The sequence below is a fragment of the Paraburkholderia sp. MPAMCS5 genome, from assembly GCF_036016995.1.
Taxonomy (GTDB): Bacteria; Pseudomonadota; Gammaproteobacteria; order Burkholderiales; family Burkholderiaceae; genus Paraburkholderia.
Genome location: NZ_JAYXBK010000014.1, coordinates 57,126 through 112,898, shown reverse-complemented (window position 1 = coordinate 112,898; position 55,773 = coordinate 57,126). Strand labels below are relative to the sequence as shown.

Annotated in this window: 53 protein-coding genes (2 of these 53 running past the window's edge); 17 read left to right on the top strand and 36 right to left on the bottom strand. The window is 63.9% G+C overall.

Annotated features, from left to right (window positions below):
* From VOM14_RS25185 to argB, 6 genes are all read right to left on the bottom strand, one after another.
* Positions 1–1,010: the 5' portion of an AmpG family muropeptide MFS transporter gene (locus tag VOM14_RS25185; RefSeq protein ID WP_327631475.1), read on the bottom strand. It extends 385 nt beyond the left edge of the window; the window shows 1,010 of its 1,395 coding nt (coding positions 1–1,010); the start codon lies at positions 1,008–1,010; its stop codon lies beyond the left edge, outside the window.
* Between the two features lie 14 nt (positions 1,011–1,024).
* Entirely contained in the window at positions 1,025–1,633 is a 609-nt protein-coding gene (gene metW / locus VOM14_RS25180; RefSeq protein ID WP_327631474.1) for a methionine biosynthesis protein MetW, read from the bottom strand.
* Positions 1,630–2,775, bottom strand: a complete 1,146-nt coding sequence (gene metX / locus VOM14_RS25175; protein ID WP_327631473.1) for a homoserine O-succinyltransferase MetX — start codon at positions 2,773–2,775, stop codon at positions 1,630–1,632. The genes metW and metX overlap by 4 nt, the downstream gene beginning before the upstream one ends.
* Positions 2,776–3,078: 303 nt before the next feature.
* Positions 3,079–3,738: a nucleoid occlusion factor SlmA gene (gene slmA, locus VOM14_RS25170; RefSeq protein WP_327631472.1), complete on the bottom strand. Its 660-nt coding sequence runs from the start codon at positions 3,736–3,738 to the stop codon at positions 3,079–3,081.
* Positions 3,705–4,508 (bottom strand): pyrimidine 5'-nucleotidase, encoded by an 804-nt coding sequence (locus VOM14_RS25165; protein ID WP_327631471.1) that lies wholly within the window; start codon positions 4,506–4,508, stop codon positions 3,705–3,707. Before VOM14_RS25165 ends, slmA begins: the two co-directional genes overlap by 34 nt.
* A gap of 135 nt (positions 4,509–4,643) precedes the next feature.
* The gene (gene argB / locus VOM14_RS25160; protein ID WP_013337747.1) at positions 4,644–5,543 is read right to left on the bottom strand and encodes an acetylglutamate kinase; all 900 of its coding nucleotides are present in this window, start codon (positions 5,541–5,543) and stop codon (positions 4,644–4,646) included.
* Positions 5,544–5,804: 261 nt separating this feature from the next.
* Here argB and VOM14_RS25155 point away from each other — a divergent pair, with 261 nt between their 5' ends.
* Positions 5,805–6,029, top strand: coding sequence for a cysteine-rich CWC family protein (locus VOM14_RS25155; RefSeq protein ID WP_327631470.1), 225 nt, complete (start codon positions 5,805–5,807; stop codon positions 6,027–6,029).
* 33 nt (positions 6,030–6,062) lie between these two features.
* On the opposite strand, the gene VOM14_RS25150 is transcribed toward VOM14_RS25155, so the two are convergent.
* Positions 6,063–7,685 (bottom strand): tetratricopeptide repeat protein, encoded by a 1,623-nt coding sequence (locus tag VOM14_RS25150; protein WP_327631469.1) that lies wholly within the window; start codon positions 7,683–7,685, stop codon positions 6,063–6,065.
* A 122-nt stretch (positions 7,686–7,807) separates the two neighbouring features.
* Between VOM14_RS25150 and VOM14_RS25145 the strand changes: the two genes are divergently transcribed.
* Both VOM14_RS25145 and VOM14_RS25140 read left to right on the top strand, forming a co-directional pair.
* On the top strand, positions 7,808–9,118 hold the full coding sequence (locus tag VOM14_RS25145) for an ATP-binding protein (RefSeq protein WP_327631468.1): 1,311 nt from the start codon (positions 7,808–7,810) through the stop codon (positions 9,116–9,118).
* Positions 9,115–9,657, top strand: coding sequence for a response regulator transcription factor (locus tag VOM14_RS25140; RefSeq protein ID WP_007179684.1), 543 nt, complete (start codon positions 9,115–9,117; stop codon positions 9,655–9,657). The genes VOM14_RS25145 and VOM14_RS25140 overlap by 4 nt, the downstream gene beginning before the upstream one ends.
* Before the next feature lie 89 nt (positions 9,658–9,746).
* Here VOM14_RS25140 and hslU read toward each other — a convergent pair whose 3' ends face one another.
* From hslU to VOM14_RS25095, 9 genes are all read right to left on the bottom strand, one after another.
* Complete coding sequence (gene hslU, locus VOM14_RS25135) at positions 9,747–11,093, bottom strand: ATP-dependent protease ATPase subunit HslU (RefSeq protein WP_327631467.1); 1,347 nt, start codon at positions 11,091–11,093, stop codon at positions 9,747–9,749.
* A gap of 9 nt (positions 11,094–11,102) precedes the next feature.
* The gene (hslV, locus tag VOM14_RS25130) at positions 11,103–11,639 is read right to left on the bottom strand and encodes an ATP-dependent protease subunit HslV (protein WP_015001390.1); all 537 of its coding nucleotides are present in this window, start codon (positions 11,637–11,639) and stop codon (positions 11,103–11,105) included.
* A gap of 264 nt (positions 11,640–11,903) precedes the next feature.
* On the bottom strand, positions 11,904–12,323 hold the full coding sequence (dksA, locus tag VOM14_RS25125; RefSeq protein ID WP_006050516.1) for an RNA polymerase-binding protein DksA: 420 nt from the start codon (positions 12,321–12,323) through the stop codon (positions 11,904–11,906).
* Positions 12,324–12,946: 623 nt separating this feature from the next.
* On the bottom strand, positions 12,947–14,059 hold the full coding sequence (locus VOM14_RS25120; RefSeq protein ID WP_327631466.1) for a CobW family GTP-binding protein: 1,113 nt from the start codon (positions 14,057–14,059) through the stop codon (positions 12,947–12,949).
* Between the two features lie 183 nt (positions 14,060–14,242).
* Positions 14,243–15,445, bottom strand: coding sequence for a class I SAM-dependent rRNA methyltransferase (locus tag VOM14_RS25115; RefSeq protein WP_327631465.1), 1,203 nt, complete (start codon positions 15,443–15,445; stop codon positions 14,243–14,245).
* A 98-nt stretch (positions 15,446–15,543) separates the two neighbouring features.
* Positions 15,544–16,467: a tyrosine recombinase XerC gene (xerC, locus tag VOM14_RS25110; protein WP_327631464.1), complete on the bottom strand. Its 924-nt coding sequence runs from the start codon at positions 16,465–16,467 to the stop codon at positions 15,544–15,546.
* A 52-nt stretch (positions 16,468–16,519) separates the two neighbouring features.
* A complete protein-coding gene (locus VOM14_RS25105) occupies positions 16,520–17,254 on the bottom strand; it encodes a DUF484 family protein (protein WP_327631463.1) in 735 nt (244 codons plus the stop codon).
* Positions 17,255–17,366: 112 nt separating this feature from the next.
* Positions 17,367–18,230: a diaminopimelate epimerase gene (gene dapF / locus VOM14_RS25100; protein ID WP_327631462.1), complete on the bottom strand. Its 864-nt coding sequence runs from the start codon at positions 18,228–18,230 to the stop codon at positions 17,367–17,369.
* A 56-nt stretch (positions 18,231–18,286) separates the two neighbouring features.
* Positions 18,287–19,171, bottom strand: coding sequence for a lipid A biosynthesis lauroyl acyltransferase (locus VOM14_RS25095; protein WP_327631461.1), 885 nt, complete (start codon positions 19,169–19,171; stop codon positions 18,287–18,289).
* Between the two features lie 274 nt (positions 19,172–19,445).
* Between VOM14_RS25095 and metK the strand changes: the two genes are divergently transcribed.
* Positions 19,446–20,636, top strand: coding sequence for a methionine adenosyltransferase (gene metK / locus VOM14_RS25090; RefSeq protein WP_327631460.1), 1,191 nt, complete (start codon positions 19,446–19,448; stop codon positions 20,634–20,636).
* A 74-nt stretch (positions 20,637–20,710) separates the two neighbouring features.
* Here metK and VOM14_RS25085 read toward each other — a convergent pair whose 3' ends face one another.
* Entirely contained in the window at positions 20,711–21,088 is a 378-nt protein-coding gene (locus VOM14_RS25085) for a hypothetical protein (protein WP_327631459.1), read from the bottom strand.
* 184 nt (positions 21,089–21,272) lie between these two features.
* On the opposite strand from VOM14_RS25085, the gene VOM14_RS25080 reads away from it, so the two are divergent.
* Positions 21,273–21,410 (top strand): hypothetical protein, encoded by a 138-nt coding sequence (locus tag VOM14_RS25080; protein ID WP_327631458.1) that lies wholly within the window; start codon positions 21,273–21,275, stop codon positions 21,408–21,410.
* Between the two features lie 170 nt (positions 21,411–21,580).
* Entirely contained in the window at positions 21,581–22,342 is a 762-nt protein-coding gene (locus VOM14_RS25075) for a phytanoyl-CoA dioxygenase family protein (RefSeq protein WP_327631457.1), read from the top strand.
* Between the two features lie 63 nt (positions 22,343–22,405).
* Here VOM14_RS25075 and VOM14_RS25070 read toward each other — a convergent pair whose 3' ends face one another.
* Positions 22,406–22,612 (bottom strand): DUF3185 family protein, encoded by a 207-nt coding sequence (locus tag VOM14_RS25070; protein WP_327631456.1) that lies wholly within the window; start codon positions 22,610–22,612, stop codon positions 22,406–22,408.
* A gap of 219 nt (positions 22,613–22,831) precedes the next feature.
* On the opposite strand from VOM14_RS25070, the gene mgrA reads away from it, so the two are divergent.
* On the top strand, positions 22,832–23,875 hold the full coding sequence (gene mgrA, locus VOM14_RS25065; protein WP_327631455.1) for an L-glyceraldehyde 3-phosphate reductase: 1,044 nt from the start codon (positions 22,832–22,834) through the stop codon (positions 23,873–23,875).
* A 78-nt stretch (positions 23,876–23,953) separates the two neighbouring features.
* Here the strand turns inward: mgrA and VOM14_RS25060 are convergent, their stop codons facing one another.
* Together VOM14_RS25060 and VOM14_RS25055 are read right to left on the bottom strand one after the other, a co-directional pair.
* Entirely contained in the window at positions 23,954–24,139 is a 186-nt protein-coding gene (locus tag VOM14_RS25060) for a hypothetical protein (RefSeq protein WP_006050504.1), read from the bottom strand.
* 326 nt (positions 24,140–24,465) lie between these two features.
* Entirely contained in the window at positions 24,466–25,671 is a 1,206-nt protein-coding gene (locus VOM14_RS25055; protein ID WP_327631454.1) for an MFS transporter, read from the bottom strand.
* 438 nt (positions 25,672–26,109) lie between these two features.
* Between VOM14_RS25055 and VOM14_RS25050 the strand changes: the two genes are divergently transcribed.
* From VOM14_RS25050 to VOM14_RS25040, 3 genes are all read left to right on the top strand, one after another.
* Complete coding sequence (locus tag VOM14_RS25050; RefSeq protein ID WP_327631453.1) at positions 26,110–26,322, top strand: hypothetical protein; 213 nt, start codon at positions 26,110–26,112, stop codon at positions 26,320–26,322.
* Between the two features lie 117 nt (positions 26,323–26,439).
* The gene (locus tag VOM14_RS25045; protein ID WP_327631452.1) at positions 26,440–27,468 is read left to right on the top strand and encodes a serine/threonine protein kinase; all 1,029 of its coding nucleotides are present in this window, start codon (positions 26,440–26,442) and stop codon (positions 27,466–27,468) included.
* 284 nt (positions 27,469–27,752) lie between these two features.
* On the top strand, positions 27,753–28,493 hold the full coding sequence (locus VOM14_RS25040) for a PepSY-associated TM helix domain-containing protein (RefSeq protein ID WP_327631451.1): 741 nt from the start codon (positions 27,753–27,755) through the stop codon (positions 28,491–28,493).
* A gap of 75 nt (positions 28,494–28,568) precedes the next feature.
* Here the strand turns inward: VOM14_RS25040 and VOM14_RS25035 are convergent, their stop codons facing one another.
* The 13 genes from VOM14_RS25035 to VOM14_RS24975 form a co-directional block, all read right to left on the bottom strand.
* A complete protein-coding gene (locus VOM14_RS25035) occupies positions 28,569–29,591 on the bottom strand; it encodes an XdhC family protein (protein ID WP_327631450.1) in 1,023 nt (340 codons plus the stop codon).
* Positions 29,564–30,166, bottom strand: coding sequence for a CoxG family protein (locus VOM14_RS25030; protein WP_327631449.1), 603 nt, complete (start codon positions 30,164–30,166; stop codon positions 29,564–29,566). Before VOM14_RS25030 ends, VOM14_RS25035 begins: the two co-directional genes overlap by 28 nt.
* Positions 30,157–31,365, bottom strand: a complete 1,209-nt coding sequence (locus VOM14_RS25025) for a vWA domain-containing protein (protein ID WP_327631526.1) — start codon at positions 31,363–31,365, stop codon at positions 30,157–30,159. The genes VOM14_RS25030 and VOM14_RS25025 overlap by 10 nt, the downstream gene beginning before the upstream one ends.
* Positions 31,366–31,453: 88 nt before the next feature.
* On the bottom strand, positions 31,454–32,341 hold the full coding sequence (locus tag VOM14_RS25020; protein WP_327631448.1) for an AAA family ATPase: 888 nt from the start codon (positions 32,339–32,341) through the stop codon (positions 31,454–31,456).
* A 94-nt stretch (positions 32,342–32,435) separates the two neighbouring features.
* Positions 32,436–33,233, bottom strand: a complete 798-nt coding sequence (locus tag VOM14_RS25015; RefSeq protein WP_327631447.1) for an FAD binding domain-containing protein — start codon at positions 33,231–33,233, stop codon at positions 32,436–32,438.
* A gap of 22 nt (positions 33,234–33,255) precedes the next feature.
* Positions 33,256–35,652: a xanthine dehydrogenase family protein molybdopterin-binding subunit gene (locus VOM14_RS25010; protein WP_327631446.1), complete on the bottom strand. Its 2,397-nt coding sequence runs from the start codon at positions 35,650–35,652 to the stop codon at positions 33,256–33,258.
* A 9-nt stretch (positions 35,653–35,661) separates the two neighbouring features.
* Positions 35,662–36,180: a (2Fe-2S)-binding protein gene (locus VOM14_RS25005; RefSeq protein WP_327631445.1), complete on the bottom strand. Its 519-nt coding sequence runs from the start codon at positions 36,178–36,180 to the stop codon at positions 35,662–35,664.
* A gap of 874 nt (positions 36,181–37,054) precedes the next feature.
* The gene (locus VOM14_RS25000; protein WP_327631444.1) at positions 37,055–38,446 is read right to left on the bottom strand and encodes an amino acid permease; all 1,392 of its coding nucleotides are present in this window, start codon (positions 38,444–38,446) and stop codon (positions 37,055–37,057) included.
* Positions 38,447–38,618: 172 nt separating this feature from the next.
* A complete protein-coding gene (rqpR, locus tag VOM14_RS24995) occupies positions 38,619–39,275 on the bottom strand; it encodes a response regulator transcription factor RqpR (RefSeq protein WP_327631443.1) in 657 nt (218 codons plus the stop codon).
* A 10-nt stretch (positions 39,276–39,285) separates the two neighbouring features.
* The gene (locus VOM14_RS24990; protein WP_327631442.1) at positions 39,286–40,137 is read right to left on the bottom strand and encodes a sensor histidine kinase; all 852 of its coding nucleotides are present in this window, start codon (positions 40,135–40,137) and stop codon (positions 39,286–39,288) included.
* 423 nt (positions 40,138–40,560) lie between these two features.
* Entirely contained in the window at positions 40,561–41,331 is a 771-nt protein-coding gene (locus VOM14_RS24985; protein WP_327631441.1) for a ferredoxin--NADP reductase, read from the bottom strand.
* 525 nt (positions 41,332–41,856) lie between these two features.
* Complete coding sequence (locus tag VOM14_RS24980; RefSeq protein ID WP_327631440.1) at positions 41,857–42,654, bottom strand: endonuclease/exonuclease/phosphatase family protein; 798 nt, start codon at positions 42,652–42,654, stop codon at positions 41,857–41,859.
* Between the two features lie 143 nt (positions 42,655–42,797).
* On the bottom strand, positions 42,798–43,316 hold the full coding sequence (locus tag VOM14_RS24975; protein ID WP_327631439.1) for a hypothetical protein: 519 nt from the start codon (positions 43,314–43,316) through the stop codon (positions 42,798–42,800).
* Between the two features lie 300 nt (positions 43,317–43,616).
* On the opposite strand from VOM14_RS24975, the gene VOM14_RS24970 reads away from it, so the two are divergent.
* The 4 genes from VOM14_RS24970 (at position 43,617) to VOM14_RS24955 (ending at position 47,929) form a co-directional block, all read left to right on the top strand.
* Positions 43,617–44,594, top strand: coding sequence for an AAA family ATPase (locus VOM14_RS24970; RefSeq protein ID WP_327631438.1), 978 nt, complete (start codon positions 43,617–43,619; stop codon positions 44,592–44,594).
* Positions 44,595–44,812: 218 nt separating this feature from the next.
* Positions 44,813–45,919 (top strand): NAD(P)/FAD-dependent oxidoreductase, encoded by a 1,107-nt coding sequence (locus VOM14_RS24965; RefSeq protein ID WP_327631437.1) that lies wholly within the window; start codon positions 44,813–44,815, stop codon positions 45,917–45,919.
* Positions 45,920–46,072: 153 nt separating this feature from the next.
* On the top strand, positions 46,073–46,384 hold the full coding sequence (locus tag VOM14_RS24960) for a high-potential iron-sulfur protein (protein WP_327631436.1): 312 nt from the start codon (positions 46,073–46,075) through the stop codon (positions 46,382–46,384).
* A 252-nt stretch (positions 46,385–46,636) separates the two neighbouring features.
* Entirely contained in the window at positions 46,637–47,929 is a 1,293-nt protein-coding gene (locus tag VOM14_RS24955) for an MFS transporter (protein ID WP_327631435.1), read from the top strand.
* A gap of 22 nt (positions 47,930–47,951) precedes the next feature.
* Here VOM14_RS24955 and VOM14_RS24950 read toward each other — a convergent pair whose 3' ends face one another.
* Positions 47,952–49,553 carry an amidase gene (locus tag VOM14_RS24950; RefSeq protein WP_327631525.1) on the bottom strand — a complete coding sequence of 534 codons (1,602 nt, stop codon included), beginning with the start codon at positions 49,551–49,553 and terminating at the stop codon, positions 47,952–47,954.
* Between the two features lie 174 nt (positions 49,554–49,727).
* Positions 49,728–50,426: a dienelactone hydrolase family protein gene (locus VOM14_RS24945; protein WP_327631434.1), complete on the bottom strand. Its 699-nt coding sequence runs from the start codon at positions 50,424–50,426 to the stop codon at positions 49,728–49,730.
* Positions 50,427–50,730: 304 nt separating this feature from the next.
* Here VOM14_RS24945 and VOM14_RS24940 point away from each other — a divergent pair, with 304 nt between their 5' ends.
* Together VOM14_RS24940 and VOM14_RS24935 are read left to right on the top strand one after the other, a co-directional pair.
* Positions 50,731–51,831 (top strand): NAD(P)H-dependent flavin oxidoreductase, encoded by a 1,101-nt coding sequence (locus tag VOM14_RS24940; RefSeq protein WP_327631433.1) that lies wholly within the window; start codon positions 50,731–50,733, stop codon positions 51,829–51,831.
* Positions 51,832–52,290: 459 nt separating this feature from the next.
* Entirely contained in the window at positions 52,291–53,436 is a 1,146-nt protein-coding gene (locus VOM14_RS24935) for a branched-chain amino acid ABC transporter substrate-binding protein (protein ID WP_327631432.1), read from the top strand.
* Positions 53,437–53,720: 284 nt separating this feature from the next.
* Here VOM14_RS24935 and VOM14_RS24930 read toward each other — a convergent pair whose 3' ends face one another.
* Positions 53,721–55,097: an MFS transporter gene (locus VOM14_RS24930; RefSeq protein ID WP_327631431.1), complete on the bottom strand. Its 1,377-nt coding sequence runs from the start codon at positions 55,095–55,097 to the stop codon at positions 53,721–53,723.
* 18 nt (positions 55,098–55,115) lie between these two features.
* On the opposite strand from VOM14_RS24930, the gene VOM14_RS24925 reads away from it, so the two are divergent.
* On the top strand, positions 55,116–55,773 hold the 5' portion of the coding sequence (locus tag VOM14_RS24925; RefSeq protein ID WP_327631430.1) for a HugZ family pyridoxamine 5'-phosphate oxidase. Its footprint extends 5 nt past the window's final position; 658 of the gene's 663 nt are visible here — the first part of the coding sequence; the start codon lies at positions 55,116–55,118; its stop codon lies beyond the right edge, outside the window.

The window sequence follows — 55,773 nt, the reverse complement described above, 5'->3', positions numbered from 1 at the left end:
CCCGGCGAGCTTGGCCCGAGATGCGCGAGCCACGCGAAGCCGAGCGTCGAGACCATTTGCAGCGCGCCGAAAATCCACAGGCCGCGGCCGATGCCGATTTTCATCAGCCAGATGCCGCCGACAATCCCGCCCGCGAGACTCGCGCCGAATGCCGTGGTCTTCGCGATCACGCCGATCTGCGTGCGCGAAAATCCAATGTCGAGGAAGAACGACGTGGACAACGTGGTCGCCATCGTGTCGCCGAGCTTGTACAAAAAGATGAAGCCGAGCACGAACAGCGCGCCGCGCCAGCCGTCGCGCAGCAGGAATTCGCGGAACGGTTCGACGATGGCTTCGCGCAGATTTTTCGGCGGCGTGCCGTGCACTTCGGGTTCGCGCACGACGAGCGTCATCAGAATGCCCGGCAGCATGAACGCGCCGGTCACCATGAAAACGATGGTCCACGGCAAATGATCCGACAGAATCAGCGCAAGCGATCCGGGCACCAGCGCCGCGATCTTGTAGGCGTTCACATGCACGGCATTGCCGAGACCTTGCTGGGTGTCGCTCAGCAGCTCACGGCGGTAGGCGTCGATGGAAATGTCCTGGCTTGCGCCAAAAAACGCGACGAGCGCTGTCAGTGCCGCGACCGTCCAGATCGAGTCGCGCGGCGACACGAAGCCGAGCGTGGCAATTGCGCCCCCGACGAGGATTTGCGTGACGAGCATCCAGCCGCGCCGTCTGCCTGGACGCCAGCCCGGCACGCGCGGGACGTAGCGGTCCATCAGCGGCGCCCAGATGAATTTCCAGGTGTACGGAAACTGGATCAGCGCAAAGAGACCGATTTCCTTCAGATTGACGCCTTCGGAGCGTAACCAGGCCTGCACCAGATAGACGAGCGTGAACAGCGGCAGTCCCGACGTAAAGCCGAGAAAGACGCAGATCAGCATGCGCGAATTCAAAAACGCGCGGCAGCCGGGATGTTCTTCGTGAGCGGTAAGTGCAGGCGCCTCGTGCGGCGGGTTCGACATGTGGATAACTTGCGTTAGCTTTTCTTGACGCGATAGACCGCAAGACTACCACGCCAGTTCACGCCCCACCGTATGGTCTGGCCGTCGTGCAAGACGACACGGTCGAGAATCTCGATGCCGACTTCCGGCGCGAGCGCCTCGAAATCCTTGATGGTCAGCACGCGCACGTTAGGCGTGTTGTGCCATTGATAAGGCAGCGACTTCGACACCGGCATGCGTCCTTGCAGCACCGAGAGCCGGTGCGCCCAGTAGCCGAAATTCGGAAACGAAACGATGCATTCGCGGCCCACGCGCACCGTCTCGCGCAGGATCGCGGCGGTCTGATGAATGGTTTGCAGCGTCTGCGACAGAACCGCGAAATCGAAGCTGCCGTCTTCGAAAAGGCGCAGCCCGTCTTCCAGATTTTGCTGGATCACGTTGACGCCGTTTTGCGTCGCGGCCAGCACGCCGGCGTCGTTGATCTCGATGCCGTAGCCCTGCACGTCCAGTTCCTCGGTGAGCAGCGACAGCAGCGAGCCGTCGCCGCAACCGAGATCCAGCACCGTGGCGCGCGGTTCGACCCAGCGGGCGATCGCGCGGAAATCCGGGCGCAGCGCCAGATAATCGAGTGCTCGCTGGTTCATGCGTTCACCTCGTTCGCAATACGTTCGTAGTAGGCGCGCATCAGGTTGTGATAGCGCGCGTCGTCGAGCAGGAAGGCGTCGTGGCCGTGCGGCGCGTCGATTTCCGCGTACGTGACGGTGCGCTTGTGGTCGAGCAGCGCCTTCACGAGTTCGCGCGAGCGCGCAGGCGCGAATCGCCAGTCGGTTGTGAAGCTCGCAATCAGATATTTCGCCGTGGTGTGTGCGACGGCCGCTGTCAGATCGCCGTCGAAGGCTTTCGCGGGATCGAAGTAATCGAGCGCGCGCGTGATCAGCAGATACGTGTTGGCGTCGAAGTAGTCGGCGAACTTGTCGCCCTGGTAGCGCAGGTAAGACTCCACCTCGAACTCGACGTCGAAGTTGAAGTTGTACGCGTCGAGCGCGCCTTCCGCGCGGCGCAGCGAGCGGCCGAATTTCTCGGCCATGTCGTCGTCCGAGAGATACGTAATGTGGCCGATCATGCGCGCGACCCGCAAGCCGCGCTTCGGCTTCACGTTATGCGCGTAGTAGTTGCCGCCGTGAAAGTCCGGGTCCGACAGAATCGCCGAGCGCGCGACCTCGTTGAACGCGATGTTTTGCGCCGACAGCTTCGGCGTGGACGCCACCACGATGCAATGCGCGACGCGCTCCGGATACATCATGCTCCAAGCGAGTGCCTGCATGCCGCCGAGGCTGCCGCCCATCACCGCCGCGAAACGCGTGATGCCGAACTGATCGGCGACGCGTGCCTGGGCGTTGACCCAGTCTTCCACCGTCACGACGGGAAACGTCGCGCCGTACGGATTGCCGGTGGCCGGATCGATGCTCATCGGCCCGGTCGAGCCGAAGCACGACCCCAGATTGTTCACGCCGATCACGAAGAACCGGTTGGTGTCGAGCGGCTTGCCGGGGCCGACCATGTTGTCCCACCAGCCGATGTCCTTCGGATTGTCCGCATAGACGCCCGCGACGTGGTGCGACGCGTTCAGCGCGTGGCACACCAGCACGGCATTGCTGCGCGCGGCGTTGAGCGTGCCGTACGTCTCGACCATCAGGTCGTAGCCGGCCAGCGAGCTGCCGTTTTGCAGACGCAACGGCTCGGTGAAATGCATTGTGTGTGGAGCGACGATACCGATCGATTCCATTCATTCCGCCATTTGACAAATACAGGGCGGCTAGACGGCGTCGGCAAAGCACGGAGAAAGAACTTGTGCGCGGCTGACGACCTCTTTAGCCGCATTTATAGTGAACCGTGGAAATGTTCCACTGGTTCGCGCGCCCGCAATCGAGTCAGCAAATCGGCGCGTAATACGTGGTGAGTGTGTTCTGGAGCGCGGCGCCCGGAAGTTGTAACGTGTCGGGAAGAGCCGCGGTCAGGCGCAAAGTATAGCGGAAAAATCCGCGCGGCAACGTCTGGCCGTCCGGCAGACGCGGCTGCTTCCAGCGGACTACTGAAGGATCACTCTGAGCTGCGAGTCGGCCTGTTCCGCAGGCAGACGGACAAAGCCGCTGCGTACGAAGCGATGCCAGCGGCCGATCACATAGCTCAACAGCAGGCTTGCTCTCACGGCGGGATCGTAGTCCGCGGGGACCGGCACCGGCGTCTCGGCATTCGCCGCAGCCAGCCGCAGACATTGCTTCAGCGACGCCTCGACGCGCTCAAGCATCTGATTGACACGACTGGTTAGCCGCTCATGCTCGCCGACCAGCGCCTCACACGTCAACACGCGCGTCATGCCAGGATTTTTCGCGGAGAAATTCAGCAGCATCAGCGCGATTGCGCGCGCTTGCAGCACACCGTTGCTTTCCTTTTCGACGATCTGATTGATCAGGCCGAAAATGGCGTGCTCGATGAACTCGATTAGTCCTTCGAACATTTGCGCCTTGCTCGCGAAATGACGATACAGCGCGGCTTCCGATACGCCGAGCCGCGCGGCCAGCGCCGCCGTGGTGATCTTTTCGCTCCTGGGCGCTTCGAGCATGGCCGCGAGCGTCTGCAGGATGTGCACGCGGCGCTCGCCGGGCTTCAGACGCTGCGCGCGCGGGACCGCTGGTGCGGCGGGTTCGTGGTCGGCTACGGCTTCGTCCGGCTTGTCGATCGGCTGCATGGCTGTCGTCCCGTCTGCTGGCGCTTCCATCGGACCGAGCGGGTGCTCAGTCGTAGCGATTTTAACGAACGAATGCTGCGATCGACATAATGCGGCCGGCCCGTGCCGGGCAGCCGCGTGGGCACGCCGTCCGCATGCGGTTTGCGCGGCAGATGGCCGGTGATCCACACCGTGCGGATGCCGAGCCGCCGGTAGTTTTTCAGGTGCGAGCGCGTGTCTTCGACGAGCACCACGTCTTTCAGCGACACATGAGCGTCGCGCATGGCCTTGCGCAACATGGCGTGGTCCGGCTTGGCGCGCCACAGGTGCCTGTCGCGCATATGCTCGATGGCGATCACCTGCTCGAACAGCCGCTCGATGCGCAGTTGCGCGAGCACCGCGCGCGCATACGCTTCGGGCGCGTTGGTCAGCACGATCTTGCGGCCCGGCAGCGCGGCGACGAGACGCGCAACGCCGCGCTCGTGGCGGATCATCGAGCCGAGATCGGGAAACGTGTGAACGACCTTGAGGAAGTCGTTTGCGTCGAACGGATGATGGCGCGTAAGTCCCAGCAGCGCCGCGCCGTAGCGCTGCGTGTAGCCGGTGCGCAGACGGTTGGCTTCGGCGAGTTCGACTTGCAGCGCATCGACGATGTACTGCGTCATCGCCTGATTGATCGCGGGGAAAATGGCGTGCGACGCGTGGTGCAGCGTATTGTCGAGATCGAACAGCCAGACCGGGCGGCCGCCCGCGATGTGCGGACGACGGCGCCGGGAAGTCGGAGTGCGCATGGTGCGGGAAAGCCGTTCAGACGCCGGTTGCAGCGGCCGGGCCGCCCGGCGCCGGGAGAAGCCGTATGGCCGGCGCGGCGGCTACATGAGACGCGCCAAGGCGGCGCGCTCTTTGTGCCGGGTTTGAGACGGGAATCAATGCGAGCGGATCATCGTGCCGAACGGCTGTTCGGTGAGAATTTCGAGCAGCACCGAATGCTCGATACGACCGTCGATGATGTGCACCGAGCGCACGCCGCTCTTGGCCGCATCCAGCGCTGACGAGATTTTCGGCAGCATGCCACCGGAGATCGTGCCGTCGGCGAAAAGACCGTCGATTTCGCGCGCCGACAGGTCCGTCAGCAGATTGCCTTCCTTGTCCATCACGCCGGGGATGTTCGTCATCATGACGAGCTTTTCGGCGTTCAGCACGACCGCCAGCTTGCCCGCGACGAGGTCGGCGTTGATGTTGTACGACAGGCCGTCTTCGCCGAAACCGATTGGCGAAATGACCGGAATGAACGCGTCGTCCTGCAGCGCTTTCACGACGGCCGGATTGATTGCCTCGACTTCGCCCACCTGGCCGATGTCGACGTATTGACCGGGATTGTCGCGGTCCGGCATCAGCATCTTGCGGGCGTGGATCAGGCCGCCGTCCTTGCCGGTCAGACCGACTGCGTGACCGCCGAAATGGTTGATCAACGTGACGATGTCCTGCTGCACTTCACCGCCGAGCACCCATTCGACGACTTCCATCGTCTCTTCGTCGGTGACGCGCATGCCTTGAATGAACGTGCCCTGTTTGCCGACCTTTTTCAGTGCCTGGTCGATTTGCGGACCGCCGCCGTGCACGATGACCGGATTGATGCCGACAAGTTTCAGCAGAATCACGTCGCGCGCGAAGCCTTGCTTCAGCCGCTCCTCCGTCATGGCGTTGCCGCCGTATTTGATGACCACGGTCTTACCGTGATACTGGCGAATGTAAGGCAGCGCCTCGGCCAGAATTTCAGCCTTCAGGGTGGGCGCAATCTGCGAAAGGTCGGGAAGCTCGGACATGGCGGCAGGCTCGGGCACGGACAGTTAAAACAGGGCGAATTGTACAGGACTGGCGCGCTGCACCAGGGTTTTCGACACGCTCGCGGGCGGCGTGCAACGCTTGCTTTCCGCGCTGCGCAATCGCGGCGTGCAGCGCCAGCCGACGGTCAAGCGTAGCGCGCTCGCCGGGCAGCTGTGAACTAGCCGAACGGACGACTCACGGTAGGACGCAAGCCGTGGCATTATTTATTCGTCGATGCCCCGCGAGACTGCCCGCCTGTCATGAAACCGTCCGCCTCCCGCCCACAAGGCAGTGCGCGCTGCCCGCGCTGCGGCAATGCGTTCGATTGCGCGATGCATGGAAAGCCGTTCGACTGCTGGTGCCGCGAGATGCCGGCTGTGCCGCGCGACCGGCTCGACCCGGCGGGGCGCTGCCTGTGTCCTGAGTGTCTTGCCGCGGAGATCGCAAAAGCAGTGCAGACGGAGCCGGGCGCCGAATTGCGGTGAGCGCCGTCCGGCCTTGCCTGGCTAATGCCGCTGTCAGCCCGCGCCGTGCCGCTCGGCCAGCGCGCTCAGATCGCGTGCGACGGCCTCCAGTGGCGGCTCCCATTCGCCGAATCTCGGCTGCCGGTACAGCGTCGCGCTGGGATACCACGGGCTGTCGGTCCGGTCGGTCAACCAGACCCAGTGCGGATTGACGTCGAGCAGCACCCAGGTGCGCTGACCGAGCGCGCCGCTCAGATGCGCCGCCGAGGTGCACACCGTGACGACAAGGTCGAGCGCGCCGACGAACGCGGCGGTGTCGTCGAAAGTCGCGAATTCCGCCGTGTAGTCGGTGATCGGCAGGCCGGCTGCCCGTGCCGCGCTCACGTCCGCGCCCGCGCCAGGTTGCAGCGAGTAGAACGCCACGTTGCGCATACCGCCGAAATGCTCCGCGTAGCGCTCCCAGCCGACGCGCCGGAACGGATTGCGTTGATGCCCCTCGCTGCCGGTCCAGGCGAGTCCGACCTTTAACCGCGATTCGCCGGCAAGCCGTTGCTCCCAGCGCTTTACGGCGGCGGGGGCCCAGTGCAGGTATGGCGAGGTGGCGGGAATCGTCGCCTCGCGCGTGCCGAAGACGAGTGGCAGGCTCAGCAATGGAATCTCGAATTCGAACGGCACAAGCGCTTCCACGCCGCCGCCCGCGGAGTAGTCGTCCACGTGAGCGCCCAGACTGCGCGCGAGCAATGCGCCCATTTGCGGGAACGAGTTCCACGCAAGGCGACCGCCTTCGCGATGCACGCGTTCGGCGAGCATCGGAATATAGCGGCTGAACTGCAACACATCGCCCATGCCTTGCTCACCCCACACGAGCAATGTTTTGCCGATGAGCGGCTCGCCTTTCCAGGTCGGAGCGGGCATGGCGGGACGGCTGCCGCGCAATTCCGTGGAACCCGCCCAACGCGCTTCGTGCGACTGCCAGCCGTTTGCGTAATCGCCGCGCGTCAGTTGCAGCATGGCGAGGTTCGAACGCATGCAGGCGTCGGTGGGTGCCAATGCGCAAGCCGTTTGCGCGGCTGCCGTGGCGTCGTCCCAGCGTTGCGCTTCGCGGAGTGCCAGCGCATAGTTGTTGTGGGCCAGCGGGCTAAGCGGCGCGCAGTGAACAGCACGTTCACCGGCTTCGAGCGCGCGGGGCAAATCCCTGTTTTTGCGACAGGCGCTTGCGAGATTGATCCACGCGTTGGCCTCGCCGGGGTCGTGCTGGAGTGCCTGTTCGAGAAGCTCGATCTGCTCGCCCAAGCCGCACTCGGTCAACGCAAGCGCGCCGGCCAGGTTGCAGCGTAACGACGGCAATGCCGGGGCCACTTCAAGCGCGCGGCGATATGGGCCGATGGCTTCACCGTGCCGGTTCGCCATCTGTAGCGTGTAGCCAAGACGGAAATGCGCGTGCGCGTTGCCGTGGTCGAGTTGCGCAATAATGGCGGCCAGCTCGATCGCATCGCCGTGACGCTGCTGATCGATCAATGTATGGACGAGCGCGGCGAGCGATTTGTCGTCGAGCGGATGGAGCTGGGCGGCGGCACGCAGCGATTGCGTTTCTGACTGCGCCGCGCCGCGCTCACGGGCTGCGGCAGCATGCCGCATAAAGTTAAGGAAAGCTGACGAGATGTCAGAGGTCACCATGAATAATTGCTGCTGCAAGTCCGGGCACAACGATCCGGCCATGCGCGTTGTCAAAAATATGCATGGTATCGCCACACGCCGGCGAGATGATTCGGACGCTTCCGAACAGGTAAACTGAAGTCATGCATCGTATAACCAATACCGGCCGCGTCAATCTCGGCCATCTGTTCTGGCTGCGCAGCCTCGCGATCATCGGGCAGCTACTCACCATTGCCGCTGTGCAGATCTTTTTCGGCGTGCACTTGCCGCTGCCGGCCATGCTGCTCGTTATCGCGCTCGAAGTGATGTTCAACGCGCTCACGTGGTGGCGCGTCGCGCAGCAGCGGCCGGAATCGAACATGGAATTGTTCGGTCAGATCTGGGTCGATCTCGGCGCGTTGTCGGCGCTGCTGTTTCTGTCCGGCGGCACGACCAATCCGTTTGTTTCGCTGTACCTGCCATCGCTCGCCATTGCCGCCGCCGTGTTGCCCTGGCAGCTCATGGCGTGGCTCGCCGCGTTCGCCGTGGCCTGTTACGCCGTGCTCGGGTTCGATTCGGTGCCGCTGAATCTCGACAACCCCGCGAATCTGTTCGACTACTACCGCGCCGGCATGTGGGTCAACTTCATGGTGAGTGTCGGCCTGATCGCGTGGTTCGTCGCGCGTATGTCGGGAGCCCTGCGGCTACGTGACGCAGCGCTTGGAGAGGCGCAGCAGCGCTTGCTTCACGACGAACGCGCGGTCGCGCTCGGTGTCCAGGCGGCCACTGTCGCTCACGAAATCGGCACGCCGCTGTCTACAATTGCGATGTTGTCCGAAGAACTGCGCGATGCGGCGCGCACCGACAAAGGGCTCGCGCCGTACAGCGCCGATCTCGAATTGCTCGAACGACAAATGGGCTTGTGCACGTCGGCGCTCGCCAGGTTGCGTAGCCGCGCCTCGACCAGCACGAATCGTCAGCCGGTGGACGAGTGGCTCGAATCGTTCGCCGAGCAGTGGCGCTTGCGTCATCCGCATGTGAAGTTCGAGCGCGTCGGCGTGCCGCCCGCGGATGTCAGTCTTGACGACACCGTCGCCGTGAGCCAGATTCTGACGATTCTGCTCGACAACGCCGCGCGTGCAAGCCGCAATCACGTCACGCTGTCGTGCACGTTGGCGGCGCGTGGCGCGCAGATCGAATTCGAAGTGTGCGATGCAGGCCCCGGCATTCCGGCCGCGTTGCGCGGCTCGCTTGGGGCTATGCCGGTGGAGAGCACGCAAGGCGGCCACGGCGTCGGGCTGTATCTGGCTTTTTCGGCGGCGGCGCGTCTGAAGGGATCGATTGAATTGACCGACGTCAGTGCGATCAAGCCGCGCGGCACGCGCGCTCTTTTGCGGTTGCCGCTCACCGAGCGCAAAATTTCCGGCACGGACCGTCAGGGCGCCGCGCCATCCAACACGGAGAAACAGGCATGAGCGAAATGAATTTTCTGGTGATCGACGACGACGAGGTGTTCTCCGGCATCCTCGCGCGCGGTCTGACGCGGCGCGGCTACACGGTGAGCGAAGCCCATAACGCGGACGAGGCGATCAAGCTGGCCAACCAGCAGAAATTCAGCCAGATCACAGTGGACCTGCATCTCGGCAACGACTCCGGTCTCACGCTCGTCGCGCCGTTGCGCGACTTGCAACCCGACGCGCGGATGCTGGTGCTGACCGGCTACGCGAGCATCGCGACGGCTGTGCAAGCGGTGAAAGACGGCGCCGACAACTATCTGGCGAAGCCCGCGAATGTGGAAACGATTCTCTCGGCGCTGCAAAGCGAGGCGAGCGCATTGCAGGCGGAAGAGGCGATCGAGCATCCCACGCCGCTGTCGGTCGCGCGTCTCGAATGGGAGCATATTCAACGCGTGCTGGCCGAGCATGGCGGCAATATCTCGGCCACCGCGCGCGCGTTGAACATGCATCGGCGGACATTGCAGCGCAAACTCGCCAAGCGTCCGGTCAAACAGTAAGCACGGCTTTGCAACTGAGCATCGCGGAAAAGAAAACGGGCTGCCCTTTTAAAGGCAGCCCGTTTTTTTGCATTGCTTTTTGTTTTACATCACAGCACGTAGCGTGACAGGTCTTCGTCTTCCGCGACTTCGTTCAGCGCGCGATCCACATACGCCGCATCGATCTGCACTGTGTTACCCGAATGATTGCCGGCGAAGAACGAGACTTCCTCCAGCAGTTTTTCGATGACCGTATAAAGGCGCCGCGCGCCGATATTTTCAGTCTTTTCGTTCACCGAATAAGCGATCTCGGCCAGGCGGCGAATGCCGTCGTCGGCGAATTCGAGGTGCACGTCTTCGGTTGCGAGCAATGCCTGATATTGCTTCACGAGGCTCGCGTCGGTCGAGACCAGAATCGATTCGAAGTCGTTCACCGAAAGCGAGTCCAGCTCGACGCGAATCGGAAAGCGCCCTTGCAGTTCCGGAATCAGATCGCTCGGCTTGGCGAGGTGAAACGCGCCGCTCGCAATGAACAGAATGTGATCCGTCTTCACCATGCCGTATTTGGTGTTGATCGTGGTGCCTTCCACGAGCGGCAGCAGATCGCGCTGCACGCCTTGACGGGACACTTCGCCGCCGCCGGCTTCATTGCGCGACGCGATCTTGTCGATTTCGTCGAGGAACACAATGCCGTTCTGTTCGACGTTCTGCACGGCCTTGGTTTTCACCTCTTCGTCGTTCAGCATCTTGCCGGCTTCTTCGTCGGTGAGCACCTTCAGCGCTTCTTTCACCTTCATCTTGCGGCGCGTTTTCTTGCCGCCGCCGATGTTGGCGAACATCGAACGAATCTGCTCGGTCATGTCTTCCATGCCCGGCGGCCCCATGATGTCCATGCCGACTTGCGGCTGTTCGACGTCGAGTTCGATTTCCTTGTCGTCCAGCGCGCCTTCGCGCAGACGCTTGCGAAAAGTCTGACGCGTAGTGCTGCCTTCGTCGGCGGTATCCGCGGTGCTGGAACTCGAACCAAAACCGACCGGGCGCGCGCTCGGCAGCAGGATGTCGAGAATGCGGTCTTCGGCCTGATCTTCAGCCTTGGTCCGCACTTTGCGCATTTCGGATTCGCGCGTTTGCTTGACCGAGATTTCGATCAGATCGCGCACGATGCTGTCGACGTCGCGGCCCACGTAGCCCACTTCGGTGAACTTGGTGGCTTCGATCTTGATGAACGGCGCGTCGGCGAGCTTGGCGAGCCGCCGCGCGATTTCGGTCTTGCCGACGCCGGTCGGTCCGATCATCAGAATGTTTTTCGGCGTGATTTCCTGACGCAGCGGTTCTTCGACCTGCTGACGACGCCAGCGATTGCGCAGCGCGACGGCCACGGCCTTTTTCGCGCGACCTTGGCCGATGATGTGTTTGTCGAGTTCGGAGACGATCTCCGCGGGGGTCATTGTGCTCATCGTGTGTCCTTACTCGATCGTCTCGATAACGCGGTTATGGTTCGTGTAGATGCACATGTCGCCGGCAATTTCCAGCGACTTCTCCACGATTTCGCGGGGCGACAACTGCGTGTTGTCGGCGAGCGCCTTGGCGGCCGCCTGCGCATACGCGCCGCCCGAACCGATCGCGCAAATGCCGCCTTCGGGATCGAGCACGTCGCCGTTACCGGTGATGACGAGCGTGGTGGTGGCGTCCGCCGTGATCAGCATGGCTTCAAGACGGCGCAGCATACGGTCCGTGCGCCAGTCTTTCGCGAGTTCGACTGCGGCGCGCGTGAGGTTGCCCTGATGCTTTTCGAGCTTCGCTTCGAAGCGGTCGAGCAGCGAAAAGGCGTCGGCCGTGCCGCCGGCGAAGCCGACCAGCACCTTGCCGTTGTAAATGCGCCGGACCTTCTTCGCACCGCCTTTCATGACGATGTTGCCGAGCGTCACCTGGCCGTCGCCGCCGAGCGCGACCTTGTCGCCGCGGCGCACGGAGACGATCGTCGTGCCGTGAAATTGCTCCATATGCGTTCCTCTTTGCAAAGCGGGTAGGACGCGGCAGCGCGATGCACTACCGCATGAATCCTGGAAAGCGGACGGCGCGCGACGCGAAAGCGGACCGCCTCGCGCGCTCGTGCAGCGCATGTCGGAATTATTTTAGGGCGCGCGCGGGCATATCAAGAGCCGGCAAAAGTCATAAGGCAAAAAGAAAAAAGGCGCACGGATCACCGTGCGCCTCTCGACGAAGCAGCGTTTGTGGGCGCGGCGCCGAAGCCGCGCCGCCGGCGTTCAGTCGCCGAACAGCTTCTGGCGCAGTTCGCGGCGCTCCTGCGCCTCTAGCGACAGAGTGGCCGTGGGCCGCGCGAGCAGACGCGGAATGCCGATCGGCTCTCCGGTTTCTTCGCACCAGCCGTAGTCGCCAGAGTCGATGCGCGCGAGCGATTGCTGCACCTTTTTCAGCAGCTTGCGCTCGCGGTCGCGCGTGCGCAGCTCAAGTGCATGCTCTTCCTCGATCGTTGCGCGATCGGCCGGGTCCGGCACGATTACGGTCTCGCGCAGGTTCTCGGTCGTCTGGCCGGCATTGCGGAGAATTTCCGCCTGCAGCTGTTCGAGCTTGTTCTTGAAGAAAGCGAGCTGATCCTCATTCATGTAATCCTTGTCGCTCATCTTCAGGATTTCGGCTTCGGTCAAGAGTCGTTTCGTCGTCATCTGGCTTACTTCTTCAATGTGAGGCAAAACTCTTACATAGTGCCCGCACTTTCGTATTGCCCGCAAGGCGCCTCGGGGCGCTGAGCACAGGGCGGGCACGGACGATGGGCTGTCGTGACGCCAAAGCGCCAGGCGCCCACCTCGGGCGTCGCGACGCCAATGCGGGGCCGAACTCCTCTGGAAACCGATTCTCAAATGCTCCTGAGGTATTGCTCCCGGGCAACAGGCTTTATCAGGCTGCTGCGGCGGACATTGTCGGCGTGTTCCCCCGGATAAGATTTTCCGGCGCCGCGTCTGGCCCGGCGCGCAATAATAACCACCGCGCACTGACCGGGCAAATCGTTCTCATTCTCCAGTGGGCACGTATTGTAACTGAATCACAATCCGCCACCGCAACTGGTGGAAATCCCTCCACGGGGCACCGGTATCCCGAAAATATAACGCGCGCACGATTAAAAAGCGATGGTCGTGCACGCATTAATGCGGCAGGGTTTTCACGCGTTTTTCACCGGCGTGCGCCACCGCACATTTTGCGGCGGCCGCCCGGCCACCGCACCCTGCTTTTTTAACAGACGATTACAACGCAACCCAGGCCAGGACGTTGCTTACATTACCCGTGCGGCTTACGCGAGGCAGGCGTCGAGGCCGTCGGTAATCAGGTCTTGCGGCAGTTCGATACCGATAAAGACCATTTTGTTGGTCTTTTTCTCGGCCGGTTGCCATTTCGCCGCGAGGTCGCTGCCCATCATCTGATGCACGCCCTGGAACACGACCTTGCGATCGACGCCCTTCATATACAGCACGCCCTTATAGCGCAGCAGCCGTTCGCCGTAGATTTGCAGGATGCCGCCAAGGAAGTCTTCCAGTTTGTTCGGATCGAACGGACGGTCGTTGCGATACACGAACGACTTGATCTTGTCGTCGTGATGCGCGTGATGGTGATGGGCGTGATCGTGGCCTTCGTGGTCGCAATGGCCGTGATCGTGATCGCAGTTCGCGTGATCGTGATCGTGATCGTGATCGTGGTCGGCGTGCGTGTGGCCGTGCTCGTCGTGCGCATGCGCGTGGCTGTGCGCGTGTTCGTCTTCGGCGAGGAAGTCCGGATCGATCTCGAGCTTCGAGTTCAGATTGAAGCCGCGCAGATCGAAAATTTCCTTGATGTCCGCTTCGCCGAAATTGACGACACGAATCGCCGCCTTCGGATTCATATGCAGCAGACGGTGGCGCAGATCGTCCATGAGCGGCTCGTCGACGAGATCGGCCTTCGTGATGAACAGGCGATCCGCGAAACCGACCTGGCGTTGCACGACTTCGTGCTCGTCGAGTTGCTGATTCGCGTGCTTCGCGTCGACCAGCGTGATGATCGCGTCGAGCAGGAATTCGTTCGCGATCTGATCGTCCATGAAGAACGTCTGCGCGACGGGGCCGGGATTCGCGAGGCCGGTCGTTTCGATCACGACGCGGTCGAAATCGAGCTTGCCGGATTGTTTCTGCGCGGCCAGATCGCCGAGCACGCGCGAGAGGTCGCCGCGGATCGTGCAGCAGATGCAGCCATTGCTCATCTGAATGATCTGCTCGCTCGTATCCTGCACGAGAATTTCGTTGTCGATGTTTTCTTCGCCGAACTCGTTCTCGATCACGGCGATCTTCATGCCGTGCTTTTCGTTCAGGATGCGCTTGAGCAGAGTGGTTTTGCCGCTGCCGAGAAAGCCGGTCAGGATGGTGACTGGGATCATGTTGTTCGCCTATAGGTCGTGAAACGCTGCGTAATCTGACGCGTGGGACGCGTGATCGGGTACGTAAGCCGGGCGCGGCTGCCTTGCGGCGCGCAGCTTGTCTAGCCGGCTATTGAAACATATCTGTCAAGCGGGCGCTGCCGCGCACGTTCCGGCGCGAAATAACCGGGAAGATATAGGCGATCACGCGATTTGCAACAGCAGGCCCTTCAGGTATTCGCCCTCCGGAAATGCCGTCAGCAGCGGATGATCCACGCCGGCGCCGAGGCGCTTGAGAATTCGCGCATCGACGCGCGCGTCGGCGGCGGCGCTCGCGACAATCTTCTGAAACAGCTCGGAATCGATCGCGCCCGAGCACGAGTAGGTGAAGAGCAGGCCGCCCGGCCGCAGCAGCTTCAGGCCGGTCAGGTTGATGTCCTTGTAAGCACGCGACGCGCGGTCCACATGTTCCCGCGAAGGCGCGAATTTCGGCGGATCGAGCACGATCAGATCGAAACGCTCGCCTTCGTCGTAGAGGCGGCGCAGCGTCTTGAAGGCGTCCGCGTCGAGCCACGTGGCGCGCTCGGCGTCGAAGCCGTTGGCCGCCACGTTCTGCTGCGCGAGCGCCAACGCTTCGCCGGAGGAATCGATCGAAACGACGCGCTTTGCGCCGCCTTTGAGCGCCGCCAGCGAGAAACCGCCCGTGTAGCAGAAGCAGTTCAGCACGTCGCGATCCTGAGCGAGCTGCTGCACGAGCAGGCGATTGTCGCGCTGGTCGACGTAAAAGCCGGTCTTGTGGCCGTTGCGCACGTCCACGTGATAACGCACGCCGTTTTCGCTCGCGATCAGCGCTTCCGTGGGCGGCTCGCCCGCGAGCACGCCGGTGATCTGTTCGAGCCCTTCCTTCTGACGGATCGACACGTCCGAGCGCTCGTAGACGTTCGGGCAGCTGGTCGCGCCCACCAGCGCGGCGACGATCGCCTGCTTCCACGCCTCGACGCCCGCCGCCATGAACTGACACACGAGCTGGCTGCGCTGGCCTTCGTCTTCGGCGATGTAATGATCGACGATCAGGCCGGGCAGGCCGTCCGCTTCGCCGAAAATCAGCCGCACGGCGCCGGTGTTGTGAACCATCGTCTGACGATGCGCGAGCGCGCGCTGCACGCGGCGCTTGAAGAACGCGTGATCGATCGGCTCGGCTTCGTCGAAGCTCCAGACGCGCGCGCGAATCTGCGAGTGCGGGCTGTAGGCGGCGCGCGCGAGAAAGCGGCCGTCGTGCGCGCGCACCAGCACGGTCGCGCCGGGCGCGGGATTGCCGTCGATCCGGTCGATCGCGTTCGCATAGACCCACGGATGGCGGCGCAGCAGCGATTTATCTTTCGACGGTTTGAGCGTAACGGTATTCATCGGATGTCAGAGAGAGCAGTGGGCCGCGCGGCGGGCGAACCGGTTGCGCGGCGGGTGAAGCGAAGAAGGTCGAGGCTGTGATGCGGCAACTGGCGGCATCAGGCGCGTTTTTTCGCTCGCGGATGCGCCTGATCGTAGACATGCGCGAGATGCTGAAAATCGAGCCCCGTGTACACCTGCGTCGCCGTGATGCTCGCGTGGCCGAGCAACTCCTGCACCGCGCGCAGATCGCCACTCGACTGCAACACGTGCGTGGCGAACGAATGGCGCAACACGTGCGGATGCACATTGGCGGGAATGCCGGCCACCAGCGCCGCGCGCTTCACGCGCTCGCGCACCACATTCGGCGACAGACGATTGCCGCGCGCGGACAGAAAAAGCGGATGCGGATCGCGTTTCACCATCTCGCCGCGCACCGCGAGCCATGCGTTCAGCGCGTCGAGCGCCTTGCTGCCGACCGGCACGATGCGGCGCCGGTTGCCCTTGCCGAGCACTTCGACTTCGGCGGAATCGAGCTTCAGCCAGCCTGCCGAGCGATAACCGTCGGCGTCGGCGAAACGCGCATCGAGACCGACCAGTTCCGACAGACGCAGCCCCGACGAGTAGAACAGTTCCAGCATCGCGTGATCGCGCAAACCTTCCGCGGATGGCGCGGGCGGACTTTCCATCAGGCGAGTGGCGTCGTCGACGGAGAGTGCCTTGGGCAGCGTCTTCGCCTGCTTCGGCGCGCGCACGGCGGCGACCGGATTGGCCGGCAGATCGACGCGGCCCGCGAGCCAGCGATAAAACGCGCGCCACGCCGACAGGCGGTGGCTGATCGAGCGCGCCGTCAGGCCGCCCGCGTGCGCGCGCGCGACGGCGCCGCGAATGTCGACGGCGGTGAGGCTTTCGAGCGGCCGGCCTTTGGCCAGCAGCCGCAGTTGTTCGAGTTCGTGCGTGTAGCCGCGCAAGGTATGCGCCGACAGCCGCCGCTCATGTTCGAGATTCGACAGATACGCGGCGATGGGGTCGGCTTCGGTCACGATGGGCTTCTGGTTGCGGCGGACGTGGTGCGCGATCCGCCCGATCGATAAGTCAGCGCGGCAGCAAACGGCTCAGCGCGGCGCTCGCCAGCGCGCCGATCTGCGTGAGGAAGTCGGTCGCCATGCCTTCGTGGAAGCGGCGCGCGTCCGAAGAGCCCATGACGAGCAGGCCAAACGCCGATGCTTCCTCTCCTGCTTCGGGATCGCGCAGCGCGAGGAGCGCAATCGACTCCGTGACGTGCGCCGACGCGGGCGCCGCGCCGCCGGACGCGGTTTCGTCAGAAACATTCGCCGCATTCGCGCCGGCTGCAGGCACGAGCCACTGCGCCGCCTCGAAACCGGTGTTCGCGCCGCAATATGGCGCGCTCAGGCTGTTCGCGAAAATGCGTACCTCCTCGCCGACGTGGCGCGCGAAGTCGGCCTGCGCGTACGGTTCGGCGACGTCCCACACACGCAGCGCGGCTTGCGGCACGTCGAAGACATCGCGCAAACCCTGGGCGATGGTACGCGGCAGCGCGTACGGATCGCGCTCGGCCATCACGCGGATGGTCCAGCGGTTGAATCGGGACGCGATGCTGTCGTTTTCGTGACCGTAGCGCAGCAGTTCGGCGAGGCGGCGTTCGAGATGCTTGTTCTTGTCGCGCAGCATTTCCATCTGCCGCTCCTGCAGCGACACCGCGGCTTTGCCGTGCGGGTTCGCGAGCCGGATGGTGGCGAGCATTTCCGCGTGTTCGGCGAAAAATTCGGGATTGGCGAGCAGGTATTCAGCGACTTCGCGATCGTTCATGGTTTCGGCTAAAGGACTGCTACGGGACGCCGCCGCAATGCGGCGTGTCGGTCAATGAGTTAATGAGCCGACTCGAATCGGCTGCATCATTCGGCCACATCATCTGGCCAGATCAGTCGGCCAGTTCGATCTCACCCTGGAAAACGGTGGTGGCGGGGCCCGCCATCAGCAACGGCTCGCTTTCCTGCTTGCTGTCCCACGAAATGGTGAGCTTGCCGCCCTGCGTGTGAACGAGCACCGGCGCGTCGAGCAGGCCGCGGCGAATGCCGGCGGCGACCGCCGCGCATGCGCCCGTGCCGCAGGCGAGCGTTTCGCCCGCGCCGCGCTCATACACGCGCAGCCTGATTTCTTGACGGCCGACGATCTGCATGAAGCCCGCGTTCACCCGCTGCGGGAAACGCGCGTGCCGCTCGATCGCCGGACCTTCGACGAGAACAGGAAACGCCTCCACGTCGTCGACCACTTGCACCGCGTGGGGATTGCCCATCGACACCACCGAGATCCAGCGCGTCGTGCCGTTCACGTCGAGCGGCCAAAGCGTGTCGGCGCCTTCGCGGCGCCCTTCGAGACCTTTGGTGGCGAAAGGCACGCGTTCCGGTTCGAACACGGGCGTGCCCATGTCGACGAGCACCTCGCCGTTTTCCTGCATGGTCAGCGTGATCGTGCCTTGCTGCACTTGCACGCGCACGCTGCGCCGATCGGTCAGGCCGCTGTCGCGCACGAACTTCACGAAGCAGCGCGCGCCGTTGCCGCAATGTTCGACTTCACCGCCGTCGCAATTGAAGATGCGATATCTGAAATCGACGCCTTCGACCGTGGGTTTTTCGACCAGCAGCAACTGGTCGGCGCCGACGCCGAAATGCCGGTCCGCGAGCGCGCGCACCTGCGCCGGCGTCAGGTTGACCGGTTGGGTGTAGCCGTCGAGCACGACGAAGTCGTTGCCCGCGCCGTGCATTTTGGTGAATTTCAGTTTCATCACGCTATTGTAAGTGACGCGCCCGGAAGTGAGCCGGCCGTGTCTTTCAGGCTTCGTTAATAAACGCTCGGCACGCCGGGCGGTCGCGTCTTGAAACGTTTGTGGACCCAGTAATACTGCTCGGGCATCGACGGGATCTGCTCTTCCAGGAACTCGTTCATGCGCCGCGCGTCGGCGTCGTCGTCGCCGCTCGGGTAGTTCTCCCACGGCTTGAACACCTTCAGGCGATATCCCTTGTAGTTCGGCAGCACTTCGCCGATAAACGGCACCACTTGCGCGTGCCCCACTTTCGCGAGACGGCCGACCGCGGTCAGCGTGCAAGTCGGCACGCCGAAAAAGGGCACGAAGGTGGAATTGCGCGCGCCGTAGTCCATATCCGCGCCGAGCATGACCGGCTTGCGCTCACGCAACCAGCGCAGCACGATCCGCGCGCTGTCGGCGCGGCTCGCCATATCCGCGCCGAAACGCGCGCGCGCGGCCTTGGCGACTTCCTCCAGCTCGGGGTTCGACATCGGCTGATACAGCGAGCCGCATTGGCGCTTGAGCGAGTAATTGAGGAAGATCGAGCCCGCCTCGATGCCGACGAAGTGAAACCCGAGAAAGAGCGTGGGCGGAAGATTCGGGTCGGTCAGGTCGATGGCGCTGTCGATCTGAATCAGCTTCTCCAGCTTCTTCGCCGAGCCGAACCATTGCACGCTGCGCTCCAGATAACTGCGGATCGCGTGCCGGAAATGCTTCTGCGCGACGTCCTCGCGGCGTTCGTCGCTCCAGTCGGGAAAGCACAGCTTCAGATTGGTATGAACGATGCGCTTGCGTCGGCTCGGGATCTGATAAAGCAGCCAGCCGAGCGCGTCGCCAAGACGCGCGACGAGCCCATAGGGCAGCAGCGCAAACAGTTTTAACAGGCCGATCGCGAGGCGCGGGCCCAATTGCCTCAGCATGCGGCCTCCGGGAACGCGCCCGGCACGAGGGAGTTCAGCAAAGAGGAAAAATTGACGTAATGCCGCACGCGTGAGCACTCTGTGACAATCAATGGAAGTCGCTATAATAAGGGCTTCGCCGAGTTAATAGACAACTTGCGGGGCGAAGCCGGGCGGTGCGGTCCACGTGATCCGCGCCTGCCGGGAAGGTAATCCGCTAAAGCGTCGCCGCTTCAAGGCTCCCGAAGCTGGCTACGTGAACATCAACCGTAACCACACAACAGGAGTCTGCAACGTGGCCAACGACTATCTCTTCACCTCCGAATCCGTTTCCGAAGGCCATCCCGACAAAGTCGCGGACCAGATCTCGGACGCAATTCTCGACGCCATCCTGTCGCAGGACAAATACTCGCGTGTCGCGGCGGAAACGCTGTGCAACACCGGCCTGGTGGTGCTCGCGGGTGAAATCACCACGACCGCGAATGTCGATTACATCCAGATCGCGCGCAATACGATCAAGCGCATCGGTTACGACAACACCGACTTCGGCATCGACTACCGGGGTTGCGCGGTGCTCGTCGCGTACGACAAGCAGTCGCCGGACATCGCTCAGGGCGTGGACCGCGCGCATGACAACAACCTCGATCAAGGCGCCGGCGACCAGGGCCTGATGTTCGGTTACGCGTGCGAAGAAACGCCCGAACTGATGCCGTTGCCGATTCACCTGTCGCATCGTCTGGTCGAGCGTCAGGCGAATCTGCGCCGCGACGGCCGCCTGCCCTGGCTGCGCCCGGACGCGAAGTCGCAAGTCACCGTGCGCTATGTCGACGGCAAGCCGCATTCCATCGACACCGTCGTGCTGTCCACGCAGCATTCGCCGGACATCTCGCTGGACACGCTGCGCGAAGCGGTGATCGAAGAAGTCATCAAGCCGACGCTACCCGCCGAGCTGATCAAGGGCGACATCAAGTTTCTCGTGAACCCGACGGGCCGGTTCGTGATCGGCGGTCCGCAAGGCGATTGCGGTTTGACGGGCCGCAAGATCATCGTCGATACCTACGGCGGCGCGGCGCCCCACGGCGGCGGCGCGTTCTCGGGCAAAGATCCGTCGAAGGTCGACCGCTCGGCGGCCTACGCCGGCCGCTATGTCGCGAAGAACATCGTGGCCGCCGGCCTTGCATCGCGCTGCCTGATCCAGGTGTCGTATGCAATCGGCGTCGCGCAGCCCACGTCGGTCATGGTCAATACGTTCGGCACCGGCCGCGTGTCGGACGCGACCATCACGCGCCTCGTGCAGGAGCATTTCGATCTGCGTCCGAAGGGCATCATCCAGATGCTCGACCTGCTGCGTCCGGTCTACGAGAAGAGCGCGGCTTATGGCCACTTCGGCCGCGAAGAGCCGGAATTCACGTGGGAAGCCACAGATAAGGCTTTGACGCTCGCCGAAGCAGCCGGCACCGAACCGGTTGCCGCGCTGGCGGATTAACGCTAGCTGCTCGCTTCTTGCGAAAAACCCCGCCGGCTCGCGCCGCGCGGGGTTTTTTTATGGCCGAGTGCTGCTCAGCGGCTCGCGAACGCGAATGCAAACGCAAACCAGCCGGTGCTGCCGCTCGTCGACATCCGTCGCGGACGGCGGCTTGTGCCAGGCGATGGCGCGGCGACCGGCGCGCGCGGCGTCGCCGTAAGACGCAGCGGCGTCGGCTTGCGCAGCAGCGTGCGCAGCGAAAGGCGGCGCGAACCGCCCCGCGTGCGCAACGCCGAGAAGAACGTGTTGAACCAGGTACGGATGCCGTCGACGGCTTTCGCGTCGCGCCATTGTTCGCCGAGCGCGCGCGTACGCGTGGCGTGGTGGCGCAGCGCGCGAACCACGTGGCGGCGCGCCGGACGCGCGGCCTTGAGTGCGGCGCGGGTGAAACGAGTGCTCAGAAAAGTACGCATGGCTTCAGAGAGGGCAGCGCGTCGCGCGACGAAATGAGCGCCATCAACAGCACCAAATGTGCCAATGACGGCATCGCGACGGACCGCGCAGGGGCCCGGAATTCGACGGGAAACAGCATGGAAAACTGCGCGGCGGACAGCGAAACGGGTCTTGATGGCCCGTGCGGCGCGCAAGCAGGCGGGAATGACAATCGACATGGCATGCAGGCTACACGTGATTCGTGACGTCAGAAAGTCCGTTTTTACCCTGCGCATTGCGGGTTTTCACGGAGATCGCATCGGCGCCGGTGATGCCGCGCTCGCGCCCTTTGCGAACGATTAACGTGCGTCGCTGCCCATCCGGCGTGCGCAACAGATCGCGTGTCGCATGAAAACAGTGCGCGCTTTGTCCGCGACCCCACTTCATGGCAATACGCGAACCCAAAACAGCACGCGGTATGATCGCGCCCGTTTTACAATCGAAGATCGGTTAGTCGACGGTAACGGAACACCATGTCACTCCATTCGAAGAAAGAGCAGATTCACACGTTGCGGGAAGAGGGTTTTGTCGTCGTGCCGGGCCTCGTGTCGCGGGAACGCTGCGATGAAATGAGGCAGGTCGCGCAGCGTCAGTTGGAAGAAGCCGCGGCGCCGATCGAATTCGAAGCGGACCTGCAATATCCCGGCGCGCCGTCTTCGAAACACGCGCCTGGCGGTCACACCGTGCGGCGGCTGCTCGACGCGTATGGCCGCGATCCGAGCTTCGCGCAGTGGGCGACCGCGCCGGAAATTCGTGGCTGGATGGAGTTGTATTTCGGCGAAGAGCCGCGCCTCTCGCGCGCGCATCACAACTGCATGATGACCAAGCATCCCGCCTACGGCAGCTTGACCGGCTGGCATCGCGACGTGCGTTACTGGTCGTTCGAGCGCGATGATCTGGTGTCGGTGTGGCTCGCGCTCGGCACCGAAACTATCGACAACGGCGCGCTATGGCTCGTGCCGGGCTCACACAGCGCCGCGTTTACCGGCGAGCGTTTCGACGAAGCGAAGTTCTTCCGTTCGGATCTCGAAGAAAATCAGGCGTGGATTCGCGCGGCGGTATCGCCCGAACTCAAGGCCGGGGACGTGGTGTTCTTCCACTGCAACACGCTGCATTCGGCAGGCAAAAACCTGAGCGATCAGGTGAAGTTCTCGCTCGTGTACACGTATCACGGTGCGAGCAATGTGCCGTTGCCGGGCACGCGCTCGGCGGCGAAACCCGAGGTGGCGTTCTGATTTTTCGGCGCGAGCGCACAGCGCCACGCGCCGCTTCAGCGCTCAGCGCTCAACATTCGACACTCAGCGCTTGCGCCCCGACAAAGCGACCCCTGTCAGCCCCGCGAGCGTCGCCACCACGCCGCCCACGATCAGCATGATCGCCTTGTTCGAAGGCGAACCGGTGAAGACGCGCGACACGTCGCTGCTAACCGAGTTGAATGCCTGTCCGCCGAAATACAGCAGCACGATGCCGCCCACAATCAGCGCGATTGAAATCGCCTTCGTCATTTGACGCTCCATTAAGCTCGACCGGCGAAAGTGTAGGGGACGTGCGGAAGCTCGTCCATCCTGCATAGCGGATGTCTGCATGCATCCCGCCGATTGGCTACCATAGCGCTCTGGCCGCACATAAAAACAAACCCACAGCAGCACGCCTCCCGCAGCATGCGATTGCCCCTGCCCGCGATCGACGATCATCGGGCGACATCACCCTCAAGGACATCAGCAATGGCTTACGAAGCAGCTTCAGAACGCTATTCGGACATGCAATACCGCGTGTGCGGCAAGACGGGTCTCAAACTTCCGGCGCTGTCGCTCGGCTTGTGGCACAACTTCGGCGACACTACGCCGCTTTCGACTCAACGCGACATTCTGCGCACGGCGTTCGACCTCGGCATCACGCACTTCGATCTCGCGAACAACTACGGCCCGCCGTACGGCAGCGCCGAGACCAATTTCGGCCGTCATTTCAAGGACGACTTCAAGCCGTATCGCGATGAACTGCTGATTTCGTCGAAGGCCGGCTGGGACATGTGGCCCGGCCCGTACGGACAAGGCGGCGGTTCGCGCAAATATGTGCTCGCGAGCCTCGATCAGAGCCTGAAGCGCATGGGTCTCGACTACGTCGATATTTTCTATTCGCATCGCTTCGACGCGAACACGCCGCTCGAGGAAACCGCGGGCGCATTGGCGAGCGCCGTGCAGCAAGGCAAGGCGCTCTATATCGGGATTTCGTCGTACTCGGCAAGCAAGACGCTCGAAATGGCGAAGTTGCTCGGCGAATACAAAGTACCGCTGCTGATTCATCAGCCCGCGTACAACATGCTTAATCGCTGGATCGAGCACGAATTGCTCGACACGCTCGAACAGATTGGCGCGGGGTCGATTGCCTTCACGCCGCTGGCGCAAGGTCTTCTCACCGGCAAATATCTGAACGGCGTGCCGGAAGACGCGCGTGTCAACAAGCCGGGCGGCGGCTCGCTGAAACAGGAACATTTGAGCGCGGAGAATATCGAGCACGTGCGCAAGCTGAACGACATCGCCCAGCGTCGCGGACAAAGCCTCGCGCAGATGGCGCTCGCGTGGGCGCTGCGCGATCCGCGCGTGAGTTCGGTGCTGATCGGCGCGAGCCGCGCGGAGCAGGTGCGCGAGAACGTCGGCGCGTTGAAAAACCTCGCGTTCTCGAAAGAGGAACTGGCGGAGATCGACCGCTATGCGACGGAAGGCGGCATCAACTTGTGGGAAAAGCCGTCCACGGATCAGGCAATCTGATTCCGGCCGCGCTGCCGCCACTGACGCATCCAATGAAAAGCCGCCCACGAGGCGGCTTTTTCTTTCCGCGAATTTGCGCTACACCAGCGCGGGCAAGCCTTCGACCAGCACGACCGCGAACACCACGCCCAGCAATGCGCCCAGCACGCGCAGCGCGTTGTGCCGCAATTCCGTTTTGCAAGGGAGTGCGCCTACGAACAAAGCTCCGGCCAGCGCCATCGGAATAACCAGGATGAAATCGCCGATCGTGAAATAGGTCGTCATACTCGTCTCCTTGTAGTCGCCGCGAAAGCAGCGGCTCTGTGTCAGCGTCATGCGCTGCATGCCCGCATTTTTCAGTATAGGTGACCACGCAATCGGCGGAGCCGCTTCCAGCCGCTTCCATGCGCTTTTTAGCAAGCCGCAGAAGTCAGTGCCCGCAAGGCTTGTGCGGCTTGTGGCGACGCAGCAAATGCACCGCAAAAGAGTGACGTGCTGGCTTACGCAGCCCTTACTTTTTGACGCGATTCGATGCGTGATGAGTCGCAATGCGTCGCGATGCGTCCCAATGCGTCGCGGCAATCGCCGAGCAATCGGGGCGCACTACGCGCTCATGCCTCGGCGATTCGGCGCAATCTCAGCGTCGCCAGCAGGCCGATCAGCAGCAATGCGCCGACCAGGCCGGCGACGCCGTTCCATCCGTAACCGGTCCACATATGGCCGCCGTACGAGCCGATCACACTGGAGCCGATGTAATACGCCAGCAGATAAAGCGCGGCCGCCTGACCTTTGGCTTCTTTCGCGAGACGTCCGACCCAGCCGCTCGCGACGGCGTGTCCCGCGAAGAACCCGAACGTCACGCAAGCGATGCCGCCGACAATCGCCGCCAGCGGACTCGACATCGTGAGTACGAGACCGAAGGCCATCAGCAGCAAACTCGCGGTCAGCACGCGGGCGCGGCCGAACGTGTCGGCCATGCGTCCCGACCACGGCGACGCGACCACGCCCGTCAGATAAACCACGAAAATCGCGCCGATCTCCGTTTGGCTCAACCGGTACGGTGCCGCGAGCAGCCGGTAGCCGATGTAGTTGTACAGCGTGACGAAACTGCCCATCAGCACGAAGCCGAGCAGGAACAGCAAAGGCAGGCCCGGCCGCGTGAATTGCCGCATCAGTGCGCTGCGATGATGCATGAAGCCAAGCCCGCGCCTGGGCACGAAATGACGCGACGGCGGCAGAAGCGCGCGAAAGGCGAGCATCGACAGAATGCCGAGCACGCCGATCGTGCCGATTGCGACGCGCCACGAAAACAGATCCGCCACCACGCCGGTGATCACGCGTCCCGCCATGCCGCCGATCGCCGTGCCGCCGACATACAGACCCATCGCGAGACCGAGCCCGTCGGGATGCACTTCTTCCGCGAGATAAGCCATGGCGACGGCCGGCACGCCGCCCAGCGCGAGACCTTCGAGCGCGCGCAAGACGAGCAATTGATGCCAGTGCGGCGTGATCGACACGCCGATAGTGAGCAGCGCGGAGACGGTGAGCGACATCGTCATCAGCTTGTGACGGCTCCAGCCTTCGGAGACAAAGCCGGCCACGAAGATGGCGAGCGCGAGCGCCGCGGTGGACAGCGAGACGGTGAGGCTGCTTTGCGCGGGAGTCACATTGAACGCCGACGAAAACGACGGCAGCAGTGGCTGCACGCAGTACAGCAGGGAAAAGGTGGCGTAGCCGGCGAATAGCAAGGCGATGCTGGCGCGCCAGTAGGCGCGGCTGCCGCGATCGAGATAGGGCGTTTCGGAGACGTTGGGCACGGCAAGGGAGCAGAAAGGCGACAAGGCGGAGTGCAGGGCGGCAACGGGCAATGATGTGGCGCGGCCGCGCCGGACATCCACGAGACGTTACGCCAGCAAAACAGTTAAGGATACGCTGAAAATCGCACAAACGTGCGCTGGCGCGCATGAATCCCGCCGACGCCCCACGTTTTTGATAGCCTGCGCCCGGCAGGGTTTATGATGGTCTGATTGCGATGCCGCGCGTCGCGACAAAGCAGGCGAAACAACGGGTGAAGTGCCCCGGATTCCCGCTTTCAAAAGGCCCCGCAAAACGGGAACAATGACTCGAAGCTCTCACGCGTATTCACGCGCAGCAGTTTGGGTGCGTACGCAACGTTACCGGCGAAGCGGCGCTTTTATCATCACCTTGACCGGCGCGAATCTATAAAGCCGGCTATGGGAGAACGGGGAAATATCATGCAAATCGGTTCCATTGTCCGATCGGTGCATATCGCCGTGCCGCAAGGCGCGCGCGGAATCGTCATGCGCATTCTCGGCGACATGGCCATGGTGGCGTGGTATGCCGGCGAGCCCGGTGCTTCGCCGCTACTGAACACAGAACCCTTTTTCCTCGAAGACCTGATCGACACGGGCGAACTCGTGCGTCCGTCCAGCGCGCAGATGCATTGACGCGCTTGCGTGCGGATTGCGTGCGGCCGCGGTTGGCGCGTCCGCCGCTCGTTCGCGTGCTGAGCCGCATGTCGGGCCGCGCTCGTCTTTGATGGCGGCGCGGCGCACAATGCGGGCATGAACGACATTCTCGATCCACAAGACGGCGGCGCCGCGCGCGCCGTGCCTTTCGCCCGGCTCCAGCCGGAAATCGTGCTCGACGCGCTTGATAGCGTGCTCGGCACAGTCGGCGTGCGCACCGACGGTCGCATGCTGCCGCTCAACAGCTACGAAAATCGCGTGTATCAGGTGGGCGTGGAGGACGGCCCGCCGGTGGTCGCCAAGTTTTATCGCCCGGAGCGTTGGAGCGACGCCGCCATTCTCGAAGAACACGCGTTCGTCGCTGAACTCGCCGCGCGCGAAATTCCGGCGGTCCCCGCGCGCGCCTTCGAGGGCCATACGCTGCATACATTCGACGGCTTCCGCTTTTCGATTTTCGAGCGCCGCGGCGGCCGCGCGCCGGACCTCGACCGGCGCGACACGCTCGAATGGCTCGGGCGCTTCATCGGCCGTATTCACGCGGTGGGGCAGACGCAGAACTACACGGAGCGTCCCGCGCTCGACATTCAAACCTTCGGCTACGAGCCGCGCGATTTCCTGCTCGTGCACCGTTTCGTGCCCGACGACGTGCGCGCCGCGTGGGAAACCGTGGTCAACCTCGCGCTGGAAGGCGTCGAGCGCGCATTCGAGCGCGCGGGCGACATCCGCATGCTGCGCATGCACGGCGACTGTCATCCGAGCAATGTATTGTGGACCGACGCGGGTCCGCATTTCGTCGACTTCGACGACAGCCGCATGGGCCCGGCCGTGCAGGATTTGTGGCTGCTGCTGCCGGGCGAGCGCGCCGAGGCGTCGCGCGCGCTGGCCGATCTGCTCGCCGGTTACGAGGACTTCTGCGACTTCGAGCCGCGCGAACTTCATCTGGTCGAAGCGCTGCGCACGCTGCGGCTGATTCACTATCAGGCGTGGCTCGCGCGACGCTGGGACGATCCCGCGTTTCCGGCCGCGTTTCCCTGGTTCAACACGCAGCGTTATTGGGAAGACCGCATCCTCGAAATGCGCGAGCAACTCGGCGCGATGCAAGAAGGGCCGTTGTGGCCGGTCTGAGCTTGAATCGCGGCTCGGCACGCGCGACAGCGTGTCCGCCAGGGTCGCGATTGAGCAAACGCGTCAATTGTGTAATGATAGGCATTCGCAATTGAAGGGCGTCGCCAGCTTCCTGTCACATTTCTCTCCGCTGTGACTGCCAGCCAGCCTCTCATCAGGACGGTTCCGGATCGCCAGCCGGAGCCGTCCGCTTCCTCCTTTCGATATTTCCTCACCGCCGGTCTTTGAGCGCGCGAAACGCGGCGTGCGGGCCGCGGTTTAACCTGCTGCGCCCGGAGCTGGATGTGAACGCGCCTGACTCGATCGATATGAAACCCGCTGCCGATGGCGCGACCCGCTACGTCGCCCACGAACAGCCGTCCGCCCGTCATCCGATGGACGACGCCGGGCAGACGGCGCCGCGCCTGCGTTCGCGACGCGCGAACTTCATCAAATGGCTGCGCAAGGTGCACGGCTGGGTCGGCTTGTGGGGCGCGGTGCTCGGACTGATGTTCGGCGCGACCGGCTTTCTGCTGAACCATCGCGCGGGCCCGATGAAGGTGTCCACCGGGCAGCCGCAGGTCGAGGAGTTGCAGATCGCCGTGCCGCACAAGCCGTTTCATTCGCCGATGGACATGGCGAAGTGGCTCAAGGACGAACTGAATATCGAGGTCAAGCCGGGTCGGATGAAACGCGAGCCGGCGCATCCGGTGGAGTGGGGCGATCGCAGCACGATTCAGCCCGAGTTCTGGCAAGTGGGATTCGCCGCGCCGACGCAGAACGTGCAGGCCGAGTACTGGGTCGGCAACGGCTTCGTCGCGGTGAAACGCTCGCAGAACACCTTCCTCGCGACGATGACCAATCTGCACAAAGGCGTGGGCGTGAGTATCGGCTGGATGTTGCTGATCGACACGATTGCCGGCTCGCTGATTCTGCTTTCGCTGACGGGCGTACTGTTATGGACCGGGTTGAACAAACGCCGCATGGTGGGCCTGGTGCTGGTGGGCGGCTCGATTGTCGCAGCGGTGGTGTGCGGGCTGATGTAAGCGCGTGGGCGCCTGCATCGGCCGAATTGCCCGCATCGCCCGCATCGCCCGCATCGCACCCACTCGCGCAACGACCTAAGCGCTGCAGGCCGCCCCGCCCGACGCCGCGATTTCGCGCGCCGCCTTCGCGCCTTCGACCTGAAGCAGCGTCGGCAACGACACGCCGTTCTTCGCCGCTGTCACTTCCGCGAGAATCGATACGGCAATCTCAGGCGGCGTGCGGCTGCCGATATAAATCCCAACCGGCCCGTGCAAGCGGGCCAACTCGATCTCGGTCAGATCGAACTCTTTCAGCCGCTCGCGGCGCGCCTGGTTGTTGCGCCTCGACCCCAGCGCGCCCACATAGAACGCGGGCGTCTTTAGCGCCTCCATCAACGCGAGATCGTCGAGTTTTGGGTCATGCGTGAGCGCGATCACCGCCGAGCGCTCGTCGAGCTTCATGTCGAGCACGGTGTCGTCCGGCATGGTTCGCACGAGCTTCGTGCCGGGAATGTTCCACTCCTCGGTGTACTCCTCGCGCGGATCGCAGACCGTCACCTGATAGTCGAGTCCCACGGCAATGTTGCACAAATAGCGCGACAGTTGCCCCGCGCCGATCACGAGCATGCGGTAGCGCGGGCCGTGAATGGTCAGAAGACGCTCGCCGTCGAAATGCACGCCGTCGGTGGCCTGCGCCTTGTCGAGCCGCGCTTCGCCCGTCGTCATGTCGAGTTCGCGCGCGACCAGCCGGCCTTCTTCCACCTCGCGGCAGAGTTCGACGATGCCGCTGCGCGACGTCAACGGTTCGAGCACAAGCTGGATCGTGCCGCCGCAAGGCAGTCCGAAGCGATGCGCCTCTTCTGCCGTGATGCCGTATTTCACGGCCTCCGGCTGCGTCTGCTCGATTCCCTGTTGCCGCACGCGATCAATCAGATCGTCTTCGATACAGCCGCCCGAAACCGAGCCGACCACCAGGCCGTCGTCGCGCACCGCGAGCATCGCGCCCTCGGGACGCGGCGACGAGCCCCACGTTTTCACCACCGTGACCAGTAGCGCGCGATGTCCGTCTTCCAGCCAACGTGCGCTGTTCTTCAGGACTTCGAGATCCACGCTGTCCATGATTTCTTCCTCTTTGTTGCATCGCCGCCGGACTCGCCGTCCGCGGCATCGGTCGATTCTGTATTGTGCGCCGCCGTCTGCGGGGTTGCAGTGGCGGCGCTGTCTTCGGCTGGATTCGCCGCGCCGCCGCCCGCGCCCGCGACCTGTGCGCCGAAGCGCTTGAAAAACTCGCCGGCGATCTTGCGCGCCGCGCCGTCGACGAGCCGCGAACCGATCTGTGCGAGCTTCCCGCCGACCTGCGCGCTCGCCGTGTAGCTGAGTTTCGTCGCCTCGTCGCCGTCCGCTTCGAGCACGACGCGCGCATTGCCTTTGGCGAAGCCCGCCGCGCCGCCTTGCCCTTCGAACACGATGTTGTAGGCGTTGGGGGCGTCGATGTCGGTCAATTGCATGCGCCCCTTGAAGCGCGCCTTGACCGGCCCGACCGCGGCGCTCAGTGCGACGAGATAGGCATTCTCGCCGTCCGGGTCGATGCTTTCGCAGCCTGGAATGCAGGCGCGCAAAACCTCGGTGTCGTTCAGCGCGTCCCACGTACGCTGTTGCGAAACCGGCAGTGTATGTGTTTCGGTCAGTTCCATGGACTTGCTCCTGCGGTGTGAGAAGCGCAAGCGCCCGGACGTGGCGCGCGCGTGAGTTGCGCGAAGTCGCGGCCGAACGCGGCGAGGCTATCCAGATTGTGGACAGGACGATGCGCGTCGACATACGGCAGGATCGCCTGCACCCCGCGCGCCTTCGGAGAAAAGCCGCTGAAACGCAGCAGCGGATTGAGCCAGACGATGCGGTGCGCGAAGCGGCGCAGCCGGGCCATTTCGGCGTCGAGCACGTCGATCGCTTCGTGATCGAGGCCGTCGGTCACGAGCAGCACGGTTGCACGTCCGCTCAGCACGCGCCGCGCCCAGCGCCGGTTGAACTCCGCGAGCGCCGCGCCGATCCGCGTTCCGCCCGACCAGTCGACAACCTGCTCCGTCAGCGTGGCAATCGCCACGTCCGGATCGCGCTCGCGCAGCGCGCGCGTCGCGTTCGTGAGCCGCGTGCCGAACAGAAAAACCTGCAAGCGTTCGCGCGATTGCAAAAGCGCGTGGCAAAAGTACAGCACCGCGCGCGAATAACTGCTCATCGAACCGGAGATGTCGAGCATCAGAACGAGCGGCGGTTTTCGTTCGACCACCGCGCGATATTTCCACACCGTCCAGTCACCGCCCGCGCGCACCGCTTGCCGCGCGCTCGCGCGCAAGTCCGCATGCGTGCCGTGCGACGCGGCTTTCAGGCGCCGCGTCGGCTCCTTCGCGAGCGGCACACGCTGGGCGCGAATCAGGTGACGCAAGCTGCGCCATTCATCGGCGGAAAGAGTGTCGAAATCGCGGTGACGCAACCGCTCTTGCGCGCTGAAGGTGGCGTGCGCGCGCAACTCGCGCTGCTCGGTCTCCTGTGGCGCGTGCCTGTGCGGCGAGGGCGGCGCGCGGACCGCGAGCGCGTCGGCAAGACGGTTGTTGCGTCTGGGCGGCGGAAGACCGTCGCGGACCTTCGGCAGCAGCAGCGCGCGCAGTTTGCCTTCCCAATCCGGGTCGCGCCAGAAAAGCTCGAACGCGGCGTTGAACAGCTCGCGTTCGTCCGGCGCGGACACGAGCGACGCGGCCAGCGCGGCGCGAACATCGTCGCGGCGCGCGAGGTCGATCCAATGCAGGGCGGCGAGCGCATCGACGGCGTGCGCGGGCGACATCGGCAGACCCGCGCCGCGCAGCACGCGCACGAAATGGACGACGTTGCGGGCGAGCATGGGCGCGCCGGTGTCGAGCGGCGCGCGTTTGCGCGAGGCGAGGTCGGGCGCGTCGGCCGGCTTCGCGCGGGTGGGCGTCGTCATCACGCTAACCCGGCGCGGCGAGGCACTGCGCGATCTGCGCGGCGTCGACACGCGCCAGATCGTCCTGATACTTGAGCAGCACGCCGAGCGTGTTCTGCACCGATTGCGGATCGAGTTCCGTCACCGACAACGCTTCGAGCGCGCGGCACCAGTCGATGGTTTCGGCAATGCCCGGCGCCTTGAAAAGATCCATGCCGCGTAGCCGGTGCACGAAATCGACCGCGCGACGCTGCAATTGCGCCGACGTCCGCGGCGCGCGCGCGGCGACGATCTCCAGCTCGCGGTCACGCTCCGGGTAGCCGATCCATTGATACAAACAGCGGCGCTTCAAGGCGTCGTGCACTTCGCGCGTGCGGTTCGACGTCATCACGACGAGCGGCGGCTGGGTCGCACGCACCGTGCCGTACTCGGGAATCGACACCTGGAAGTCGGACAGCAGTTCGAGCAGGAAGGCTTCGAACGGCTCGTCGGCGCGATCGATCTCGTCGATCAGCAGCACGCGCCGCGCGCCCGGATGATGTTCGTCGGGCATCAGCGCCTGCAGCAGCGGGCGCTTGAGCAGAAATTCGCCGCGATACAAGGTGTCGTTGTCGGGCCGCTCGCCGGCGGCTTCGGCGAGACGCAAGGCCATGATTTGCCGCGGATAGTCCCATTCGTACAGCGCGCTTGCGGTATCCAGCCCTTCATAGCATTGCAGCCGCAACATCGACGTGCCGAGCATGCCCGCCGCGGCTTTCGCCAGCTCGGTCTTGCCGACGCCCGGCTCGCCCTCCACGAACAAGGGCCGCTCCATGCGCAGCGCGAGATACAGCGCGGTCGCCAGTTCGCGGCTCGCGAAATAGTTCTGCGAGGCAAGTTGCGCGAGGGTGTCGTCGATTGAAACGGGAGGCATGGCAGTCCTGAATCTGCACGATTGGCGGCGCGCGTGGGCGCATGCGGCCGGCGTGAGCGAATCGGTTCACGCCGGCCGCCCTTGCCAGGGATCGCTAACTGTTCGCCTTCGCGACCGCGCGCGCGGCCAGCACCGGAATCAGATGCGCGCGGTACTCGGCGCTGGCGTGCATGTCGTCGTTCAGATTCGACGCCGCCACGCTCGCCGCGCGCGCGGCCTCAGGCGTGAAGTTCGCCGACAACGCGCTTTCCAGCTCAGGCACGCGAAACACGGAAGCCGCCGCGCCCGTCACCGCGACGCGCACGCCGCTCGCGAACTTCGCGACGAACACGCCGACCAGCGCGAAATGCGAGGCGGGATTGCGAAATTTCTCGTAGGCCGCGCGCTCTGGCACGGGGAATTCGACCGCGACGATCAGCTCGTCGGGCTCCAGCGCGGTCTCATACATGCCCACGAAAAAATCGCTCGACGCAATGCGCCGCCGGTCCGTGACGATGGTCGCGTCCAGCCCCATCGCGGCAGCCGGATAACAAGCGGCGGGATCGTTGTTGGCGAGCGAGCCGCCGAGCGTGCCGAGCGCGCGCACCTGCCGGTCGCCGATATGCGCGGCCAGTCCGGCGAGCGCGGGCAGCACGCGCCGCAAGTCGGCGTGATCCGCGACGTCGGCGTGACAGACGGCCGCGCCGATAGTCACGGTGTTGGCGTCCACGGTGATCGACTTGAGCGCGGGAATGCGCGTCACGTCGATCAATTGCGACGGCTGCGCGAGACGCAGCCGCATGGTGGGCAAAAGGCTCTGTCCGCCGGCGATGAATTTGGCGTCGCTGTCGGCGGTGAGGGCGGCGGCGGCCGCTTTGGGGTCCGTCGCGCGTTGATACTCGAATGAATACATGTCGAATGCTCCGGCTCGGGTCTCAGTGGGCGGCTTGCGTGCTGGCGCGCGCGGCGTGAATGGCCGACCACACGCGATGCGGCGTGGCCGGCATTTGCAGATCGGTTACGCCGAGTGGCGCGAGCGCGTCGATGATCGCGTTGATCACCGCCGGCGGCGAGCCGATCGCACCCGCCTCGCCGCAGCCCTTCACGCCGAGCGGATTGTGCGTGCACGGCGTGCCCTTTGCGGTTTCCACGGTGAAATTGGGCAGATCGGACGCGTGCGGCATCGCGTAGTCCATGTAAGAGCCCGACAGCAACTGGCCGCTTTCGTTGTCGTACACGCAGCGCTCCAGCATCGCCTGGCCGATGCCTTGCGCGAGGCCGCCGTGAACCTGGCCTTCGACGATCATCGGATTGATCACGTTGCCGAAGTCGTCCACGGCGGTGAACTGCTGGATCTGGCACACGCCCGTGTCCGGATCGACTTCGATTTCGCAGATATACGCGCCGGACGGATACGTGAAATTGCTCGGATCGTAGAACGCGCTTTCCTCAAGGCCCGGTTCGAGCACGTTGAGCGGATAGTTGTGCGGCACATACGCCGCGAGCGAAATCTCGGCGAACGCCTTCGTGCGGTCGGTGCCCGCGACGCGGAACACGCCGTCCTTGAACTCGATGTCTTCTGCCGCGGCTTCGAGCAGATGCGCGGCGATTTTCTTCGCCTTGGCTTCGATCTTGTCGAGCGCCTTCATGATCGCCGAGCCGCCGACCGCGATCGAGCGCGAGCCATACGTGCCCATGCCGAACGGAATGCGCCCGGTGTCGCCGTGCACGATCTCGACACTGTCGAGCGCAATGCCGAGCCGGTCGGCGACCACTTGCGCGAAAGTGGTCTCATGTCCCTGGCCGTGGCTATGCGAGCCAGTGAACACGGTGACCGAGCCGGTCGGATGCACGCGGATCTGGCCGACTTCGAAGAGACCCGCGCGTGCGCCCAGCGCGCCCGCGATATTCGACGGCGCGAGACCGCACGCTTCGATGTAGCACGAATAACCGAGGCCGCGCCGCTTGCCGTTCTTTTCGGATGCTTGCCGGCGTGCCTCGAAGCCCTTCACGTCGGCGAGTTCGAGCGAGCGCGCGAGAATCGTGTCGTAGTCGCCGGTGTCGTAGGTGAGGCCGACCGGCGTCGCATACGGAAATTCGCGGATGAAATTGCGGCGGCGGATTTCGGCGGGATCGAGTTGCATCTCGCGCGCGGCGGTTTCGACCAGACGCTCGACCACGTAAGTCGCTTCGGGGCGGCCCGCGCCGCGATAGGCATCGACGGGAACCGTGTTGGTGAAGACGGCTTTGACTTCGGCGTAAATGGCGGGCGTCGCGTATTGGCCGGCGAGCAGCGTCGCGTAAAGAATGGTCGGCACGCTGGAGGCGAACGTGGACAGATACGCGCCCATGTTCGCGATGGTGTGAATGCGCATGCCGAGGAATTTTCCGTCGGCGTCCATGGCCAGTTCCGCTTTGGTCACGTGGTCGCGGCCGTGCGCGTCCGACAGAAAGGCTTCCGAGCGCTCGGCGGTCCATTTCACCGGACGGCGTATTTTCTTCGATGCCCACGTCAGCGCGACGTCTTCTGCGTAGAGGAAAATTTTCGAACCGAAGCCGCCGCCGACGTCCGGCGCGATCACGCGCAATTTCGACTCGGGCAACGACAGCACGAAGGCCGCCATCAGCAGGCGCTCGACGTGAGGGTTCTGATTCGCGACGTAGAGCGTGTAGCTGTCGTCCTGCGGCGAATAGCTCGCGTTGACCGCGCGCGGTTCGATCGCGTTCGGAATCAGCCGGTTATTGACGATGTCGAGCGTGGTGACGTGCGCGGCTTTGGCGAAGGCGGCGTCGGTGGCGGCCTTGTCGCCGTGGCCCCAGTTGTAGCAGACGTTGTCCGGCACTTCGTCGTGAACGGCCGGCTGACCGGGATCGGCTGCATGCGCGGTATCGACCACGGCGGCCAGCACGTCGTAGTCGACTTCGATCAGCTCGGCGGCGTCTTTCGCGGCCTTGATCGAATCGGCGATGACCAGCGCAACCTGATCGCCGACGTGGCGCACTTTCGTATGCGCGATGATCGGATGCGGCGGCTCGTTCATCGGCTTGCCGTCGGTGCTGTGGATCAGCCAGCCGCACGGCAGGCCGCCGACGTTCTCCGCGGCCATATCCGCGCCGGTGAAAATCGCGACCACGCCGGGCGACTGCCTGGCCGCCGTGGTGTCGATGCCGTTGATCTTCGCGTGTGCGTGCGGCGAGCGCAGAAAGACCGCGTAGGTTTGCTGGGGCAGGAGGATGTCGTCGGTGTACTGGCCGTTGCCGGTCAGGAAACGATAGTCTTCCTTACGTTCGACTGAAGCGCCGATCAGGGTGTGTGCTTCGGGTGCGTTCATCGTCGGCTCCTAGGCGGTGGCGCTTGCGTTGGCGTGTGCGGGCGAGCTTTCCGTGGCGGACGCCTTCATGCCTGCGGCGCCTTCGAGCACGGCCTTGACGATGTTGTGATAGCCGGTGCAGCGGCAGAGATTGCCGTCGAGCTGGGCGCGGACGTCGTCGCCGGTGAGATCGGGTTGGCGCTGCACGAGCGAGATCGCGCTCATCACCATGCCGGGCGTGCAGAAGCCGCACTGCAGACCGTGACAGTGTTTGAAGGCTGCTTGCATGGGATGCAGCGCGCCGTCCTGGGCGATTCCTTCGATGGTGGTGATCTGCGCGCCTTCGGCCTGGACCGCGAGGATGTTGCACGACTTGATCGCGCGGCCGTCGAGGTGGACTGTGCATGCGCCGCACTGAGCGGTATCGCAGCCGACGTGCGTGCCGGTGAGCCGTAGTTGATCGCGAAGAAACTGGACAAGCAGGGTGCCGGGCTCGACTGAAGCGCTGATGGGCGCGCCGTTCACCGTCAGACTGATGCTGATCGCCATGAAGTTGTCTCCTTATGGGGTGAAACCGGACCGGTTTTGTTTCTGACTTCAGCCTGCCTGTTCGTGGGTCCGATTAGGGTGCTGCGGTTTTTTATGAGTGTGCCGAAAAGTAAAGCACAAATTGGGCGGGGGCGCTATGAGGGTTGGTTTGTTTGCCTGCGGCGGGCTTTTTTGGGGCCTTTTTCTTCGGCCTTTTTTCTTGGCCTTTCCTTGTTTTGTTTGTGGTCTATTGGTGTTGCCCCTGTGCGGGGCGGCACTTACTTTCTTTGCGGCCGCAAAGAAAGTAAGCAAAGAAAGCGGCTCACACCGCCAGCTTATAAGCGGGTCCCTTGGCTTGGAGGGGGTAGGGGTGCATCTGGAATCGGCGTTCTCGCGCACTCCGCGTTCGTGACAAGGCTGTCATGCTTCCCGCCTCGCACTACGTGCTCGCCGGAAGGGCCGCTCCTCGACCGACGGCTTCGTTTTGGTCTTTTGGGAGCCATCGGCTTCGCCTCGGCGGGGAGCCGGAGGTGGCCGTGGGCTTTAGCGTGGGGAGCTTGAATGGCGCGCGGTCGGGCGCGCGCCGACCGAGCGGCGGTCGTGGCCGACCAATGGTTTTGAGGAACGACCGCTGCGGCGCGCGCAGCGCCGCCGGAAGAATGACGGCCTTGTCACGAGCGGGGAGTGCGCGAGGACACGGATTCCAGATGAGCCACGGGCCACTCCAAGCCAGGGGCCGCTTCCTGGCTGGCGGTGTAAGCCGCTTTCTTTGCTTACTTTCTTTGCGGCCGCAAAGAAAGTGAGTGCCGCCCCGCACAGGGGCAACGCCAATAGACCAGAAGCAAAACAAGGCAAGGCCCAAACACCCCGCCGGGCAGGCAAAAACCCCCGCACGCTACTGCGCCAAAACCGACCGCCTCCGGGAATAACCAAAATAAATCCCCATCCCAATGACGAGCCAAACCACAAAGGCGACCCACGTCACCACCTGCAAATTCACCATCAAAAACAGACACGACGCGACAGCCAGCACCGGCACCACCGGCACGCCCGGACACCGGAACGCCCGCGGTAAATCGGGATGCGTCTTACGCAGAACCAGAACCGCAATCGACACCATCGAAAACGCCGCCAACGTGCCAATGTTGATCAGCTCGGCCAACACATTCAACGGCACCAGTGCCCCAATCAGCCCGAAGAAAATACCCACCAGCCACGTCGTGAAGAACGGCGTCGCAAATCGCGGATGCACACTCGAAAGCCGCGCCGGCAACAAACCATCGCGCGACATCGCGAAGATCACCCGCGTCTGGCCATATGCCATCACCAGGATCACGGTCAGCATGCCCAGCACCGCGCCCAGATCGATGAAACCCGCCACCCACTTTTGCCCCGCGACCTGCAGCGCATACGACACCGGGTGCGAAACGTTCGCGAACTGCGCCGACGGCACGATGCCCGTCACCACCGCCGCCACCGCGACATACAACACCGCGCATACGGCCAGCGACGCAATGATGCCGATCGGCAGATCGCGCTTCGGATTCTTGACCTCCTCGGCGGCGGACGAAACCGAATCGAAGCCGATGAACGCGAAAAACATCACCGCCGCCGCGCCGAACACGCCATTCCAGCCGTTCGGCATGAACGGATGCCAGTTCGCCGGCGTCACGTGGAATACGCCCACGGCAATCACCAGCAGCACCACGGTCACCTTGATCGCCACCATGATGTTGTTGATCCGTGCGGATTCGCGCACGCCGACCGAGAGCAGCGCGGTGATCGCCATCATCACGAGGAAGGCGGGCAGATTGAAGAGCGTCTCGTGGCCGGGCAACGCGCCGGGCGCCGCCGTTAGCGCGACGGGCAACGAAATGCCAAAACCGGACAGCAGCGACTGCAGATAGCCGGACCAGCCCACCGACACAGCCGAGGTGGCAAGCCCATATTCGAGCATCAGATCCCAGCCGATGATCCACGCGGCCAGCTCGCCGAGCGTCGCGTACGAGTAGGTGTAGATGGAGCCCGCCACCGGGATCGTCGACGCGAATTCGGCATACGCCAGCGCCGCAAACCCGCACGCGATCGCCGCGACGAGGAACGAGATCATCAGCGCCGGGCCGGCCTGAACCGCGCCCGTGCCGGTCAGCACGAAAATGCCGGTGCCGATAATGGCGCCGACGCCGAGAAACGTCAGATCGAGCGCGCCGAGCGCTTTTTTCAGGCTGGCGTTTTGAGCGCTCGCTGCGAGCATGTGCTCGACGCTCTTTTTGCGAAACAGGGACATTGGCGGGAGCCTCCAGTAGTGCACGCGTCTTGCGCGCCGAATGTCGGGGGAAACCCGCAATTTTAGCGGATGCGCGCGCAGGCGCCTTGCCGGCGCTCATGAAGAGCCAGGAGTATTCAGCAGATGTCGTGCCGCGGCGACACGGCGCGGCTTAAGGGGCTTGAGGCGGGGCTCAGCCCGCCATCGCCGGATTGAGGTCGACGAGGCGGTTGCTCATCACGTAGAAAGTGAGTTCGGCGTTGTTGCGCAGCTTCATTTTTTCGAGCAGACGCGTGCGGTAGACGCTCACTGTCTTCACCGAGAGCGACAGCGTATCGGCGATGTCGGTCAGCCGTTGACCCGACGCCAGCATGCACAGCGTCTGATATTCGCGGTCGGAGAGCTTTTCGTGCGGCAACTGCTCGCCGTCGAAAGAAACGTAGTCCGCGAGCGCCTCGGCCATCGCCGGGCTCACGTATTTGCGGCCGGCCGCGACTTGCTGGATCGCGCCGATCATCTGCGCGGCATCGACGGTTTTCGACAAATAGCCCGCCGCGCCGGCCTTCAGCGCGCGCACCGCGTACTGATCTTCCCGGTACATGGAGAACATCAGCACGGCCACGCGCGGCGCCTTGCGCTTCAGGCGTTTCAGTACCTCCACGCCGTTCATGTCGGGCAGCGAAATGTCGAGCAGCACGACGTCGTAGCTGTGCGCGGCGACGGCGTCGAGCGCTTCGCCGCCGCTTTGCGCCTCGGTGACTTCGCGCGCCACGCCGCGATCGAGCAGCAATTGACGCACGCCCTGGCGCACCACGGCGTGATCGTCCACGAGCAGAATGCGCAGGCTCATGTTGGCTCGCTCACGATCGCGCGGCGCGCAGTCCCGCGTGCCGCGCGTCCGCCAGCATCGCGTCCCACGCGAAGCGCGCGCGCACGAGCGTACCGCGCACGCCCTCGCTGGCTTCGGCACGCGAGACCTCGGGGCGTCGCGCGCTCACGTGCAGCGTGCCGTCGAAGGCGGCGCAGCGTGCCTGCATGCCGCTCATCCCGAAATGGCCCTTGCGTCGATGCGCGTTGCGCGACACGCCGACGCCGTCGTCGCTGACGATCAGCGTGAGATGGCGGCGGCTCGTCTCGATCCGCACGTCGGCGGATTCGGCGCGCGCGTGTTTGGCGATGTTGTTCAGCGCTTCCTGTGCGACGCGGAAAACGGCCAGCGCTGCCTCGGCGGGCAGGCGCGTCAGGCGCAGATCGGCCGCGCACACGAAGCTCGTGCGCAACTGCGTGCGCGCCGCGAAGTCGCGGGTCCATTGAGCGAGCGCGCCGACAATGCCCGCATCGAGCGAGGGCGCGTGCAGTTGCGCGACGGCGTCGCGGGTCGCGGCGCAGACGGCGTCGAGCGAGCGGTTCGCGACGGCGAGCGCCGCCGGGCATTGAGCCGGGGCGTCGGCAGGCAGCCAGGTTTCGACGCCGGCCAGCGCGAAGCGCGTCGCGGTCAACTCGGCGCCCACGCTGTCGTGCAACTCGCGCGCGACATGGCGGCAGGCCGCTTCCTGGGCCTGGATCAGTTCAGCGGACAGTTCGCGCACCCGCGCGCGCAGCCGCGCCAGTTCGCGCTCAGCCGACGCGCTTGCAGCGGACGCGTCATCGGCTGCGCGCGGAAACGGCGCAGAAGCTGCTGCGGTAAAGGGAACGACAGTCGACGTATCCATGACTTTCCTGTCAGAAAGCGGCGCGGAAAACGAGGCGATGGCGCAGTGGCGCCGCGAAGACGAAAGAACGCATAAAGGTCTCTGGCCTCCTGGCCGTTACAGATCGGTACGACGGCAAATCACTACGCGGCAACGTAACGAAATTTACACTCAGTAACAACCGGGTCGTACCATGAGCGGCGGTGAAATCGACGGAAGGCGCGCCGCGATCATATCTTATAAATAAGAAAAATGCAGTCGCAGCAAGGGTTAGCGCCGATGTCTTCGTGCACGGGCTGAGGTCGGACAACTGCATTTTCGTAGGAAAAATGCCGACAGCAAATGTCAAATGTGCGACGCCGATTGTAACGGCGAAAAAAAAGGAGCCAGAGGCTCCTTTTTGTTGTTTCGCGGCGCGAACCGCGAGGGAAACTGGCTTTCGGCTCAGCCGACGAACGCCTTCTCAACGACGTAATGGCCCGGCGCATTGTTGCTGCCTTCCTGGAAGCCCAGATCGTCCAGCAGCTTGCGCGTGTCGCGCAGCATGTGCGGGCTGCCGCACAGCATCACGCGGTCGTTTTCGAGTGAGAAGCCCGGCACGCCGAGGTCTGCGAACAGCTTTTCGGTTTCGATGAGCTCGGTGATGCGGCCGCGGTTCTGGAACGCTTCACGCGTGACCGTCGGGTAGTACAGCAGCTTTTCCTGCACTAGTTCGCCGAGGTGCTCGTGAGCGGGCAAGTGGTCGGTGATGTATTCCTTGTACGCCAGCTCGTCGACGAAACGGCAGGTATGCGTGAGGATCACGCGCTCATAGCGGTCGTAAATGTCCGGATCTTTGATGATCGACATGAAGGGCGCGAGGCCCGTGCCGGTGGAGAGCAGCCACAGCGTCTTGCCCGGCAGCAGGTTGTCGGCCATCAGCGTGCCGACCGGCTTCTTGCCGATCAGAACCTGGTCGCCCACCTTCAGATGCTGCAAACGCGACGTGAGCGGACCGTCCTGCACCTTGATGCTCAGGAATTCGAGATGCTCTTCGTAATTCGCACTCGCGAGGCTGTAGGCGCGGATCAGCGGCTTGCCGTCGACTTCGAGGCCCACCATGGTGAACTGGCCGTTTTCAAAACGGAACCCCGGGTCGCGCGTGCAGGTGAAGCTGAAAAGCGTATCGGTCCAGTGATGGACGCTCAGGACGGTTTGTGAATTGAGGTTGCTCATGGCTTCTTGGATAGTGCGAAAACAAAGGCGGCCAGTCGTTGGAGCCGGCCGGCACGGCAAGGGCGATGCTGCGCTCATCCGCAAACGGGAATCGCGCGCAATCCGTTATTTTACCGCGCTCGCCGCCGACGGGCCGAAGCGCGGCGATTGAGCGCGAGAAACGCGAATAAAGCGGTCGAGCGACGGGAAGTACCTGGCGTGATTGCAGCCGCGCTTCACCAAGGGTACGGCGATGGACGAAAGCCGCGCAGCGCGGCTGCCATCGGTTGTCCAGCTAGCGCCGGATAGGCGCGCAACACGGGCAACATTTTCAAGATGATACCGAAACCTGCCGTGCAGCGCAGCATAGACCCTGCCACTAAAGCAGGCAAAGGCGCGGGAAAGCGAAAAGAGGAAGCGGCTGTGGTGGTGGGGAAGCGGAACAGTTTGCGGGAGGGCCGTCAAATGGCACGCAACCGGTGTTGTGCGCGAAGGAGGCTCCCGTTTTGTGCAAGCTCGTGCTTGCGTCGCCGCCCCGCCCAACCCTCACTCCACCCGCAATCTCGCCATATACGGCAGATGATCCGACAGCCACGCGGTTTCTTGCGTCGGCTGAATCCATTCGATCGGTTTCATGCCGCGCACGAACATCTTGTCGAGCGCGAGAGCCGGCGAGAAGGCCGGGAAAGTGCGTCCCGATTCGCCGAGCAGCGTGGCGACTTCGTGCAGGCCATGTTCGCCGAAGAGCGGCACGGAATCGTTGCGCCAGTCGTTGAAGTCGCCGGCCAGCACGAGCGGGCCGTCCGGCGCTTCTTTCGCGATCCAGTGCGCGATCCAGTTCATCTGACGCAAGCGCGCCGAGCGCGTGAGCGCGAGGTGCGCGCACAGCAGCGTGACCGAGTGCCCGCCGAAGGTGGCGCGCGCGACGAGCAAACCGCGCTTCTCGAAGCGATGCGCGGAGATGTCCCAGCGTCCGCCGAGATCGAGCGGATGCGGCGACAGGATCGCATTGCCGTGCCGCCACGACGGCTTGAACACATTCGGTCCGAGCGCGATTTCGAGTTCGAGCGCACGCGCGATCTCGGTGGCCTGACAGTGCCAGACATCGCTCAAGGGATCGCTGAGCGGCGCGCCAAAACTGCTCGCCAGCACCGGCGACGGCATGCGCCGCGCCATCGCTTCCTGCAAAAAATAGGCGTCGGCGTGAGTCGACTGAACCCAGCGCTGCATCGCCTGCCAGGCCTGAAAGCCGAGCGGCGTGCGGCCTTTGTGCAGATTCCAGCTCACCGCCACAAAATCCTTGGGTGCTGCGCTTTCGCGGATCAATTCTTCGGGGTTTCGCATGCCGCGTTATCCACGTGTTCTGTTTTCGGGGCTTCGCTTGTTCGCTTGTTCGCGCGCTCGGGCGTTCTCGGGCGTTCTCGTGCGCTCTTCATGTCGTTCAGGTCGGCTCTTCGGTTTTCGCTTTCAACCTTGCGCGCCGAGGCTCAATTCGTGGCGTTCGCCCCATTCGTCAAATTCGCGCGCACGCGATAGATGAGCGTCGGGTTCTTGTCGACGATCGTCCAGCTCGCCCATTGCCCCGCCGCCACCTTCAGGCCCGGATGGCTCGCGCTCACCTGGCGCGGCTGCGGCGGAAGCTTGCAGCCGGTGTCGGTTTTCAGTGCCGCGTTGTCCTCGAAGGTTTCCTGCGCCTCGATGGACAGCGTGACGCCATTGCCGTCCGCGCTCAGCGGCGAAACCGTCAGCGTGCGCGTCAGATCGATGCTGCCCGCCGGCTGGTCCTTGCAGCCGACGTTATGCTGCACCACCTTGTGATGCGTGTCCGTGCGCGCCTGGCCGACCGTCGTGGTGCCGTTGAACGCATCGATCTGCTGGCCGTCGCGCAACACTTGCAGTTCCCACTGCACGACCTGCTGCGGCGGCCGTTCCTGTGCATGCGCAAGCAAGGAAGTGCCGAACAACGACGTACCCAGCAGCACGGCGACGAAACTGGTTTTCCACATAGAGCGAATCTCCGGTGACTGCATTCGACAGCGTGGTCAGGGCCATCTTACGCCTGATGCGCGCAACGCTTTTCTGACACGTTAAACGGGGCCGGGTTCAGCAACAATGCATTTCGGATCAGGCCGGTAATCTCGACGCGACCGTTGCCGCGCCCCTCGCCAGACGCTGTCAAAGTGCCCTGTCGTTAGCAGCAGAGTTGCACGACTGCTGGCTTGCGTGCGCGTTTGTCCTCGTTAAACTGGACTCGAAACGGCGCTTCTCGGGCGCCGCCCAGCAAGGCCAGCCAGACGGGGTGAGCAATGACAACAGCAATGGTCAAACAGGAAATTGCCGTGGCGTCTTTCAGTCAGGTGTACGACCTCGATCAGGTCGAGGCCGCGCTGAACGATCTTGGCGAGGGCGCGAACGAGGCACTGCGCGCAACTTACGAAAAGATGCTCAAAACCGGCAATCTGCGCTTCTGTGTCAAGCCGAACCGCATGCCGTCGATCGACGATCTGATCGGCGCGCTGCCCAACTTCGCCGATCCGCTCGACGACATCCGCAAGCAGGTCGCGCTCTGTCTCGAAACGGAAGACCGGCTCGAACTGATGCCGGTTCTGCTGCTCGGCGAGCCGGGCATCGGCAAGACGCACTTTGCGAAGCAGTTAGCGCGCCTGCTCGGCACGGCCTACCAGTACGTCGCGATGAGTTCGTTGACGGCCGGCTGGATTCTGTCCGGCGCGTCCTCGCAATGGAAAAACGCGAAGCCGGGCAAAGTGTTCGACGCGCTCGTGAACGGCAGCTACGCGAATCCCGTCATGACCGTCGACGAAATCGACAAGGCCACGGGCGACTCACAATACGATCCGCTCGGCGCGTTGTACGCGCTGCTGGAGCACGATACGGCGCAAAGTTTCATCGACGAATTCGCGGAGATTCCAATCAACGCCGGCCACGTGATCTGGATCGCCACGGCCAACGACGAGCGCTCGATTCCCGAGCCGATCCTGAACCGCATGAACGTGTATGAAATTCCGCCGCCGGATCGCGACGGCGCGCGCCGCATCGCGCAGTCCATCTATGTGGAAATTCGCGGCGCGCACAACTGGGGACTGCGCTTTCCCGAACTGCTCGGCGACGACGCGCTCGATGCGCTCAAGCACGCATCGCCGCGCGAAATGCGCCGCGCGATTCTGAACGGCTTCGGCGCGGCGCGCATCGACGGGCGCGACCGGATCGGCGCCGGCGACATCCGGCTCGACCACGGCAGCCGGCGCAGGCCGATCGGCTTCTAGGCGCTCCTGTCTGTTCGTACGGTGCGCCAGCACACGTCCGCCGCCGGAAACGACGGCGGGCATTCCTGTCCGTGCAGCGTCGTACAATTCCAGATGGCAGTTGCGAAACGGCAGTGCGTTCGGCAGCGAGCGGTGTGAGGCGTTCGTTGGCTGCATGCTGTCGTCACTATATTGGGCGGACGAGGCAGCGCGTGGCGAAGTCGGCTACGTCAAGGGACATGGACCAAATCGAATGTGTCGTGATCGGCGCGGGCGTGGTCGGGCTCGCGGTAGCGCGCGCGCTGGCGGCGCGCGGGCGCGAAGTGATCGTGCTGGAAGCCGCCGAGGCGATCGGCGTGGGCACCAGTTCGCGTAACAGCGAAGTGATTCACGCGGGCCTCTACTATCCGCGCGGCTCGCTGAAGGCAACGCTCTGCGTGCGTGGCCGCGAGATGCTCTACGACTATTGCGTCGAGCGCAACGTGCCGCATTCGCGCTGCGGCAAGCTGCTGGTGGCGACCGCGCACAATCAGATTCCGCAGCTCGAAAGCATCATGGCGAAGGGCCGTGAAAACGGCGTGCTCGACCTGATGCGGATCACCGGCGAAGAAGCCCAGGCGCTCGAACCGGCGCTCGAATGCAAGGCCGCGGTGTTTTCGCCGCAGACGGGCATCGTCGATAGTCATCAGTTGATGCTGGCCTTGCAGGGCGACGCCGAACGCGACGGCGCGGTGTTCGCGTTTCACTCGCCCGTCGAAGCGATTGAAGCGAGCAACGGGCGCTTCATCGTCAAGGTCGGCGGCGACGCGCCGGCCACGATCAGCGCGGCGTGCGTGATCAACAGCGCCGGCCTGCACGCCAACGCGCTGGCACGCAGCATCCGCGGACTCGACGCGCGCCACGTGCCGCCGCTCTATCTCGCGCGCGGCAACTACTTCAGCATTTCAGGGCGCGCGCCGTTCAGCCGCCTGATTTATCCGATGCCGAACGAAGCGGGACTCGGCGTGCATCTCACCATCGACCTCGGCGGGCAGGCGCGTTTTGGTCCCGACGTCGAATGGGTCGACGCCATCAATTACGACGTCGATCCGCGGCGCGCCGAATCGTTTTATGCGGCGATTCGCGCCTATTGGCCCGCGCTGCCGGACAACGCGTTGCAGCCCGCTTATGCCGGCATTCGTCCGAAGCTTTCCGGTCCGGGCGAACCCGCCGCCGACTTCGTGATTCAAGGTCCGGCCGCGCATGGCGTGCGCGGGCTCGTCAACCTGTTCGGCATCGAATCGCCGGGATTGACGGCGTCGCTCGCCATCGCGCAGCGCGTCTGCGAAGTGAGCGGACGCGCTTGAGCGAAGTTTGAAGCCGGGCTTCCGCGTGACGGAGTCCTACCAATTCGCTTATCTCTATCATTTGAGCCGTCACGCGCGACGGCTTCATTGCTATGCTTGGGGACCGCTGTCATCAGAACGGCGATCAGTTCAATATAAATGGAGTGAGTCCCCATGAAATCTTCCCGTCGTACGTTTTTGATCACGAGCATTGGTGTTGCCTCCTCGCTCGCGCTGTCGCGCCAGGCTTTCGCCGATGCACCGAAGGTCGCGGAAAGCGATCCCACCGCACAGGCGCTCGGCTACAAGGAAGACGCGAGCAAGGTCGATAAGGCAAAGTTCGCCAAATACGCGGCAGGGCAAGACTGCGGCAACTGTAGCTTCTACCAGGGCAAGGCCGGCGACGCGTACGCGCCGTGCCCGATGTTCGCCGGCAAGCAGGTGGCGAGCAAGGGTTGGTGCAGCGCATATAACAAGAAGGCCTGATTGGCATTCAAGCGCGCCGCGTCTTGGGATGGCGCGAAATGCGCCGCAGCATCGCGGCGCGCAAGCCAGGATGCAACATGAAGCCGTCGGCCGCCACGCGCGGCCGACGCCGTTTTGTGGCTTGAAAACGGCGTGCGCGCTCTTTACACTCCAATGCGATTTGCCGCGACTCGCGTGCTCTGTTCTTGCGCGAGCGCTCATTGGCGCTGACAGGAAATATCACGGGACACTTTTCGGAGGCTCGAGATCCGCATGGCACCAGCGTCCAGGAGCCTGAATCGCCGCGCCGTCGTGGCGGCGGTCATCGGTAATGCGCTCGAGTGGTATGACTTCACCGTATTCGGTTTTCTCACGGTGGTCATTGCGCAATTATTCTTTCCGGCGGGCAATGACTATGCCTCGCTGCTGCTGACCACTGCGACGTTCGGTGTCGCTTTCGTGATGCGGCCCATCGGCGGCATCGTGCTCGGACTCTATGCGGATCGCGCCGGGCGAAAAGCGGCGCTGTCGCTCGTCATCGCGCTCATGACGCTCGGCATTCTGCTGCTCGCCATTGCGCCGCCGTATTCGGCAATCGGCATCGGTGCGCCAGTGATGATCGTCCTTGGCCGTCTGCTACAAGGCTTTTCCGCCGGCGGCGAGTTTGGCAGCTCGACGGCATTGCTGATCGAAGCGGCGCCGTTTTCCAAGCGCGGGTTGTACGGCAGCTGGCAGATGGCGAGTCAGGCGGCGGCACTGCTGCTCGGCGCGCTGGTGGGCGCCGCGATCACCCGCGGCTTGTCGCCGGAGGCGCTGAAGTCCTGGGGCTGGCGCGTGCCGTTTATCGTCGGGTTGATCATTGGGCCGGTCGGCATCTACATTCGCCGGCATCTTGCGGATTCCGAAGTCTTTCTGCTGGCGCAAAAAACCGCGCGACGCGCCACCCTGCGCGAGCTGTTCAGCGGACATACGCGCGACGTGCTCTGCGGACTCGGCTCGGTGATCGCGCTGACGGTCACGATCTACGTGCTGATCAGCTATCTGCCCACTTTCGCCGTGACGCAACTCAAGCTGCCCTATGCACAATCGTTCTACGCGGTGATCGTCGGCAATCTGCTGCTGACGGTGCTCTCGCCATTGACCGGCGCGTGGTCCGACAGGATCGGGCGCAAGTGGCTTTCGCTGTGGTCGCTGGTGCTCACGCTCGCGATCATCTATCCGCTGTTCGCGTGGCTGGCCGCCGCGCCGGGGGTGTGGAAGCTGATCGCCGTGCAGGCGCTGTTGTCCATCGCGTTGTCCGGCTATTACGGTCCGTTCGGCGCGATGATCGCCGAACTGTTTCCAGCGAATGTGCGCTCCACGGGTTTATCGCTCGCGTACAACATCGCGGTGATGGTATTCGGCGGCTTCGGTCCATTCGCTGTGACATGGCTGACCGAGCAAAGCGGCTCGCCGCTCGCGCCGACTTACTACGTGATGGCCGGACTGGCGGTGTCGATCATTGCGGTGGCGTGCATGCCCGGTCAGCGCCACGTCGATCTCGACGCGCGGCGCAAGCCGGCCTGAGCCGTTCATTGCACGGCTTCGGCTAGCTGCGCGCGTTGATCAGCGGCGGCCGTTTGTCGAACCACGGCCGCGCCGCTTCGAGTTGCGCGGCGAGACGCAGGAGTGTCGCTTCGCCGCCGTCGCGCGCGGCAAACTGGACGCCGATCGGCAGTCCGCGCGCATTCCAGTAGAGCGGTATCGACATCGCCGGCTGGCCGCTCAGATTGAATAGCTCGGTGCAGCCCGCCCATGCGAATGCCTTGTTCGACGCCTCCGCGAGCAACTTTTTCATCAGCGGTTCAAGCGGCATCGCGCTCACCGCGCGCATCTGCATACGTTCCGCCGACGTGGGCTGCATCTCGCCGATCTTGATGGGCGCGCCCGCCAGCGTCGCGCACAAAATCACGTCGTAGCGCTGCAGCAGACCGGTCAGACGTTCGGTGATGCGGCGCTGTTCTTCCAGCGCGGCGGGCAAGCCGCGTTCACCGAGCTTGCGGCCGACATGCGCCATCGCCCACGTGGAGATTTCGAATTCGTCGCGCAGCGGTTTGCGTCCGGTGATGCGCTCGGCGTTCAACACCAGATCTTCCGCGGTCACGGACCAGAGCATGAGAAACGCGTGCCTGACCGCCGCGAAGTCGATGCCGAGCGAAATCGGCTCGATGTTATGGCCGAGCGAGCTGGCCAGTTGCGCGGCGTCGTCGAGCGCGGCGCGCGCGTCGGCGGAAAGAGACGGCGCGAGCATCGATTCCGTGACGTACGCGATGTTCAGCGGTTTGCACGGCTCGCGGCTCGCGCCGAGGAACGTGCCCGGCGCGCCCGCCGGACGATCCGCGTTGCCCGCGAGCAGATCGAGCAGCAACGCGCTGTCGCGCACGCTGCGCGATACCGCATGATCGACGCCGAGTTCGCCGGCCGCGACGGCGGCGGTTACGCGCGGCACGCGTCCGCGCGAAGGCTTGAGGCCGAACAGTCCGCAGCACGAGGCGGGAATGCGGATCGAGCCGCCGCCGTCCGAAGCATGGGCGAGCGGCACGATGCCGGCAGCGACGGCCGCGGCCGCGCCGCCGCTCGATCCGCCCGGCGTATGGTCGAGATTCCACGGATTGCGGCACGCGCCGAATAGTTCGGGCTCCGTATAAGGCATCTGCCCGAGTTCGGACGTGCTCGTCTTCGCGAAGATGTTGAGGCCCGCCGCTTTCGCGAGCGCGACCACGGGGGCATCTTCGCCGGGAATGAAATGACGATAGTGACGGCTGCCCATCGTCATGCGCAGTCCGGCGATGGGCGCGCCGAGATCCTTGATCAGATAGGGAACGCCGGCGAGCGCGGATTGCGCGGTGTCGGCGTCCGTGCCGCGGGTGCCGCTTGCGCCGGTTGTGCCGCTTGTCCTGTTGACGCCGTTCGCGCGGCTCGCGTCGTAACGCGAGGCGCGTTCGCGGGCGGCATCGTAATCCTTCAGCACGATGGCGTTGATCGCGGGATTGACGGCCTCGGTGCGCGAGATCGCGGTGTCCAGCAACTCACGCGCGCTGGCTTCGCGGGTTCGCACGAGTTCGGCGAGGCCGATGGCGTCATGGGCGAGATAGTCTGATAGCACGACGGAGGAGCCCTCGCTGCCGGGAGTGGGGTGCCGGTTGTTCATGCGCGGCGCGCGGATCGCGGCAACGGACACGCCGCGGCCTGCGAGCCGCATCGATCGATGCACATATCGATGCACATGAAAGAAGACAGCGCGCTGAAGGCACGCCGTCTGTGACAGGTTAGCTGACTTGCGCGCCGCAGTGACGCCGCGCGTGCAGCGCGTGCATCGCGTGGATTACAGACGCTCGCCGAGGAAAGTCAGCGTGCGGCCATGTGCGAGCGCGGCGGCGCGCTGGTTGTACGACGCGCGGTCCGAGCAGTTGAAGCCGTGATCGGCATTCGGGTAGATGTGAAACTCGGTGTCCGTGCGGCCCGCGAAGCGCTCCTGAATCTGCCCGACGGCAGTCAGCGGAATATGCGCGTCCAGCTCGCCGTAGTGGAACTGCATCGGCACCTTGATCTTCGCCGCTTCGTCGAGCTGGTTCTGGATGCCGCCGCCGTAGTAGGCCACCGCGGCGTCGACGCTGCCTTGCGCCGCCGCCATATACGCGAGCCGTCCGCCGAAGCAGAAGCCGATGGCCGCGACTTTGCCCGTCACTTCGGGCATGGCGCGCAAGGCGGCGGCCGCGGCGCCGATGTCGCTGGCGGCCTCGTCTGCGTCGAGCTTCTGCATGAGTTCGATACCCTTCGCGCGATCCGCGCCTTCATACGTGAGTTCGACGCGCGGCTGCACGCGCCAGAACACGTCCGGCGCGAGCGCGACGTAGCCGTCCTGCGCGTATTGATCCGCGACCGAGCGGATATGGCTGTTCACGCCGAAGATTTCCTGAATGATGATGACAGCCGGCCCCTTGCCGCCTTGAGGCAGCGCCAGATAGCCGCCGAACGTGTCGTTGCCGGCCGGAATGTCGATCCATCGGGAGGTGGTGCTCATAGTGTTCTCCAATAGTCGCGCGCCGCGCGAGGTCCGTCTTGATGAGTGCGAAAGGCGACAGTGCCTGAAGCGGGCGGTCAGTTTGCCATCAAAAGAATGGGCTTGCAGCGCGGGGCCATTCGGCGCTTTTGCCGGGCTTGCGGAAGAACGCGCGACGCCGGTTCGCGACAGCCAATCCGGCGACATTCTCGTAAGACGATTGAAACGTTCTCGATAATTCATTTTCCCGTTGCGCGTCGCGCCGGTACAGTCCACGGTAGTCGTTCGCCGTATGGCGAGCAGCTTGCGCGAAGGAGAATCGAACATGAGTGAAGGCAGTTTTGTGACGCCGTTTACCGAGCGTTTTGAATTGCGCGTGCCCGTCGTCCAGGCGCCGATGGCGGGCGCCACCACGCCCGCGCTCGTCGCCGCGGTGTCAAATAGCGGCGGCCTCGGCACGCTCGCGGGCGCGGCGCTGTCGCCCGAAAAAATGGCCAGCGACGTCGCGGCGATTCGCGCGCTGACGGATCGTCCGTTCGGCGTCAATCTGTTCGTGCTCGAGCGCGCCGCGCCCGATGAAGCAACCGTGCGCCGCGCGCTCGAAGCGATCGACCCGCTGCGCGCCGGACTCGGCTTGCCGCCGGGCCTGCCGCTCGAACGCTACGCGCCTGATTTCCGCGCGCAGTTCGAGATGCTGATCGAATTGCGCGTGCCGGTGGCGAGCTTCACATTCGGACTGCTTTCGCGCGAGGATGTCGCGCGGCTGCATGCCAACGGTCAATACGTGATCGGCACCGCGACGCATGTCGCCGAAGGCGTCGCGTGGCGCGATGCGGGCGCCGATGCGATTGCCGCGCAAGGCGCGGAGGCGGGCGCGCATCGCGGCACGTTCATCGGCTCGTTCGAGGAAGCGTTGGTCGGCACGATGGCGCTCGTGCCGCAACTCGTCGACGCAACCGGGCTGCCGGTGCTGGCAGCCGGCGGCATCATGGACGGACGCGGAATCGTCGCCGCGCTCGCACTCGGCGCGCAAGCGGCGGTCATGGGCACCGCGTTTCTCGGCGCAAGCGAAAGCGCGATACCGCAGGCGTGGAAAGAGCGGCTGCGTTTGATCTCCGACACATCGACTTCGGTCACGCATGCGATTACCGGCCGACACGCCCGAGGCATCCGCAATCCGCTGATGCAGCGCTTGAGCGAAGCGCCGCAGAAGATCGCGCCGTATCCCGTGCAAAACGCGCTGACGCAGGAGTTGCGTCAAGCCGCGGCGCGCGCGCAGAACGGCGACTATCTTTCGTTGTGGTCGGGGCAGGGCGCGCCTTTGGGCCGCGCGCGGCGCGAGGGCTTCGGCGCGGCAGAATTGATGGCGCAACTCGAAGAGGAATGGCAGGCGGCAAGCGCGCGCATTGCCGCATTCAAACGCTGATCGACAGGACTCGGAAAGATAAACCGGACGCGCGCCGCCGCCGCCGCTTGGGACGCGCCGCGTCGACGCAAAGCGCAGTGCGCTGCGGCCCATTCGGAACAATAACGGCGAGGCCGCCAAAAGCTTGAGATCGTACTTTTCGAGTCATCCCTCGAATAGCGGAAACCCGCATGGGACGGCGCTCTCCGGGCAGCGGCGCAAGGCGGAAACAGTCGCCGGTGGATAAGCGCTATTAGTGTTCATACCACTTCCTCAAAAAAGTCCCACAAATTAATTTGATAGCCTACACTTGCGCGCAAGTACGGTTTGCCACCTGTCACAAACAGTCAGGCAGACGTGCTGGCCAAGTGCATGAACGATGCAACCGGCGTGGTCGTCCACGGGACTGAGCGACACGTGTTGGGGAAGCGGGGGCACAGGGCGATTACGTTGTTTTTGGGACCGAAACTGGAGACTTATATGAACATCAAGATTCAAAAGCTGTTGCCGATCAGCGCTGCGGCGATGCTGTTCGCAACGTTGGCAACAACGGCCGCAGCGGATACGGTCGTCAAGATCGGTCACGTTGCACCGCTGACTGGCGGTATCGCTCACCTGGGGAAAGACAACGAAAACGGCGCACGCCTCGCGGTTGAAGAAATCAACGCGAAAGGCCTGACGATCGGCGGCCAGAAAATCACGCTGCAACTCGACGCACAGGACGACGCAGCCGACCCGCGTACCGCTACGCAGGTCGCACAGAAGCTAGTGGACGACAAGGTCGTCGCGGTGGTCGGTCACCTGAACTCGGGCACGTCGATTCCGGCTTCGAAGATCTATAGCGATGCGGGCATCGTGCAGATTTCGCCGTCGGCAACCAACCCGGCTTACACGCAGCAAGGTTTCAAGACGACGTACCGCGTCGTCGCGACCGATGCGCAGCAAGGTCCGGCACTGGCGAACTACGCAGCCAAGGGCATGAAGGTGAAGAGCGTCGCGATCGTCGACGACTCGACCGCTTACGGCCAGGGTCTTGCGAACGAGTTCGAAAAGACGGCCAAGTCGCTGGGCCTGAACGTGATGTCGCATGACGCGACCAACGACAAGGCTGTCGACTTCCGCGCGATTCTGACGAAGATCAAGGGCGAAAACCCGGACGCGATCATGTACGGCGGCATGGACGCAACCGGCGGCCCGTTCGCGAAGCAAGCCAAGCAGCTCGGCCTGCGCGCGAAGGTGCTGGCAGGCGACGGCGTGTGTACCGACAAGCTGTCCGATCTGGCAGGCGACGCAACCGACAACATCGTCTGCTCGGAAGCCGGCATGGCGCTCGAGAAGATGGAAGGCGGCGCGGCGTTCCAGTCCAAGTATCTGAAGCGTTTCGGCCAGCCGATCCAGATCTACGCTCCGTTCACGTATGACGCGGTGTACATCATCGTCGACGCAATGAAGCGCGCTGGCTCGACCGATCCGGCGAAGATCCTGGCAGCAATGCCGAACACCGACTACAAGGGCGTGATCGGCGAAACCACGTTCGACTCGAAGGGTGACCTGAAGCACGGCGTGATCTCGCTGTACAACTACAAGTCGGGCAAGAAGACGCTGCTCGACGTCGTGAAGATGTAAGAGCGCATGTGAGCGGGCAGCCTCGCGCTGTCCGCGAATCGCATGTTGAAGAGGCACGTGGACCTTCGGTCGCGTGCCTTTTCTTTTTGGTGTGGCGGTGCAGCGGGCTGTGTTGCGCTGTGTGTTGTGCAATCGTTTGCGTGGCGATTGGTTGAGTTCGGTTGCCTTGGGGCTGGCGAATTGCTACGCATCACGAACTGTGGCTGTGCCGCGCTGATTTTGGTTGCGTCGTTCGCCTCGTTGCTGTGAAGCGTGCATCAAGCCATTGACGAAGGCCGTCGCCGTCAGATCTTCAGGCGTCGCAGCACCTTCGGACCCGCGAACGCAATCAACGCGCAGCACACGGCGACCACGGAAAGTCCGATCGACAGATTGCTCACCTGGGTCACCGCGCCGATCACCACCGGCCCGAACAACAGCCCGAAGTACGCGAGCCCCGCGACGTGCGCGAGACCTTCGGCGGCGTGGATGCCCTTCACGCTGGCCGCCGCCGCGAACAGGACCGGCATCATGTTGGCGAGGCCGAGGCCCATCAGCGTAAAGCCGATGAGCGCCGCAACCGGGTTCGGCAGCAGCAGCGCGCCGATCATGCCGACGAGGGCGAGCGTCGCGCTGCCCATCACGAGCTGCGGGGCGCCGAAGCGGGCGCGCACGGCGTCGCCGGCAAAACGCGCGGCCGCCATGCCGCCCGAAAAGGCCGCGTACGCGGCGCTGGCGAGCGCCGGCGTGGAAAGGACGACGTCGCGCATATAGACCGTCGCCCAGTCGTACATGGCGCCTTCCGCGATCAGCGCGACGAGCGCCATCGTGCCGAGCGCCCACAAGGCCGGCGAGCGCCAGCGGTTCGCGCGCGGCGTCGCGGAATCCGGATGTTCCTCGTGCGGCACATGCGGCAAGACGGCCGGGCAGGCGGCAATCAGCACCAGCGCGCTCACCGCGCCGGCCAACGCGAGATGCACGGCCGGCGCCATGCCGTGCGCCAGCAACGCGCCGCCGGCTGCCGCGCCGGACATCCCGCCGACGCTGAACATGCCGTGCAGCGACGACATGATCGGTTTGCCCAGCGCCTTTTCGACGGCGCTCGCCTCGGCGTTCATCGCGACATCGAGCGTGGCCATGCCCGCGCCGAAAATGGCCAGCACGATCAGCAACATCCAGTAAAGCGGAACCACCAGAATCGACGCGGCGCAAGCCGCCATCACCAGACCGCCGGTAAGGCAGGCGCGGCGCGTGCCGACGCGCGCGATCCACGAAGCGTTGGCCGCCATCGCGCCGATCGACCCGCCGGCAACGGCGAGCAGCGCAAGCGACAACAGCGCCGGACTCAGATGAAAACGGTCGCGCACAGTGGGCACGTGCACGCCCCACGAGCCGTACACCATCCCGGCGATGAAAAACACCGCCATCGTGGCGACGCGGGCGCGCTGGCGAGCGGTGTCGGAAAGATCGCGGTGAGCGGCGGGAATGGCGGCGAAATCGGAAGAACGATCGGACACGGAAGTCTCGAGAAGAGAAAAAACGAGAAGGGCGTGGAGAAAGAAAGCGCACTGAAAGCGAATTTCCGATTCTAACCAGGCGCGCTGTCTTATGCTTGAAGGCGTGGAATCGCATAAAGCGCGGCGAGTTTGCGGTTTGTGCAATCTTCGGCGATCACAGTTCATTCATCCAGGAAGGCGCACTTGAACATTCCCGCTCACGCTCCCTTGCACCTGCTGCATAGCGCCGCCGTCGGCACGCTCGCCACGCACGCGCGCCAGCCGGAAGGCTTTCCTTATCCGACCGTGTTGCCGTTCGCGCCGGACCCGCAGCATCGGCCGACCATTCTGGTGAGCCGGCTCGCCGAGCATACGCACAACCTGCACGCGGACCCGCGCGCCGGCTTTCTCGTGGTCGACGCGCCGGACGGCGACGTGCTCAACGGCCAGCGTGTCACCCTGCTCGGCACCTTCGAACCGGTCGAGCCGGCGCCGGAACGGGTCGCGCGTTATTTGCGCTATCACCCGGATGCCGAGCGCTATCTCGTGCTGGGCGACTTCACGTTCTGGACAATGAAGCTTGACCGCCTGCGTTATATCGGCGGTTTCGGCGCGATGGGATGGCTCGGCGGCGACGAACTGGACCCCTTGCCCGCGCTGGAATCCGTCGAGGAGCAAGCGCTTATTGACGAATTCGCCGAAGCCATTGCGAATACCGGCGCAGATCGATTGATTGGCGTGGATCGATATGGCGCGGATATGCGAGTGAATGGCGTGCGCAAACGATTCACCTTCGAAAACGCGAAGCCGGACATGGAAAGTTTGCACGCGGCGCTGGAAGATTGCGTGCGCCGCCACACTA

What these genes read in the sequence shown, in the direction of transcription:
- metW (WP_327631474.1), bottom strand. Translation starts at nt 1,633, where the DNA reads ATGAACCAGCGAGCACTCGATTATCTGGCGCTGCGCCCGGATTTCCGC.
- metX (WP_327631473.1), bottom strand. Translation starts at nt 2,775, where the DNA reads ATGGAATCGATCGGTATCGTCGCTCCACACACAATGCATTTCACCGAG.
- slmA (WP_327631472.1), bottom strand. Translation starts at nt 3,738, where the DNA reads ATGCAGCCGATCGACAAGCCGGACGAAGCCGTAGCCGACCACGAACCC.
- VOM14_RS25165 (WP_327631471.1), bottom strand. Translation starts at nt 4,508, where the DNA reads ATGCGCACTCCGACTTCCCGGCGCCGTCGTCCGCACATCGCGGGCGGC.
- argB (WP_013337747.1), bottom strand. Translation starts at nt 5,543, where the DNA reads ATGTCCGAGCTTCCCGACCTTTCGCAGATTGCGCCCACCCTGAAGGCT.
- VOM14_RS25155 (WP_327631470.1), top strand. Translation starts at nt 5,805, where the DNA reads ATGAAACCGTCCGCCTCCCGCCCACAAGGCAGTGCGCGCTGCCCGCGC.
- VOM14_RS25150 (WP_327631469.1), bottom strand. Translation starts at nt 7,685, where the DNA reads ATGGTGACCTCTGACATCTCGTCAGCTTTCCTTAACTTTATGCGGCAT.
- VOM14_RS25145 (WP_327631468.1), top strand. Translation starts at nt 7,808, where the DNA reads ATGCATCGTATAACCAATACCGGCCGCGTCAATCTCGGCCATCTGTTC.
- VOM14_RS25140 (WP_007179684.1), top strand. Translation starts at nt 9,115, where the DNA reads ATGAGCGAAATGAATTTTCTGGTGATCGACGACGACGAGGTGTTCTCC.
- hslU (WP_327631467.1), bottom strand. Translation starts at nt 11,093, where the DNA reads ATGAGCACAATGACCCCCGCGGAGATCGTCTCCGAACTCGACAAACAC.
- hslV (WP_015001390.1), bottom strand. Translation starts at nt 11,639, where the DNA reads ATGGAGCAATTTCACGGCACGACGATCGTCTCCGTGCGCCGCGGCGAC.
- dksA (WP_006050516.1), bottom strand. Translation starts at nt 12,323, where the DNA reads ATGACGACGAAACGACTCTTGACCGAAGCCGAAATCCTGAAGATGAGC.
- VOM14_RS25120 (WP_327631466.1), bottom strand. Translation starts at nt 14,059, where the DNA reads ATGATCCCAGTCACCATCCTGACCGGCTTTCTCGGCAGCGGCAAAACC.
- VOM14_RS25115 (WP_327631465.1), bottom strand. Translation starts at nt 15,445, where the DNA reads ATGAATACCGTTACGCTCAAACCGTCGAAAGATAAATCGCTGCTGCGC.
- VOM14_RS25105 (WP_327631463.1), bottom strand. Translation starts at nt 17,254, where the DNA reads ATGAACGATCGCGAAGTCGCTGAATACCTGCTCGCCAATCCCGAATTT.
- dapF (WP_327631462.1), bottom strand. Translation starts at nt 18,230, where the DNA reads ATGAAACTGAAATTCACCAAAATGCACGGCGCGGGCAACGACTTCGTC.
- VOM14_RS25095 (WP_327631461.1), bottom strand. Translation starts at nt 19,171, where the DNA reads ATGCTGAGGCAATTGGGCCCGCGCCTCGCGATCGGCCTGTTAAAACTG.
- VOM14_RS25085 (WP_327631459.1), bottom strand. Translation starts at nt 21,088, where the DNA reads ATGCGTACTTTTCTGAGCACTCGTTTCACCCGCGCCGCACTCAAGGCC.
- VOM14_RS25080 (WP_327631458.1), top strand. Translation starts at nt 21,273, where the DNA reads ATGACAATCGACATGGCATGCAGGCTACACGTGATTCGTGACGTCAGA.
- VOM14_RS25075 (WP_327631457.1), top strand. Translation starts at nt 21,581, where the DNA reads ATGTCACTCCATTCGAAGAAAGAGCAGATTCACACGTTGCGGGAAGAG.
- VOM14_RS25070 (WP_327631456.1), bottom strand. Translation starts at nt 22,612, where the DNA reads ATGACGAAGGCGATTTCAATCGCGCTGATTGTGGGCGGCATCGTGCTG.
- mgrA (WP_327631455.1), top strand. Translation starts at nt 22,832, where the DNA reads ATGGCTTACGAAGCAGCTTCAGAACGCTATTCGGACATGCAATACCGC.
- VOM14_RS25060 (WP_006050504.1), bottom strand. Translation starts at nt 24,139, where the DNA reads ATGACGACCTATTTCACGATCGGCGATTTCATCCTGGTTATTCCGATG.
- VOM14_RS25050 (WP_327631453.1), top strand. Translation starts at nt 26,110, where the DNA reads ATGCAAATCGGTTCCATTGTCCGATCGGTGCATATCGCCGTGCCGCAA.
- VOM14_RS25045 (WP_327631452.1), top strand. Translation starts at nt 26,440, where the DNA reads ATGAACGACATTCTCGATCCACAAGACGGCGGCGCCGCGCGCGCCGTG.
- VOM14_RS25035 (WP_327631450.1), bottom strand. Translation starts at nt 29,591, where the DNA reads ATGGACAGCGTGGATCTCGAAGTCCTGAAGAACAGCGCACGTTGGCTG.
- VOM14_RS25030 (WP_327631449.1), bottom strand. Translation starts at nt 30,166, where the DNA reads ATGGAACTGACCGAAACACATACACTGCCGGTTTCGCAACAGCGTACG.
- VOM14_RS25025 (WP_327631526.1), bottom strand. Translation starts at nt 31,365, where the DNA reads ATGCTCGCCCGCAACGTCGTCCATTTCGTGCGCGTGCTGCGCGGCGCG.
- VOM14_RS25020 (WP_327631448.1), bottom strand. Translation starts at nt 32,341, where the DNA reads ATGCCTCCCGTTTCAATCGACGACACCCTCGCGCAACTTGCCTCGCAG.
- VOM14_RS25015 (WP_327631447.1), bottom strand. Translation starts at nt 33,233, where the DNA reads ATGTATTCATTCGAGTATCAACGCGCGACGGACCCCAAAGCGGCCGCC.
- VOM14_RS25010 (WP_327631446.1), bottom strand. Translation starts at nt 35,652, where the DNA reads ATGAACGCACCCGAAGCACACACCCTGATCGGCGCTTCAGTCGAACGT.
- VOM14_RS25005 (WP_327631445.1), bottom strand. Translation starts at nt 36,180, where the DNA reads ATGGCGATCAGCATCAGTCTGACGGTGAACGGCGCGCCCATCAGCGCT.
- VOM14_RS25000 (WP_327631444.1), bottom strand. Translation starts at nt 38,446, where the DNA reads ATGTCCCTGTTTCGCAAAAAGAGCGTCGAGCACATGCTCGCAGCGAGC.
- rqpR (WP_327631443.1), bottom strand. Translation starts at nt 39,275, where the DNA reads ATGAGCCTGCGCATTCTGCTCGTGGACGATCACGCCGTGGTGCGCCAG.
- VOM14_RS24990 (WP_327631442.1), bottom strand. Translation starts at nt 40,137, where the DNA reads ATGGATACGTCGACTGTCGTTCCCTTTACCGCAGCAGCTTCTGCGCCG.
- VOM14_RS24985 (WP_327631441.1), bottom strand. Translation starts at nt 41,331, where the DNA reads ATGAGCAACCTCAATTCACAAACCGTCCTGAGCGTCCATCACTGGACC.
- VOM14_RS24980 (WP_327631440.1), bottom strand. Translation starts at nt 42,654, where the DNA reads ATGCGAAACCCCGAAGAATTGATCCGCGAAAGCGCAGCACCCAAGGAT.
- VOM14_RS24975 (WP_327631439.1), bottom strand. Translation starts at nt 43,316, where the DNA reads ATGTGGAAAACCAGTTTCGTCGCCGTGCTGCTGGGTACGTCGTTGTTC.
- VOM14_RS24970 (WP_327631438.1), top strand. Translation starts at nt 43,617, where the DNA reads ATGACAACAGCAATGGTCAAACAGGAAATTGCCGTGGCGTCTTTCAGT.
- VOM14_RS24965 (WP_327631437.1), top strand. Translation starts at nt 44,813, where the DNA reads ATGGACCAAATCGAATGTGTCGTGATCGGCGCGGGCGTGGTCGGGCTC.
- VOM14_RS24960 (WP_327631436.1), top strand. Translation starts at nt 46,073, where the DNA reads ATGAAATCTTCCCGTCGTACGTTTTTGATCACGAGCATTGGTGTTGCC.
- VOM14_RS24955 (WP_327631435.1), top strand. Translation starts at nt 46,637, where the DNA reads ATGGCACCAGCGTCCAGGAGCCTGAATCGCCGCGCCGTCGTGGCGGCG.
- VOM14_RS24950 (WP_327631525.1), bottom strand. Translation starts at nt 49,553, where the DNA reads ATGAACAACCGGCACCCCACTCCCGGCAGCGAGGGCTCCTCCGTCGTG.
- VOM14_RS24945 (WP_327631434.1), bottom strand. Translation starts at nt 50,426, where the DNA reads ATGAGCACCACCTCCCGATGGATCGACATTCCGGCCGGCAACGACACG.
- VOM14_RS24940 (WP_327631433.1), top strand. Translation starts at nt 50,731, where the DNA reads ATGAGTGAAGGCAGTTTTGTGACGCCGTTTACCGAGCGTTTTGAATTG.
- VOM14_RS24935 (WP_327631432.1), top strand. Translation starts at nt 52,291, where the DNA reads ATGAACATCAAGATTCAAAAGCTGTTGCCGATCAGCGCTGCGGCGATG.
- VOM14_RS24930 (WP_327631431.1), bottom strand. Translation starts at nt 55,097, where the DNA reads ATGAACTGTGATCGCCGAAGATTGCACAAACCGCAAACTCGCCGCGCT.